This is a genomic window from Candidatus Omnitrophota bacterium, assembly GCA_028716165.1.
In the GTDB taxonomy this organism is placed as follows: Bacteria; Omnitrophota; Gorgyraeia; order JABMRG01; family JABMRG01; genus JAQUQI01.
This window is the reverse complement of the sequence record JAQUQI010000008.1, coordinates 1-57,671: the sequence shown is the minus strand read 5'-3', so window position 1 is coordinate 57,671 and position 57,671 is coordinate 1. Positions and strand designations below refer to the sequence as shown.

Here is a 57,671-nt window from a genome sequence, read left to right as displayed (position 1 = left end):
CCCCGGATATGAAGCCCCTGTTTACATTGCGTGGAGCAGAAGGAACAGAAGCGCTTTGGTGAGAGTGCCTTTATATCATCCCGGGCAGGAAAAAGCAACCCGCTGTGAATTCAGGGCATGCGATCCGGCATGCAATCCGTATCTTACATTTGCAGTTATGCTGCATGCCGGGCTTGAGGGGATAGATAAAAAATATAAGGCCCCGAAACCTATGGAGCGTAACTTATACCATTTAACTTCTGCGGAACGCAAGGAAAAGGGTATAGAAACATTGCCTGACAGCCTGGGTCAGGCAATTTCTGTTACTGAAAACAGCAAGATTGTTGAGAAAGCGTTTGGAAAACATATATTTTCTAGGTTTATTGAAGTCAAAAAAAGAGAATGGGATGATTATAGGATACGGGTGCCGAAACATGAATTAGACAAGTATCTCCCGGTTTTTTAGCCTTGTAAGAAAGAGTATTTTTCGCGCATTGTTTTATTAAATGTTTCTTCCGGGAAGGTAAGGTAGGCATGAAAACGGTCTGTTCAAGGGGGGTGTTTTTATGATGGATGATTTTTCAAGCATTATAGATAAACATTTTTATATGTCGGACGGAGGCCGGATATATTCCGATATTATCAATAGTATTGAAAAAAGCGTGATCATAAAGGCTCTTGAGCAGACAGACGGTAATCAATTGCGTACCTCACGTCTTTTGGGTGTGAACCGTAATACTTTACATAAGAAAATATTGCGTTATAGCATAGATGTCCGGAGATTTAAAAGATGAAATATGAATATTTGCCCGGCCGGCAAGGTTTGTATGATCCGCGCTTTGAACACGATAGTTGCGGCGTAGGCTTTGTATGTAATATAAAAGGCAAAAGGTCGTATTCCATAATAAAGGATGGAATCAGTATACTGGAGAGGCTTAGTCACAGAGGAGCTGTAGGTGCTGAACCTGATACAGGAGATGGCGCCGGCATACTTATACAGCTGCCCCATGTCTTCTTTAGGTCTGTGTGTGGAAACATAGATATACCCGATGAAGGTGAATACGGCGCCGGGCTGGTATTTTTGCCGCAGGACGTCCAGGACAGGAAAAGGTGCTTGGAAATAATGGAAACTGTTACAAGAGAAGAGGGCCAGCGTATTATAGGTTTCAGGAGCGTCCCTGTTAACGTGGAGTCTTTGGGGCGGGGCGCGCGGCAGACAGCGCCATTTATGGCCCATGTGTTCGTAAAAAGGTCGGATTCAATCAATTCCCAGGATGAATTTGAGAGAAAATTGTATGTAATAAGGAAGATGTCCGAAGATGCTGTAAACTTTTCAAACATAAAAGGCAAAAGATCTTTTTATATAACGAATATATCGTCACGTACCTTATGTTACAAGGGCCTATTGATGCCCCGCCAACTACCGGTCTTTTTTTTAGATTTGTCAAATGAATTAATGCAAAGCGCCATATGTATGGTGCACTCAAGATACAGCACAAATACCTTTCCCGCATGGGATCTCGCGCAGCCTTTTCGTTTTTTGGCGCATAATGGCGAAATAAATACAATAAGGGGTAATATAAACTGGATGCGGGCAAGGGAAAGATTGCTTGCCAACGGGTTGTTTAATGCTGATATTGATAAACTCAAACCAGTTATTAATGAAAACGGCAGCGATTCTGCCTGCATAGACAATGTTTTTGAGCTTTTGACTCTTGCAGGCAGGCCGCTTGCCCATGTTATGATGATGCTTGTCCCCGCGGCATGGGAAAAAGATAATTTGATGGATAAATCTCTCAAGGCGTTTTATGAGTTTCATGCGTGTTTTATGGAGCCCTGGGATGGCCCTGCCGCTATAACTTTTACGGATGGGGCCTGCATAGGGGCGACCCTTGACCGCAACGGTTTAAGACCGGCGCGATACATAGTGACCAAAGACGATCTGATTGTTATGGCTTCGGAAGCAGGCGTTCTTGATATAAAAAGCTCTGATATAAAGTTATCGGGCAGACTGGAACCCGGCAAGATTTTGTTTATAGATACCGTTAAAGGCGTGATAATTAATGATGAAGATATAAAAAAGGAAGTATCAGGACAGTATCCTTACGGTCAGTGGATGTATCAAAATATGCTTTCATTAGAGCAGTTAAGTCCGTTACCTTATGGTGACGAAAAAACAGGCGACATTCAAGCCCTGATGAAGGCATTTGGTTATACGCGCGAAGACTTGAATTTTATATTAAGGCCAATGTTTGAAGAAGCCAAAGAACCAGTAGGGTCAATGGGTAATGATACCCCGCATGCCTGTTTTTCCAGTCAACCCAGGCTTTTATACGATTATTTTAGGCAGCTTTTTGCCCAGGTCACCAATCCCGCCATAGACTCTATAAGGGAAAATGTAGTTATGGGGCTTGAAAGTTTTGTAGGGCCTGAAAAAAATATATTGGAATGCGGTCCTTCGCATTGCCGCAAAATCAGTATAGACCACCCAGTGCTTTCAAAAGAAGATATCGGCAGGATAAAAGAAGTGAACGCGAATAACTTTCGGGCAAAGACGCTCTATACCTTTTTTGACGTCTCATCAGGTGTAAAAGGTTTTACGGATGCCTTGGACAGGATATGTTTTGAATCGGAATATGCCGTAGAGCAAGGGTATTCTTTTATTATATTAAGCGATAGGGGCGCCGGACGTCAAAATATAGCGCTGCCGGCACTTTTGTCCCTTAGCGCAATTCATCAGTATTTGGTGAGCAGAGGTGTGCGTTCGCAGGTCTCTATTATAGTGGAGAGCGCGGAACCGCGGGAAGTGCATCATATAGGGCTTTTATTCGGTTATGGCGCGGACTGCATATGTCCGTATTTTGTGTATGATATCGCGGAGTATATGGCGGAGGAAAAGCTTATATCCACTGGCCCGGCCCAGGCAAAGAAAAATTACGTGAAATCGGTGGAAGACGGTTTATTAAAGATATTATCAAAAATGGGGATATCCACTTTGAGAAGTTATAGAGGTGCGCAGATATTTGAAGTGTTAGGGCTTTGTGATGAATTCATTGAAAGATACTTTAAGGGGACAGTGTCAAGGATAGGCGGTTTAGGTATAGTGCAGATAGCGCAGGAAACAATAGCAAGACATGCCGCAGCATACAACGGCAGAGATCCGTTCCCGGGAATACTGCCAAGCGGAGGAATATATCAGTGGAAAAAAGACGGTGAATTTCATCTGTGGAACCCGAAAACCATACCAGTCTTGCAATACGCGGCACGTTATAACGATTTCGCGAAGTATAAAGAATTCGCTGCGATGATAAATAACCAAAAAGAAAATCCGACTACTATAAGAGGTCTTTTTAAGTTGAAGAGGTGTAGCCCGATACCCGTAGAACGTGTTGAACTGGAAGAAGCTATAATGAAAAGATTCACTACAGGGGCTATGAGTTTTGGCTCTATCGGCAGTATGGCGCATGAAACGATAGCGATGGCAATGAACAGGATAGGCGGAAAATCCAATACTGGAGAGGGCGGGGAGGACCCCAATAGATTTGTTGTTTTACCAAACGGCGACAGTAAAAGAAGCGCTATAAAACAGATCGCATCGGGTCGTTTCGGGGTCACGACAAATTATCTTGTAAACGCTGATGAGATACAGATAAAGATCGCCCAGGGTGCAAAACCCGGTGAAGGGGGCCAGCTTCCGGGCCATAAGGTCAGTGATATAATCGCGAGGACGAGATACACAACGCCTGGGGTGACGCTTATATCTCCGCCGCCTCATCATGACATATATTCTATTGAAGATCTGGCACAGCTTATATTTGATCTTAAAAACGTTAACCCTAAAGCGCGCATAAGCGTTAAGCTTGTTTCCGAGATAGGGGTCGGCACTATTGCGGCAGGGGTTGCCAAGGCCCATGCGGATGTTGTACTTATATCGGGCGGAGATGGAGGTACCGGCGCCTCTCCTATAAGTTCCATAAGGCATGCGGGTCTACCGTGGGAGCTTGGTCTTTCAGAGGCCCATCAGACACTTCTGCTCAACGGATTAAGGCAGCGCGTTGTTCTCCAGACGGACGGACAGATACGTACCGGCAGGGACATAGCGATAGCCTGTATGCTTGGCGCCCAGGAATACGGCATTTGCACGGCGGTTTTGGTTGTTATGGGTTGCGTCATGTTAAGGCATTGCCATCTTAACAATTGTTCCGCGGGGATCGCAACACAGGATCCTATACTTCAGAAACGGTTTAGCGCAAGACCGGAATACGTGGTAAATTATATGAGGTTCATAGCAAAAGAGATGAGAGAGATTATGGCGTCATTGGGGTTTAGGACGGTTAATGAAATGGTTGGTAGAAGTGATCTTCTGGAGAAAGAGGACAATATTGGGCACTTTAAAGCAAAATATGTAAATTTAGAGAAAATACTCTATAGACCTGTTGAGGAAAATGTCCGTTTAAAAGTCAAAGGCCCTATTGAGAGAGATAAGAGTTTAGACGAATGTCTTATAGAAAAGTGTGATAAGTTCCTTTCCGTGCCGGATTCAAAAGCTATTTCAGAGGATATTTGGATAAAAAATACGGACAGAGGCGTAGGCGCCATGCTAAGTGGTCATATATGCAGACAATACGGCGACGGCACGCTTTTGGAAGATTCAATAAGATTCAGATTTGCAGGCGTTGCCGGCCAGAGTTTTGCGGCTTTTTTAGTTAAAGGTGTCACTTTTGAATTAGAAGGTATGGCCAATGATTATGTGGGAAAAGGTATTTCAGGAGGCAAGGTAATAATATATCCAGGCAATGACAGCGGTTATAGCGCGCAGACTAATATTATAGCAGGGAATACGTGTTTTTACGGGGCCATATCCGGCGAGGCATATATAAGGGGCGTGGCGGGAGAGAGGTTTTGTATCAGAAATTCAGGCCTATATGCTGTTGTAGAAGGCTTGGGAGACCACGGTTGTGAATATATGACAGGGGGCCGCGTTCTTGTGTTGGGCAGTATCGGCAGAAATTTCGCCGCGGGCATGTCCGGCGGCATTGCGTATGTAATTAATAGCCTCAATAGGCTTGAAGACAAATGTAATATGGATATGGTGTTAATAGAACGCCTGACAGAAGATGACAAAGATATTTTCTGTTATCTTTTAAGAAATCATTATAAATATACAAACAGCAGAATAGCCATGTCGTTAGTTAATGATATAGAATCGGCTATGGATAAATTTTCCCGTATTATACCTATGGAATATAAGAGGATTCTGGAAAATAAGAAATAAGATAAACCGCCAAACAGGACGTAGTTCTTAAATGGATAAGAATAAAGGGTTTATGCGCATATATAGAAAGGAACCAGTATACAGGCCTGTATGCGAACGTGTTAAAGATTATAAGCAGATTTTCGTTATGCGAAACGAGCATGATTCCAGGGCCCAGGCACGCCGCTGTATGGATTGCGGTACCCCGTTTTGTCATAATGGGTGTCCGATAGGTAATTTTATACCCGAATGGAATAAGCTGATTTTTAATGGTAACTGGGATCATGCGGTTAGGTTGCTTCAGGCTACGAACCCGATGCCTGAAGTCACGGGCAGGATATGCCCTTCCTTGTGCGAATATTCCTGCGTCCTTGGTCTTAACGATGATGCGGTGACTGTGAGAGAAAACGAATTGAGTATCGCAGAGTTCGGATTTGAAAAAGATATTATAAAACCAAGGCTCGTTGGTTTCAGGAGTGGTAAAAAGATAGCTGTTGTCGGGTCTGGCCCGGCAGGATTATCTTGCGCACAAAAGTTGAATATGCTGGGACACAGCGTCACTGTTTTTGAAAGAGACGAAAAGCCCGGAGGCCTGCTTAGATACGGTATTCCTAACTTCAAACTTGAAAAGAGCGTGCTGGATAGACGTATAAAGCTATGGGAAAAAGAAGGCGTATTTTTTAAAACGCAGGTAAATATGGGCATTGACCGTGCCGCGGATAGTCTGCTTAAGGATTTTGATGCCGTATGTCTTGCCTGCGGTTGCCGCGTGCCACGCGACATAAGCGTGCCTGGGAGGGGTCTAAAAGGGGTATATTTTGCCATGGATTATCTTTCCCAGGCAAACAAGACGGCATTAGGAGAGAGGCACCAGTCGGATCCCATAGATGTTAAAGGCAAAAGGGTTGTAGTAATTGGCGGCGGGGATACCGGTTCCGATTGTGTAGGCACCGCTAACCGGCAAGGTGCTTTATGCGTTACACAGTTGGAGATAATGCCTATGCCTCCTGCCTGCAGGACTAAAGACTGCCTATGGCCTAAGTACCCTTTAATTTTAAGAAATTCATCAAGCCATCAGGAGGGGTGTTTGCGCCGATGGTCTATTGCCACAAAGGCGTTTGAGGCCGCGGCAGGCAGAGTCAATGGTCTTTTGTGCGCGAAAGTTGAATGGACAAAAGAGAGTGAGAATTCATGCCCCGTTATGAGGGAAATATCCGGCGCGGATTTTAAGGTAGATGCTGACATAGTGTTGATAGCGGCCGGTTTTGTATCGGTTGAAAAGAATGCGCTTATTGATTCTTTAGGGCTTGAGATGGATAAACGCGGGAATATCAAGACAGGCCCGGATTATATGACATCAAAGAAACCCGTATTCTGCGCCGGCGATATGAGAAGAGGTCAGTCTCTTGTCGTGTGGGCAATAGAAGAAGGCTTGAAATGTGCGCAGGCAATTAATAATTTTATTACTAAGAACAATGGAAAAGAGCGCCGGCCGGGAGGCAGACCATGTTAAGCACCGGTATCAAGGGTTTAGATAAAATAATAACGGGACTGCGGGAAGGCGATAATGTTGTCTGGCAGATTGATGATATAAAAGATTATATTTTCCTTGCATCAGTTTTTGCCAGAAAAGCCGTAGCAGATAAAAAGACGGTCGTGTATATGCGTTTTGCCGCTCACGAGCAGATCCTCAAGCCTTTGAACGGTATCATACGTTATGAACTTGATGCCGGAGAAGGATTTGAGTCTTTTTCCGCAAAAGTACACGGTATAATAGCCAGGCATGGCGTAGGTGCGTATTATGTTTTTGACTGTCTTTCAGGTTTGCTGTCTGCGTGGGCGACGGATCTTATGATAGGCAATTTTTTTATGATATCATGCCCTTATTTGTATGAATTAAAAACCATAGCGTATTTTTCAATTATAAGGAACAGCCATTCTTTTGGCAGCATAGCCAGGATACGGGAGACAACACAGCTTTTGATAGATGTTTACAACTGTGACAATAAATTATATCTTCACCCTCTCAAGGCATGGAACAGATATTCTCCGACAATGTTTTTGCCCCATCAACACCGTGGAGAGGAATTTGTGCCGCTGACAGACAGTGTAAACACAGCCAGAATATTATCGCACATCAGGGAAACGGGAGAACCTCGCGCCAAGAGAATCCTGGATTATTGGGACAGACTGTTTATTAAGGCGGGTGAAATGGCGAAGACTAAAAAGAACACCAAAGAAACCGCGGATACGGTAAATATGCTTTGCAGGATACTTATTACGAAAAACAAGCGCATGCATGATCTTATTGTCAAGCATCTCTCTCTTGGAGAGATAATGGATATCAAATCAAGAGTTATCGGTACTGGGTTCATAGGAGGCAAGGCGGCGGGTATGTTATTGGCCAGAAAGATATTGTCGGAAGACAAGATCCTTAACTGGTCGGGTATGGAAGAACCCCACGACTCTTTTTATATAGGATCTGATATTTTTTATTCTTTTATTGTCCAGAATCAATTGTGGAAACTGCGCATGACGCAGAAGACCCCCGAGGGCTATATTGGAATGGCGAAAATCCTGCGGGATAAAATGGTCCACGGAACTTTTTCACAGGATATAATGGAAAGTTTTCAACAGGTTGTGGAGTATTTTGGCGCTTCCCCGATAATTGTGCGTTCAAGCTCGCTCCTTGAAGATGGTTTTGGCAATGCCTTCGCGGGTAAATATGAAAGCGTGTTTTTGGCAAATCAAGGCACGCCGGAAAAAAGGTATATTCAATTCGCTGATGCGGTTAAAAAGGTCTACGCAAGCACAATGGGTGAAGACGTCCTTATTTATAGGAAGAGCCGCGGGCTTGACCAGCTTGATGAACAGATGGCCCTTCTTGTCCAGCGGGTATCCGGTTCACAGCGTAAAGATGTTTTTTTCCCGGACGTCTCTGGTGTAGGGCTTTCGTACAATACTTATGTGTGGAATGACAAGATAGACCCTTCCTCGGGCATGTTGAGACTGGTTTGCGGCCTGGGCACAAGGGCGGTTAACCGGGTTGCCGGCGACTACCCTGCTATGGCCGCTTTATCGCAACCCCTGGTCAGGCCTTATTCTGAAAAAGGGGACGAGATCAAATTTTCACAGCATAACATTGATTTGATAGACACGAAGGCGAATGACCTAAAAACCATCGCGTTTTCGGACATAATAGAATCGGGATTATATAACAATTTGAACAGGGTGGCGGAAAGAAATATTGATCTGGAAGAAAGTTACACGCGCATATCGGGCCGGATAAAACAGCATTGGATCATAAATTTTAAAAAGCTTTTAAGTGACAGCAAATTTACGGAAACGTTTAGAGGCATGATGCAGGCGCTGGAGAAGGGTTACGACTACCCTGTGGAAATAGAATTTACGCTGAATTTTGCGGAGAAAGACGATTTTAAGATAAATCTTTTGCAATGCCGGCCCCTTCAAAGATACGGTAACACTAAAAAGGTCAACGTTCCCGAAGATGTTAATCCGAAAAACATGTTGTTTTCATCGCAGGGATATTTTATCGGAGGCAACATATCGCAGAAAATAAACAAGATAATATACGTGGAACCGAAAAGTTATATCGGTCTTCGTCAGAGCGATAAATACGGCATAGCAAGAAGTATAGGCAAAATAAATTCCACCATAAAAGACAGATACCGCAACGCGGCCTTGCTTATAGGGCCGGGTAGGTGGGGAACGAGCACCCCGTCTCTGGGTGTGCCCGTGAGTTTTTCGGAGATCAGCAATATAAGGGTCATGGTTGAGGTCGCGTTCCCGGAAGGCAACCTTATGCCCGAACTTTCTTTCGGAACGCATTTTTTTCAGGATCTTGTTGAGACCGATATATTTTATGCGGCGCTTTTTACGCATAAAAAGAGCGTTATTTTTAACCCGGAATGGTTTGACGGTTTCCAGGATGTATTTGCCGATAGCATTTCGGGAACGGAAAAATACGGGGACTGTATAAAAGTGTATGATACTACCGACACGGATGTGAAAATAATATCAGATATAGTTTCGCAAAAGATGCTATGCTTCAAGGTGTCCGTATAAAGCGCACCGGGAAGATATTTTCTAAAAAATTATAAAAAGGTGTCGCATGACAGAAGTGAAGGTTGCTTTGGAAAATGGAAAGGTTTTTTACGGCAAAAGTTTTGGGGCCACGGGACAATGCTGCGCGGAACTGGTCTTTAACACAAGTATGACGGGTTATCAGGAAATCATGACAGATCCTTCTTACGCGGGTCAGGCGGTATTGATGACATATCCCTTGATAGGGAATTGCGGGATTAACAGCCAGGACTGCGAATCAGACAATTTTTTTTTGCGGGCATTGTTGGTAAAGGAATTTAGCCCGGTTGCCAGTTGCTGGAGGTCGGAAAGCCCATTAGAAGATTATATGAGAGCCCATGATATATTGGGGGTGCAGGGGATTGATACCCGCGCCCTGACAAAGCTCATAAGAATAGAAGGGGCTATAAAAATAGCCGTTTCAACGGATGATACGGGTGAAAAAGCCCTGGTTGAAAAAGCCAGATTAGCGCCAGGACTGTCAGATAAAGACCTTGTGAAAAAGGTAACCTGTAAAAAACCCTATATATATAACCGGGATGGAAGATACAAGATTGCTGTGCTGGATTACGGCGTAAAAAAAAGCATATTAGAGCGCTTTAAACATAAAGGCTGTGCCATAAAGGTGTTTTCCGCAGATTCCAGTAAGGATGAGATATTGTCTTATAAGCCTGATGGTTTGGTTTTTTCAAACGGTCCAGGCGATCCGGCGGTAGTTGTGTACGCGATAAAAACGGCAAGGCAGCTCATCGGTCGCCTGCCAGTATTAGGTATATGCCTGGGGCATCAGATAATAGCCCTGGCATTGGGGGCTAAAACTTACAAGCTTAAATTCGGGCATCACGGAGGAAACCACCCTGTCAAAGAGCTAAGAACAGGAAGATGTTATATAACATCCCAGAACCACGGTTTCTGCGTTGATCCGGCCTCGCTTCATAGAACAGACGTTGAGATCACGCACATAAATCTTAATGACAATACGCCGGAGGGATTATACAGCAAGAAGCTGTGTTTTTTGACGATGCAGTTTCATCCGGAGGCAGGACCGGGCCCGAATGACGCTATAGGGTTGTTTGATAATTTTATTGATATGATGAAAGGAACATTTAATGCCTAAGAGGACCGATATATCAAAGATACTCATCATTGGTTCGGGCCCAATTGTAATAAGCCAGGCATGTGAATTTGATTATTCCGGGACGCAGGCATGCAAGGCATTAAAACAGGAAGGTTATGAGATTGTTCTGGTTAATTCAAACCCAGCGACTATTATGACGGATCCCGGAATAGCCGATGCTACATATATAGAGCCGATCACCCCGGACGTGATAACCAGGATAATAAAGAAAGAGGTCCCGGACGCGCTTTTGCCCACATTGGGCGGTCAGACAGCCCTTAATGCGGCAATGAAGCTGAAGGAATCAGGCGTATTGGATGAATATAATATAAAAATCCTCGGTGCGGATTATGAGGTAATAAAAAAATCGGAGGACAGGAAATTTTTCAAACTTGCCATGCAGGAAATCGGACTTGATCTTCCGGAAAGCTGTTTGGCATATAATATGGCTGAGGCGGAAAAGGCAATGGCTGAAATAGGCTTGCCCCTTGTCGTAAGGCCAAGTTTTACTCTTGGCGGTACCGGAGGAGGGATTGCTACAACGAAAGAAGAATTTTTTAGAATAGCGGGTATGGGACTTGCCAGTAGCATGATAAGCGAGATCCTTGTGGAAGAATCCGTAATGGGCTGGAAAGAATATGAGCTTGAAGTGATGAGAGACATCAAGGACAATGTAGTTATAATCTGCTCTATTGAAAACCTGGATCCAATGGGCGTGCACACAGGGGATTCCATAACAGTTGCCCCCGCTCAGACATTAACAGACAAAGAATATCAGAAAATGAGGGACGCGGCTATTGCTATTATAAGAAAGATCGGCGTTGAGACGGGCGGATCAAACATACAGTTTGCGGTTAACCCCGAGACCGGCAGGATGGTGGTAGTTGAAATGAACCCCAGGGTTTCCAGGAGTTCGGCGCTGGCAAGCAAGGCCACCGGCTTTCCCATAGCGAAATTCGCCGCAAAGCTTGCTGTAGGCTATACGCTGGATGAAATAAAAAATGATATAACAAAAGTGACCCCGGCGTATTTTGAACCCGTAATAGATTATTGCGTTGTTAAGATCCCGAGGTTTACTTTTGAAAAATTCCCGGAAACGGAGGATTCTCTCGGCATATCAATGAAGTCTGTTGGGGAGACTATGGCGATAGGCAAGACGTTTAAAGAGGCGCTGCAGAAAGGTATCAGGGGCCTTGAGACGGGTCATAATGGGCTTGATAATAAGATAGACATGCCGGGAGGTGAAATAATCAAAAGGCTTAAAAACCCCAGTTCATCCAGGATCTTTTATATAAAATGCGCCATTCAAAAAGGGATATCCGTAGAAGATATCAACAGGCTTACGGGTATTGATCCGTGGTTTATAGAAAATATAAAACAGATAGCGGATTTTGAAAAAGACCTGCCGAAAGATATTAAATCTGTGAGCAGGGATCTCATGGTAAAGGCAAAAGAATACGGGTTTAGCGACAGACAGATCGCCGATATTATTTCCTGCGGCGAATCCGAGGTACGAAAATTAAGGAAAGATTTAGGTATTGAACCGGTATATAATCTTGTAGATACATGCGCCGCTGAATTTACAGCGCAAACGCCGTATTATTATTCTACATACGGCCTGGAATCGGAAACCCTGCCCGGGTCCAGAAAGAAGATAATGATCCTGGGCTCCGGTCCCAACCGCATAGGCCAGGGTATAGAATTTGATTATTGCTGCTGCCACGCATCATTTGCCTTAAGGGAATTAGGGTATGAAACTATAATGGTAAATTCCAATCCTGAAACAGTTTCAACGGATTACGATACTTCCGATAAACTTTACTTTGAGCCTCTTGCTTTTGAGGATGTATTAAATATCGCCGAGAGAGAAAAGCCGGATGGCGTTATAATTCAATTTGGGGGCCAAACACCCCTTAACCTGGCAAGACGACTTGAATCCTGCGGAGTAAACATTATTGGAACGCCGGTTGCATCAATTGACACTGCGGAAAACAGGGATAAATTTTCACGCCTTATTAAAAAACTTGGTTTAAAACAGCCTGAAAACGGCTCCGCATCGTCTTGCACCCAGGCCATATCTATAGCCAGAAAGATAGGGTATCCGGTACTTGTAAGACCGTCATATGTTTTAGGCGGGCGTTCCATGAAAATTGTGTTTGATGAAAGCGAACTCAAGGAATTTATGTATAATATAGAAGATATATCATGCGATAACCCTGTTTTAATAGATAGTTTTCTGGAAGACGCGCTTGAGGTTGATGTTGATTCTGTGTCTGATAAAGATACGACAATTATTGCCGGTATAATGGAACATATAGAAGAGGCGGGCATACACTCGGGAGATTCTGCCTGCGTCTTGCCTCCGCACACGTTAAACGATCATGTGATAGATAAAATAAAACAAGCCACTTATGAACTTGCCAGGGCCCTTAATGTGGTAGGGCTTATGAATACGCAATTTGCCGTGAAAAAAAACACCGTATTTATTCTTGAAGTGAACCCGAGGGCCTCAAGGACGGTGCCGTTTGTCAGCAAAGCGACAGGCGTGCCGCTTGCCCAAATAGCCGCGAAAGTAATGGTAGGCGAAAGGCTTGCCTGTCTCGGCATAAAAGAGCAAAAACAGAAAGGTTATTTTGCGGTAAAAGAATCTGTTCTTCCGTTTTCCCGTTTTTCAGGGGTTGATATCACGCTAGGTCCCGAAATGAAATCAACGGGTGAGGTTATGGGTATAGACCGAACATTTGGCATGGCTTTTTATAAGTCTCAAATAGCCGCCGGTTCCATGCTTCCAACAAAAGGAAATATTTTTATAAGCGTAAAAGACGACGACAAAAGAAGCATTGTTTTTATAGCTAAAAAACTATCGGATATGGGTTTTGGTATTTTTGCCACATCGGGTACTGCTAATGTCCTGGACTCCGGCGGTATTGAATCCCGGGTATTGCTAAAGGTTTCCCAGGGGAGGTCTGACATATTAGAGCTCATAAAAAAAGGTGATATATCCCTCATAATCAATACCCCTTCAGGCTTAAAGGGCCGTTCTGATATGAAACAGATACGACAGCTCGCCGTTGTAAATGACGTCCCCTGCATTACCACTATACAAGGCGCCAGGGCGGCTGTTAACGGTATAGAGTCTATAATAAACGAAAGCTTTGTCGTAAAGCCTATACAGGAATATACGAAGTAAAATTCCAATTCAGGCGCATTGCGGTAATCAAGGTATATTTAAAAGGAGACGCGAGATGGTAAAAGTACGGATTTATGTAACGTTAAAGAAACAAATAACAGACCCCCAGGGGGTGGCTATACAGCATGTGCTTGAATCACTGCATTTCAAGGGGGTAAAAAAAGTCATGACGGGTAAGATAATAACGTTAGAATTAGATGTAAAAGATAAAACGCGGGCAAAAGAGATAAGCGATAAGATGTGCAGGAAGATTTTAGCTAACTCTGTTACCGAAGATTATAAATTTGAAATAGAGGTTAAAAAAGAAAGGTCAAAATGAAATTTGGCATAGTGGTGTTTCCCGGCTCTAATTGCGATTACGATTGTTTTTACGCGGTGAAGAATATTCTTGGAGAAAAAGCAGAACATATCTGGCACAAGGAAGATGCAGTCGGTAATTATGATTGCCTGATATTGCCCGGGGGGTTTAGTTACGGGGACTATTTGAGGACAGGAGCCATAGCGAGATTTTCTCCCGTTATGAAGGGGATTTTAAGACATGCGAAGCGGGGGGGTCTTATTATAGGTATATGCAATGGTTTCCAGATATTGCTTGAAGCAGGCCTGCTGCCGGGGGCTATGATACGGAACAAGGATATACATTTTATATGTAAAAATGTATATATAAAAACGGAAAATAATAACAGTCCGTTTACTAACATGTGTGTGAAATCTCAAGTGCTTAATATACCAATAGCCCATAATGACGGTTGTTATTATATAGAAAAGGACGGCCTTAGCGAACTGGAAGAGAAGGGCCTGATCGCGTTCCGCTATTGTTCAAAATCCGGAGAAACAGACGAAGAGCATAATCCAAACGGTTCGGTGTATAATATCGCAGGCATTTTAAACAAGAGGGGCAATATATTGGGCATGATGCCGCATCCGGAACGCAGCGTGGAAAAGATGCTTGGTTGCGAAGACGGGCTTTATATATTCAAGTCAATATTGAATGATACGGGGATGCTGTCATGAAGATTAAGGAAGCATATAAAACTTTGGGTTTGAGTGACGGGGAATACGGCGAAATCTTAAAGCTGCTTGGAAGAGAGCCTTCTTTAACGGAGCTTGCCATGTTTTCGGTCCAATGGTCAGAACATTGCGGTTATACGCGCTCAAAAAATCTTCTTAAAAGATTGCCCAAAAAAGGAAAATACCAGATTTTAGTGGGCGAAGACGCCGGCGGCATTGTTGTTGATGATATTGCCATAATATTCAAGATGGAAAGTCATAATCATCCCTCTTATATAGAACCGAAACAGGGAGCGGCGACGGGAATCGGCGGGATAATACGAGATATATTTACCTCGGGGGCAAGACCCATAGCGAGTCTGAATTCCCTGCGCTTTGGACCTCTTGCAAGACCGTATAACAGGTATCTTCTGAAGGGTGTCGTAGACGGCATTCAGTTTTACGGCAACTGCCTGGGGGTGCCTACAATAGGCGGTGAAATATATTTTGATGAAAGTTATAACGGTAACTGCCTGGTTAATGCAATGAGTATAGGTATAGCAAAAAGAAAAAACCTTATAAGAGCGAAAGCCTATGGCACCGGCAACGCAATAATATATGCGGGTGCTGGTACCGGAAGAGACGGGATCGGAGGGTGCAGCGTATTGGCGTCAAAAGAGTTTTGTCATGACGAGGAACACAGACCCGCAGTTCAGATAGGCGATCCTTTTACTGAAAAATGTCTTATAGAAGCGACCCTTGAAGCGTTAAGAACAGGGTTTATCGTGGGCCTTAAAGACATGGGCGCTGCTGGTCTTACCTGCTGCACAAGCGAAATGGCGTCTTCGGGCGGTTCGGGCATGGAAATTGATTTGTCAAAAGTTCCGAGAAAAGAACCCGGTATGCAGCCGTGGGAAACCATGATGTCGGAATCACAGGAAAGAATACTTCTATGCGTTAAGAAAGGGAAGGAAAAAAGCATAAAAGATATATTTCATAAATGGGGGCTGTCAGCCGAAGTTATCGGCAGGGTTACCGGTAATAAGAACGTTCTGATAAAAGAAAATGGGAAAACGGCGGCCGACTTAAATGCTTGTTATTTAACAAATGGTCCGGCATATGATATGTCCTATAAAGCGCCATCCGGTATCAAGGCCATGAGGATATTGCGTATAAAGGACATAACGCTACCGGCAGATTACAATAAAACACTAACTGATATTTTGAGTTCGCACTCCATATGCAGTAAAAAATGGGTATACAGGCAATATGACTATATGGTCCAGACGAATACAATGGTGGTCCCCGGTTCCGACGCGGCGGTCATACGGTTAAAGGGGACGAACAAGGCCATAGCGGCAACTACGGACTGCAACAGCCGCTACTGTTATGTGAATCCATATAAAGGCGCGCAGATAGCCGTAGCGGAGGCAGCCAGAAACCTCGCGTGTTCAGGCGCCCGGCCTGCGGCGGTGACAGATTGCCTTAATTTCGGTAACCCTGAAAAGCCGGAGGCCTTCTGGTATTTTAAAAATTGCATGGAAGGTATCATAAAAGCCTGTGAATTTTTTAAACTACCTGTAGTAAGCGGAAATGTTTCTTTTTACAATGAAAGCCCGCAGGGGGCGATATATCCTACCCCCGCCATAGGCATGATCGGTATCGTGGAAGACATAAGATCTGTTTGCACACAGGCTTTTAAAGATGAAGGCGATATTGTGATACAATTAGGGCTGACCAAAGAGGAGCTGGGCGCGAGCGAATATCTGAAAGTAACAAAAGGTATTGTTGCCGGAGATGCGCCCTGTATTGACCTGGCCGCGGAACAGGCCGTCAGAGATTGCGCATATAGCGTAATAGAGAAAGGTTTTATAAAATCAGCGCATGATTGTTCTGAAGGCGGTCTTGGAGTATGCTTAGCGGAAAGTTGTATATCAGATGGTGAAAATATGATAGGGGCGGTTATAAACGGCATTGATTTTGCCATAAGAGAAGATTGCGCCTTGTTTGGCGAATCGCAGTCAAGGATAATTTTGTCTTGCCGTGAAGATAAAGTAAGCAGTGTAAAGGAATCAGCGCATCGGCGAGGCGTCTTCTCCCGTGTAATAGGGCGGGTCGGGGGAGACAGGTTAAAGATATCCAATTCGGGGAAGGATCTGGTGGATGTTGACATAAAAAGTATTTATAAAACATGGGCCTTTTCTCTTGAGAAGGCATTACGGTAAAAAAGCGGATCTACCATGACAAAATTTATATTTGTGACAGGAGGAGTTGTTTCAAGTCTGGGCAAAGGCATAGCGGCCGCCTCTATCGGCAAGCTTCTTGAGTCCGCGGGTTTAAAAGTCACTCTTGTAAAATGCGATCCTTATATTAACGTTGATCCCGGCACAATGAATCCTTTTCAGCATGGCGAGGTTTATGTGACTGATGATGGCGCGGAGACGGATCTAGATCTCGGGCACTATGAACGTTTTACGAACGCGAATATAACAAAAGCCAATAATATAACAACAGGCAAGGTATATTATTCCGTGATTCAAAAAGAAAGAAAGGGTGACTATCTGGGGCAGACTGTCCAGATAATACCGCATATAACCGATGAGATAATAAACAGGATCAAGCGTGTTGCGCGCTTTAAAAACCCGGATGTTGTAATAGTGGAGATAGGAGGCACCGTAGGCGATATAGAAAGCCAGCCGTTTTTGGAAGCGATTAGACAGCTTAAGCTTGAGGTGGGAAGAGAACGGGCAATAAATGTGCACGTTACCCTCGTGCCTTTTATCAAAGCCGCGGGAGAAGTCAAGACCAAGCCTACGCAGCATAGTGTGGGCACATTGAGGGAAATAGGCATACTCCCCGATATAATACTGTGCCGCACTGAAAGTCATTTGAGCCGGCAGACTAAAGACAAGATAGCACTTTTTTGCAATGTAGATAAAGATGCCGTTATTTCCGCGGTGGATCTGGATACCATATATGAAGTCCCGTTAAGCCTGCAAGACCAGGGCCTTGACAAACTTATAATTCAATTTCTAAAATTAAAGGTGCGCAGAAAGAAACTAATTGAATGGCGGCGGCTTGTGGTAGAAAAGATAAAATCGCCCGGCAGAAGTGTTAACATAGCTGTAGTGGGTAAATATATTTCGCTTCAGGATGCGTATAAATCTATATACGAAGCATTATTGCACGCAGCCATTGCCAATGATGCAAGGCTTTGCGTTACGCGCGTTGATTCGGAAGAGATTGAGTCAAGAGGCGCTGTTTCTTTGCTTGGAAATTCGGACGGAATTCTTGTGCCGGGTGGGTTTGGTCAAAGGGGTATTGAGGGTAAGATATCAGCTATAAGGTACGCCAGAGAAAACAATGTTCCTTTCTTGGGAATATGTCTTGGGATGCAGATGGCTGTGGTTGAATATGCCAGAAATGTTTGCGGACTAAAAGGCGCAAATTCAACCGAGTTTGACAAAAAAACAAAATATCCCGTAGTATGCATATTAAAAGAACAAAAATCCTTGAAGAATAAAGGCGCTACGATGAGGCTGGGACGGTATCTATGCAGGTTGACCGGAGCAGGCATTAGCAAAAGATTATATAAAAAGTTAATCATATCCGAGCGCCACAGACATAGATATGAGTTAAACAACCGGTATAAAAAAATTCTTAAGAAACATGGCCTATTGATAGCAGGTATATGTGTTAAACACACCCTAACGGAGATAATAGAGATCAAAAATCATCCATGGTATATCGCCTGCCAATTCCATCCCGAATTTAAGTCCAAGCCGGATAGGCCGCATCCGTTATTCCGGGGTTTTATTGAGGCGTCTCTTTTTCGCAGAACAAATAGCGGTATGCATAGACGCTCCTGCCAAAAATAAATATCCCGTTTCAACTGCCGGTCCAGGATGTTTCCAGGGTAAAACGATAGCCGCGATTTGTTTCCAATATGTTCACATATTCTTCACATTCGCCGTATAAAATAAAATTGATTTAGATGCTTGTAAGCGGTATTATATAAATAATCATGACACGGGAGGTGAGATGGCCCCAAATATAATGATTGTTGAAGATGACAAAAATATACTCAAGCTTTTAAGGTATAACCTGGAAAAAGCGGGTTTTACGTGTTTTACCACTATTACGGGAGAAGGGGCTTTTGATATTTTAGACGCCCAGTCTATAGACCTGATAGTTCTTGATATAATGCTCCCCACCATAGATGGATTTGAGGTTTGTAAGAGGATAAAAAAAGATGACAGTTATTCTCATATACCCGTTATTATGCTTACCGCCAAGGGCGAAGAGGTTGACAAAATAGTCGGCTTTGAGCTTGGGGCCGATGATTATGTAGTCAAGCCTTTCAGCCCCAGAGAGTTGATTTTGCGGATAAAGGCCATAATGAGGCGTAATATGCCCAAAGAAAGTTATCGCGATATACTTTCAGCCGGCGGGTTAAAAATTGATATTCCGCGTCATCAGGTAACTTATGATGATAAACAGATAGAGCTTGCGCTTATGGAATTTAAATTATTATCCGTTCTTATAGAAAGAAAGGGGCGTGTGCAGTCAAGAGATGTTTTGTTAGAGGATGTGTGGGGTATTGCGGCCGATGTCACCACGCGCACGGTTGACACCCATATCAAAAGGTTGAGGCAGCGTTTAGGCAAAGCAGGCAGGCAGATAGATACAATAAGAGGGGTCGGTTACAGATTCCGGGAAGATTAAGGCCTTGAGAATAGGGATAACGCATAAGATAGCTTTTGTTTTTATTTCCGCCGCGGCAGTGGTATTTTTGGCCGTGTTTTTTTATTTTAATTACATCCTAACGGATTACGTATATCAGCGCATACGGGAAAACCTTTCGCGGCAATTACGCTTGTCCGCTTTGCTGCTTGAGAAAACCGAAAGAGCGTTCTGCAATTCGTATTCCATGGATATCGCCGCTGATGTTATAGGAAAGGAGCTGGGTGTCAGGGTGACTGTTATTGCTCTGGATGGAAAGGTTTTTGGAGACAGCGGTCTTGATATCCGGCAATTGCAGAGTATTGATAATCATCTTGACAGGCCGGAGATAATAGAGGCATTGTCCAAGGGTATTGGACGGGCCGAAAGATTTAGCTCCACGCTGGAATCCGATATATTATATATGGCGAAAATATTTGGCGCCAACAAGCCTTGCGGCATTATCAGGCTTGCCGTTCCTTTATCCGATATAAGAGTAATATCCAATCGTCTTAAAAATGCTCTTGCCCTGGCTCTTATCATAGCTTTCGTGATTTCTATGATTTTGTTTTTTATCGTGTCTACATGTATTGCCAGGCCCTTGAGAGAAATATCGCTGACAGCCAAAAACATTGCCCTTGGTGATTTTTCAAAACGGCCGTCCGTCACTTCGGATGATGAGGTTGGGGCCTTGGCCGAAGCCATACGTTTTATGTCGGATGAGATCAAATCAAAAATAGAGGAGGTAAATGCCAACAAAGCGCGCCTTGAGGCGGTTCTTCTTAGTATGTTTGAAGGTGTTATGGTAATAGACAACTCGGCCAATATTGTTCTTATTAATAGAGCGTTAAAAGAATTACTGCAGGTTGATCGCGATTTATCGGGAAAGGCCACAATTGAAATCATAAGAAATGCCGATATTCAGGATATCGTTGACGCGGTATTAAAACATGCTTCAGGTGTTCTGACAAAGGAGATATTGGTTTTAGCGCCCGTTGAAAAAAATCTTATAGTGCATGCCGCGCCAGTTATAAGGGAGGGTAGAAATGAAGCGGTGGTGCTTGTTTTTCACGATATAACCGATCTAAAGCGGCTTGAATCAATAAGAAAGGATTTTGTCGCTAACGTATCTCATGAACTGCGGACGCCCGTTTCAAATATACAAGGTTACGCGGAAACGCTTCTACGCGGAGCCATAGATGATAAAGAGCATGCCAAAGATTTTCTGGGCATAATACATTCCGATGCCCAACGCCTATCATCGCTTATCAATGACCTTTTGGATTTGGCAAAGATGGAATCAGGTAAGCTGACATTGGAACTGAAATATAATGATTTAACTGAAATCATAGAAACGGTGGTGCCTAAACTGGCAAAGTCTGTTAACGGGAAAAATATCAATCTTGATATTCATATCGCAGATTCCGCGAAAACGATCTTTTGCGATAGGAATAAAATCGCGCAGGTATTATTTAATTTAATTGAAAACGCGGTTAAATATACCCGGCCCGGCGGTACGATAACAATAAGGGTTTTGGAGGAAAAAGGCTTTATCAGGGTTGATGTTTCTGATACTGGTATTGGTATTCCGGCAGAACATTTATCAAGAATATTTGAGCGGTTTTACCGTGTTGATAAAGCTCGTTCAAGGGAATTGGGAGGCACTGGTTTGGGGCTTGCGATAGTTAAACATATAGTGCAGTCCCATTCCGGAGAGGTTTGGGTTAAAAGCGCGCCCGGCAAAGGTTCTGTTTTTAGTTTCACGCTTCCGATAAAATAATACCGGATTAGCACCACGGCTTTTTAAAAATAGCACGTCCCGCAAGACTAAAGCGGGGCGTATTTTTTTGTGTTCACAAAAATTTTACACACCCGCAATACCGCAGTCACAACTCAATCATAAAATACAAGCGAAAGAAGGATGGGGCGATGGATGCATTATCAATTGCGGGAATAGTATTTTTATCGGTCGGTATGGGGTACGCATATTCCGCGATATGTAAAAAAATATCTGATGGAATGATAAAGATTATTACCGGAAAGGGGGTTGAGAAATGGCCTTGCCTTCGGTTTGGTTTTAGACCTGTTGGCGTAAAATAAAAATGGGCGGAATTTATGGTAAAACTAAAAGAGGCATTAAAGAGAAAGGAGTGATCAGAAGATGAAGAAAAATAGGTTAGCGTACGTATTAATTGTGATAATATCGGTGTGCCTGGCGCATTTTTCAGCAGGTATTTTGGCCTACGCGTCAGAGATAGATATACTTGTGAGCAGGCTTGTTGAAAAAGGGGTATTGACTGCCGGCGAAGCGCAGCAAGTATTGAACGAAACAAAGCAGGAAGCAAAACTACAACTTGCCAAAGGCGAATCGGAGTCTGTGCCGAAGTGGGTACAGAATATAAAAGTTAAAGGGGATTTGAGGACCAGGTATCAGTGGCAAAAACAGGAAACAGGAACATCTGCAAAAGCCAATGACAGGAACCGGTTCAGGATACGTGCCAGGATAGGCATGGACGCGAAAGTAAATGACAAAGTCAATGTGGCTTCCGGTCTTGCAACCGGCGGGACCGATCCGCGCTCTACAAATCAGACCCTTGATAATTTTTTTGAAACACCGGATATCAGACTTGAATATGCTTATGTCTTATATGTTCCGTTCAACCAAACGGTGTTTTCCGCAGGCAAAATTCAGAACCCGTTATGGAGACCGTCGGGTTTGCTGTGGGACAGCGATATATTTCCTAATGGGATAAGTATGGATTTGGCGTGGGACATAAGGCCTGAATTCAGCACATTTCTTAATACCGGGTTTTTTGTGCTTGACGAATCATCAGGGTATAATGCGGACCCTGTTATGTGGGCTGTGCAGCCTGGTTTTAGGTGGGGCCTTACCGAGAAGTTGGACATCAAAGGGGCGTTTAATTATTATGGTTTTAACGGTCTAAAAGGAAAAGCAGGAGAGAACCGCTCAAATCCTGCTACAAACACCACGGATACCGGTGGTAGATATGTATATAAGTATGATTCAATCGGCGCGAGCGCTGAATTAGGCTTTAAAAAACCATTTGACTACAATGGTTTTTTTGAGAATCTTGCTTATATGGGTATTTTTGGAGATTTTATATATAATTCCGATCCGTCAAATGACCGCCACGGTTGGTTGATAGGAGCGAAGATCGGGCATGCGGGGGTAAAGGAACCGGGGCAATGGCAAGGGGTCTATAATTTTAGAAAATTGCAGAAAGATGCCTGGCTTGATATTTTCCCCGATTCGGATTTTTATGGAGGCGCTACCGATGTAAAAGGGCATGAAATAAAATTCCATTACGGGTTGATGAAGAACGTAAATTTTACAGCGGGATATTTTCACTCTGAAAGGTTATCAGGCGGTAAACGTAAAGAAAACTTATTTCAGGCCGATTTGGTGTTTAAATTTTAGGCAGTTAAAGAGTTTTCATTTTTGTCACACAATTGTTACATCAGGATGGTAAAAAATATTACAGGAGGGAATATATGAATAAGATAATTGTGGCAATCGCATTGACAGCCTGCGCATTCCTGAAGGCTGATGTTTATGCTTCCGGCAGCAATATCACAATGAAAGGGTCTACAACTGTTTTTCCGATATCGCAAAAAACATCCGAGACATTCATGCAAAAAAACCCGGATATTAATATATCTGTCCAGGGCGGCGGCTCAAGCGTCGGCATAGCCAGTATTATAGACGGCACTGCCGATATCGGGCAGTCTTCAAGGCCGATAAAGACAGGCGAGATAGAAAAGGCGGTTGCCAGAAGCATAGAACCGGTTGTGCATGTGATAGCGATGGACGGGATTGCCGTTATAACCAATGCTTCCAACGCTATAAACGATATTACCACGGATCAAATAAAAGATATATATACGGGGAAATTGTCTAACTGGCAGTCCGTGGGCGTTGCCGGAGGAAAGATTATTGTCGTATCTCGCGACAGTTCAAGCGGGACATACGAGGCGTTTTCTTCTAAGGTGCTGGCAGGCGCCAGGACAAGGCCGGATTCCTTGTTACAAGCATCTAATCAGGCAGTGATGCAGACTGTTTCAACGACCCCGGGCGCTATAGGTTATGTCGGGCTTGGTTATATATCAGATAAAGTAAAGGCATTGAAGGTGAACGGCGTAGAATGTAGCAAAAAAAATGTGTTAACCGAGAAATATCCGATATCAAGACCGCTTTTTATGTATACAAACGGCAAGCCGAAAGGACCCGTAAAAGAGTATATTGATTTCGTTTTGAGCGACGAAGGCCAATCTATAATTGAAGGACTCGGCTTTGTGCGGCTGGATAAATGAAAACCTGTTTTTTCCATATATATAATTTGCGGAATGCCGGAAATGTTATTTCGGATATCCGCTTGCGTGTCTTAACCATCAGACGGCGATAAACGATGAAATTCAGACAATTAAAGGAAGGCATATATAAAACGGTATTCGCGGCGCTTGCGTACGCATCATTATTATTTTTAGTTGGTATTACCGTGGTCCTTTTTAAGGAAGGCCTGCCCGTATTCCGGCACGTTTCTGCCGTTGATTTTGTTTTTGGAAAATACTGGTATCCTACGTATGAGCCCCCTGATTTTGGAATATTGCCGCTTATTCTTGCCTCTGTATGGGTCACTGTCGGCGCGCTTTTTATATGCGTACCTTTAGGCATAGGCAGCGCTCTTTACATATATGAACTTGCTACGCCCGCGCAAAAATCGGCGCTCAAACCGGCAATAGAGCTGTTAGCAGGCATACCTTCAATCGTGTATGGTTTTTTTGGTATGACGATTGTGGCGCCTTTTCTGCAAAATGTCTTTAATCTGCCGGTAGGTTTATGCGCCTTTACCGGGAGCCTGGTTTTGGGGATTATGGCTACGCCCACGGTTTGCAGTATAGCCGAAGATGCTTTAAATTATGTACCGAGAAGTTTTAGAGAAGCGTCCTTTGCCCTGGGGGCTAATAGGTGGCAGACGCTTATAAGGGTTATTATTCCGGCGGCGGGGTCAGGCATATCAACAGCCGTTATATTGGGAATAAGCAGGGCCGCGGGCGAAACCATGACAGTTCTTATGGTAACAGGCGGCGCCGCTGTTATTCCAATGACGTTTTTTCAGCCTGTAAGGCCCATGACGTCAACTATTGCCGCTGAAATGGGTGAGGCAGTAATAGGCAGCGGACATTATCACGCGTTGTTTGCTATTGGTATCATATTGTTTTTGATGACACTTGTTTTTAATACGGCTGCCGAGATAATCAGCAGAAGGTTCAGGATTAGATTGGGGCTTGGCAGATGAACAAGAAGATAAGCCAAAAACTGGGATTCGCCTTTCTGATGGCTTCAATACTTGTTACGATTTTTTTCCTTGGAAGCGTTGTTTACTTTATTTCAATAAGAGGCTGCGGCGCTATATCTTGGGAGTTCCTTACTCAACTTCCGAGAGACGGTATGACAAAAGGCGGCATTGCCCCCGCGATTATAGGTACTGTCTATCTTACTTCCGGGGCAGTCTTATTTGCTTTCCCGCTTGGTATTGCCTGCGCCGTGTATCTTTGCGAATATAGCCCGAAAAATGTTACGGTCAATATTATAAGGGCAAGCATCAATAATCTTGCCGGGGTGCCGTCCGTGGTGTTTGGGCTCTTTGGCCTGGCCGTATTTGTCAAGTTTTTTGGTTTCGGCGTTTCAATACTTTCCGGCAGCCTGACATTGGCCATGATGATACTTCCGGGAATTATCTCAACGGCCCAGGAATCGTTATTCGCGGTACCCCAGTCTTTAAGGGAAGCGTCCCTTGCCCTTGGGGCGTCGCATTGGCAGACCGTTAAGAAGATTATTATTCCCACGGCCTTACCTGGTATGCTGACAGGAGTGATACTAAGCGTAGGCAGGGCTGCCGGTGAGACGGCACCTATCCTTTTTACTGCCGCAACTTTTTATACACGTTTGTATCCCAGGAGTATTTTTTCAGAGGTTATGGCCCTGCCCTACCACATATACGCGCTCATGACAGAAGGGACAAACCCCGTTGAGCAGGCAAGGATAGCTTATGGGTGCGCCTTCATACTTTTGATCTTTGTTCTGGCGATATCGGCAGTAGCTATAATTATCAGACAAAGGCAGAGAGGTGTTTATGTTTCATGATAATGGTATTAGATTTGAGGGCGTGAATTTTTTTTATGGCAAATCACACGCCTTGAAGGATATAAGCATGCGGGCGCCGCATAACCGCGTAACATCTATTATCGGACCTTCGGGCTGCGGTAAATCAACATTTATCCGTCTGATAAATAGGATGAATGATTTGATGCCTAACGGCACTTTTAAAGGTAGCATAACGATAGACGGAAAAGATATCTACGGCCCGGGGATAGATGTGGTGGATATAAGGCGTATGGTCGGCATGGTATTCCAAAAGCCCAACCCTTTTCCAAAAAGTATTTTTGATAATATAAGTTACGGACTGAAAATAAACGGTATCCGGGACAGGGATTATATTGAATCAAAGGTTGAGCTCGCGTTAAAAAAGGCGGCGCTTTGGGAAGAGGTCAAAGACAGACTCAAAGACAGCGCTTTAAGCCTGTCCGGCGGCCAGCAGCAGAGGCTGTGTATTGCCAGATGCATGGTTGTTGAGCCGCGTGTTATATTGTTTGACGAACCTTGTGCCAGCCTTGACCCCATTTCAACGTCAAAGATAGAAGAACTTATCCTTGAATTAAAGGAAAACTATACTATTATAATAGTGACGCATAATATGCAGCAGGCCGCGCGCGTTTCCGATTTTACAGCGTTTTTTTATCTGGGCAGGTTAATAGAATGTGACATGACAAAAATATTGTTTACAAAACCGTCCAACAAACTTACGGAAGATTATATAACAGGCAGGTTTGGGTAGGCAAAGAGAGGGTAATAAAAATGTCAAAACATTTTGACGACGAACTTAAAATACTTAATAATGAATTGCTGAAAATGGCCGCTTTGACCGAAGAGGCTATTTTCAAATCAATACAGGCGCTCAAGGCCCAGAGCGAAGATACGGCGAAGGCGGTGATTAGCAGCGATAAGCAGATAGACAAATTGGAGCTTATTATTGAAGAAAGGTCCATAGCTTTGCTTGCCCTGCGTCAGCCCATGGCCTCTGACTTGCGTTTTATCACGACAGGTATGAAGATAAACGCCGAACTTGAACGTATCGCGGATCTCGCGGTCAATATATGCCAAAGGGTATTGGAGATATACGACAAGCCGCCGCTTAAGCCTCTTGTTGATATTCCGAGGCTTTCTGATATAGCACGGAAAATGGTAAGAGAGGCAATAGACGCTTTTGTACAGAGGAATGAACAGCTTGCCAAAAGCGTGATCCTGCTTGACCCCGAAGCCGATACCATAAGAAACGTTATATACCGCGAAATAATTGATGATTACATAACAAAGGACGCTTTGTGCGCCCCTCGCGCGATACCTCTTATTCTTATATCCCGTCACCTTGAAAGGATATGTGATCACGCGACGTATATAGCCGAAGATGTAATATATATGGTAAAGGCGAAAACGGTAAAGCACAATCCCATGGCTTTAAAAAACGGTCAGCAATAGCCGGTAAGCCATGACAAAAACATAGCGGTTGCCGGTCAAGACATTTTTATATAAAAACGATTTTTGCCGTCAAAATCGTAACAATAGAAATTGTACCGGTAATGGGGGGGATTTGCCGCTGTTTTGCTACCCCCGGAGCCGGTATCCGGATTTTATAAAGATCCCGATGTTTGGGTATCGCGCTTAGATTTATTACGAGTTTACATCTTGCCTTGGCAGCCGCTTAATACCCGCTGGATATCTCCGCCGATATTTCTTGCTATTTAGCCCGCGTGTTATATAATAAATATTAGCTGGTATGCCGTGTTTACGCAGAGCCTTGAGATACCCAAAACCAGAACGCCTGTTGTTTTTGATCTTCGTAAGTAGCAACTATTTTTAATTTTTTCGTAAAAGCCGTTTTTTGGCAAAAATATCTAAAAAGATTAATACCGGTTAATGTTTCATGAAATATCATGTTGTACCAAAATTTTTCGTATTGATAATTATTGCTGTTGCGGCAATATTTTTGGCGCAATGGATATACACCCAAAACGAAGCTCGTTTTTTCAAGGTGTTTACCCAACGCCTGACGGCGGATTCGCGGGTCGCTGAAGTAACAGTTTGCGACGTCAAAACCGTTACCGGCTTGTCAAAACCTCGCGTTACCATACGGTTTGTAGAATACGACACAAACCTAAAACCCCTTGACCCAAAATACTTTACATTTTCAAATGACCTGATACAATTTCAATCGCTTGTAGTAAGATTTAGCGATTCTTATGTTAAAAAAGCAGACCCGCTTAGAGGAAAGAGCATCTATCTTTTTATGAAAGTGTTTACTCTTACAGATACCGGTGCCGAGGTATTTAACATTACCGGAGTTAATGATATCCCTTCCGGTTATAGGATTGAAGGCCTGTCCCGGGGTTTTCAGGAAAAGGTGTGGAAGAGATTTTGGGAATACGCTCTTGATCCGGCCAAATCTCAAGCCATGGGCATTAAAAACGCTCAAATTGAGGCCCCTGGGACAAGATTTGTCCCGGGCATGGTCTACACAATCAAAATAGAACATGACGGTGGGCTGCGTATTGACGCGGACAAACCGTCATCAGCACGTAGGACTAGTTGATTAACATGCCGCATAATAAGCGGCAAGGAGAGGAAAATGCGCGGCAAGGTGTCTGTGTATGTTTTGGCAGGTTTTGTTGTGTTTTTGTTATGCGTATTTGTTTTTTACCGTATAAACGGTTTGTCTGCTCAAAGGAAGGCTTTGATAGAAGAAGAACAGGTTATAGGTGCTGTTGACAAATATAATATTTTTGTGGAGAATATCCAATTTCTTTTAAGAGGGGCAAATCTTGACCCTGGTTCTGAAAACGGTATTTTAGACGCGCAAACACGCAAAGCGGTAAAAAGGTTCCAGTCCAAGCACGGGCTTTGCCCTAACGGCATCGTGGATCTGGGCACTTGGCGCGCTTTGGAGATAGAACAAGAAAAACTGCGCTCCCAGATTATCACGGATACCGCTGCCGCGGCGTCAGGGACCTTGCCGGAAAACGAAAAAAAAGAGGAATTGGCCGTTACGACGGAGGCAGAGACCAAAACTGATAAACCGGTGGTTTACGGAAACAGAAACAAGCAGATACAGATCGCCTTGAGAAAAGCGGGTTTCTATGAAGGCAATATTGACGGCAAGATAGGTCCGCAGAGCAAGGCGGCGATCAGACTGTTTCAGAATTCCAAAGGCTTAAAGGTTGACGGTATAGCAGGCGATAAAACTATGGCGGAGCTGGAAAAATACCTAAATTGACCGGTTAGCGCTATTATTTTTTTACCGCATTATGGACTGTAAAGGCGGAACACTATGTTGAGTTTTTTTGTTATTATCGGGCTTGCTATCGGCATATCATTTGTGTGCTCGGTGGTTGAAGCCTGCCTGTTGAGTTTGTCCCTTGCCGATATTGCCAGAATATCCGATAAGAAGCCAATGGCGGCGAAAATATGGAAAGGGTTTAAAGAAAAGGTCCAGGGGCCCATAGCTGTTATACTTATTATTAATACCCTGTCCCACACAATAGGAGCGTCTTTATTTGGCGCCAAATTCAGCCAGCTTTTCGGGCCCAAATGGATCATGCTGTATTCGCTTGTATTTTCATTCGCCATGATACAGTGGTCGGAAATACTGCCCAAGACCCTGGGGGTCAGATACAATACAAAGATAGCCGTGATGACTGCCCTGCCTTTAAGATATTTGATATATGCGTTTACTCCGCTTGTCCGGATGGTCCAATGGTTAAACCGACCTTTTGAATCACCGGCTGTCAAAGGTGCCCGGATGAACGCAACGGAAGATATTTCCGTGCTTGCCAGGTTTGCCGCTTTTAATAACATGATAAGCAAGGACCAGGAAAGAATATTGTCGCAGACTTTAAGGTTATCGGGCATGAAGGTAAAAGACGTTGTGATTTCTAAAGAAGAGATCAAGTATTTGTCAACCGATATGACATTGACGCAGGCGCTTATTGAGGCCCATGTGCACCACCATACGCGCTTACCTCTTATCAACGGCAATGATATCAACAATGTGATAGGCTATATAAATTTTAAGGATATTGTCAGCGCTTTGCAATTTAATCCGAAAGACCCTTCAATAAAAAGCATCGTCAGGCCTGTTATGGAAATAGGCGATGACGAACCGATATCCGTTTTGCTTAACAGGCTGATAAAGGGTTACCAGCACATAGCAATAGTCAGAAATCGTAAGAATGAAGTAGCCGGCCTCGTCACTCTGGAAGATGTTATGGAACTGATAATGGGTGATATGCAGGATGAATACGATGTCCTGCCCGCGTATTTTTACCAGATAGCGGGTAACAGGTTTTTGGCCGGAGGAGGCTTGAAATTACGAATGCTTAAAGAGTCAACTGGTTTGGATGTCCCGGATATGGATATTACGGTAAACGAGTGGCTCTTGGAGCTTTTTGGCAGTATGCCTAAGGTTGAGGACAGATTAAAGTATAAAGACAGCACGTTTATCACCAGGAAAATTTGCAGGTCAAGAGTACATGAGGTTATTGTTGAGACAGGCGCAAAGCAAGCCGAATAGGCTGTCTGTCCGGTAAGGATAATTTTTAAAATGATGTCCATTAATACTGTTTTATTATGGGTTGCCGCGTTGATATTTGTGAGCGTTGTCTCAAGCAAGCTCTCCGACAAATTTTCCATACCCGTATTGTTGCTATTTTTAGGCGTAGGCATGCTTGCGGGTTCGGAAGGAGTGGGCGGGGTTGGTTTTGGCAATGCCCGCATAGCCGAGTCCGCCGGTCTTGTCGCGCTTGTTTTCATAATTTTTGCGGGAGGATTTGACACCAAATGGTCGGATATCAAGCCTATAATCAAGCCCGGTATGGTGTTGTCAACGGCCGGGGTTTTAATCACCGCCTTGCTTACGGGTTTGTTTGCCATGCGCATACTGAAGTTTTCTTTCCTTGAGGCCATGCTTATTGGTTCTATCGTATCATCAACCGATGCCGCGGCCGTGTTTGGCGTCCTTAGGTCAAAACGCATAAGGCTTAAAGAACCCTTAAAGCCTTTACTTGAATTTGAATCGGGCAGCAATGACCCTATGGCCATATTTTTGACGGTATGTTTTATCAGCCTATTAACCGCCAAAGATATGAGCCCTTATATTTTTATCCCAAGATTTGTATTAAATATGGGTGTCGGGGCATTGAGCGGTATCTTTGTGTCAAAATTTATTATCTATCTCATCAAACGTTTAAAGCTGGGATATGAAGGTCTTTACCCGGTTATCCTGGTGTCATTGGTTCTTTTAACGTATTCGGTTACGATATTTTTAAAAGGCAGCGGTTTTCTCGCGGTATATATACTCGGCCTGATGCTGTCTAAGTCGGAGTTCCCAAATAAAAAGATGATGATGAAATTCCACGATGGGTTGGCATGGCTTATGCAAATCGTAATGTTTGTCATGCTGGGCCTGCTCGTTTATCCCTCGCATATTGTGCCGCTGATAGGTTCCGGTCTATTGCTTACACTGCTCTTGATGGTCATCGCGCGGCCTGTAAGCGTGTTTTTATGTTTATGGCCTTTTAAAATGAGTTTGAGAGAAAAGATTATGGTATCATGGGTCGGATTAAGAGGTTCTGTGCCGATTATATTGGCTACGATGCCTTTTGTTTCCGGTATCGGCAGGGCTGACACCATTTTTAATGTTGTATTTTTTGTGGTCTTTGCTTCAGTGCTTATACAGGGCACATCCGTGCCTTTCGTATCAAGGGCATTGCAATTGTGTGAACCTGCGTATAAAAAAATAAATTACCCTATAGAATTTGAAAAAACAGATTCAATTGATGCCGATCTTGCCGACGTAATAGTTCCTTATGGTTCAGGCGCTGTGGGAAAAAAGATAGGCGATTTGAGCATTCCAAATGACCTGCTGGTCATGCTTGTCTCCCGTGACGGTAAATTTATCATACCAAAGGGGTCTACGGTACTTGAGGGGGGAGACGTTATTTTAGCGCTTGCCAATAAGCGCGATTTGGCATTGTTAAACGATATGTTGTCTTAACACCGTAAGGTTTCCCGAGGTCAAAAAGCCGGTTCTTTGTCTAATTGGCTGGCCGGTGTGTTTTATGAGTTTATTTCCGCGTAGAGCTTGGTTATTGGCAATTATCGCAAGCCTTGCCTAAAACACCTTATCTTTTATATTGTCAAAAATGCCGGGATTAAAACCCCGCTCGCAATAATATCGGACAAAAATTTTTGGGAATAAATGCGCAATTATAACGTCTAATACCCGAGAGACGACATGAAAGAAGACAGCCTCTATATAGATCGTTTTTTATCAGGCGATATTACTGGGTTTGAGATGCTTGTGCGAAAATACCAGGATAGAGCATTAAATATTATTTATTCGCTTATTGGCCGCGATGGAGAAAGCGAAGACATTATGCAGGAGGCTTTTTTAAGGGTGTATCACAATCTAAAAGGGTTTAATAGGAACAGTAGTTTTTCAACGTGGTTTTACCGTATAATTGTTAATCTTACCTATGATTTCTTAAGGAAAAGACGAAACGCTATTCAGGATGAGAATTCAATTAAGGAAAGCGTATCAGGGCAGGCCGATCCGAGGAAGGCCTTGTCTTTAAAGGAGGAAGGATTAATAGTCAGCAAGGCTTTGGAGGATGTCCCGGTCAAATTCAGGGCCGCATTGGTGCTCAAGGATATTGAGGGCCTAAGCTATAAAGACATATCAAGGATATTGTGCTGCAGTATAGGCACAGTGGAATCCAGGATATACAGGGCAAGGCAGTGCCTTAAAAAGGTATTAGGCAGATTAGGAGGTGAGGCTGTATGAAAGATTGCGCGCGCGTGAAAAGACTTTTGTCCCGATTCATTGATGAAGAAGCCGATTCTTCAGACGTTGCTTTTGTAAACAGCCACATAGAGACCTGTCTTGATTGCCGCCATGAATTAAAAAGGCTTTTATCCGCGAAAGATTTTATATCAAAGGCGCAGAAGAAAAGTCTCCCGCCGGGTTATATATTTGAATTATTACGTGATAAATTGCGGGATAGGCAATCTGCCGGAGCTGGATTCTCAATATCAAACATAGGGTATATTGCCCGCCGGCTTATGCCTGTACCCGCGGCCGCTTTTCTTTTTTCGGCCGTTTTACTGCTATTGTCTTCATTTTATTTCCGGTCAGACGATTATTTACTATATGAAAATATTTTAAAGGGCGTTCCCGCGACAACAGAGTCGGTTTTAGAACTTATTTTGGACGCTGGTGATTAAACAAGGAGGTGTATATGAATAAGGACATTGTGTATGTATCGGTATTCGGAGTATTATGCGCGCTAGCAGGCGTATTAGTAGGCGCCGGCATAACCTCAAGGCTGGATTTGGGCGGTCATTTCCCTCAAAAAGCCGGCTTTTCAGAAAAGGCCCGGCGTTTTATGTGGCAATATCAGGATAAGATGCCACAGGCGCCGGACAAGCGCGAAGACCGGCTTTTTGCTATGTTGACAACAAGGCTTGGGCTTGACCGCGATCAGCAGATCAGGGTAAAGGTTATACTGGATAAGACGCGCCGGCAGATAGATGCGATAAGCCGAGATGTGCGCAGTTCCATACTGGTGGTAAAAGATGGATCCGATAAAGAAATAATGGATATTCTTACCAGTCAACAACAGGCCGAGTTCAGGAAATTATTAAAGGAATTTGACCGCAGGCGCTGTTTTGTCCCCTGCCGGGACAAAGATCAAGAACCGGCCAAGGATGTGTCCGAAACAGGTATCGGGGGATAAGGGTAATGGTAATAAATTAGATTTTTTACCTGATATAAGGAGGAAAAATGGAAGATAAGCGAGCAATAAAAATTGTCGTAATCGCTGTTCTTATTCTCATAATCGCGTTCACCGGTTCGTCACAGGCTTTGGCGGCAAAAGGCCCTATTCATTACCGGCCGCTACGCCATGACCGGCATCCTTATTGGGGCAGGCCCGCGGCATTATCTGGCATGATTGCCGAAGCCATAATTTATGCCGGCAGGAGATTATATTGTGACCGGGGATATTTTTATGAAGAAATGCCTTACGGATACATAATTGTCCAGGCCCCGGTCGGCATGGTGATTGAAAAGTTGCCCGCCGGATGCAAAACCGTTTTTGTTAATAATACCAGATATTACTATTACAACAACACGTATTATACTGCCGCAAAGAAGGGCTATATTGTAGTGGAAAAGCCTGTATATGAAGTTACTATACCTTATGTCGTCTCGTATGAAACCGAGCATGGTTTGGGGGCTGAAGCCTGCCTGCGGCAGGACGCGTATACGATAAATATCATAAATTCAGATGCCACCTATACTGCCATTGTGTTAAAAAAATATAAGGATGGTTTTACAGGGCCTCAAGGGGAATGGTATCCGGTTTTTCCGTCCGTTGAACAACTTAAACTCATGTATGGTAAATAGTTCTTTTCGCAGAGGGTTTTTGTTTTTAAACCATATTCTACCGACAGGCGATAAAATCAAAGTTTCGCCGGAATTTTCATGTTATATTGATTTACAAATATTAATACCCGGTAAGCATTTTACAGCGCTCAAAAGGAGATAGGAGTTATTTTTATATGGAAAAACTGCAAGAGATTGATATTGACGGAGTTTCTTATGGCGGTGCCGGTGTCGGCAGGATAGACGGCAAGGTCTGCTTCATAGAGGGCGCGCTCCCGGGCGAACATGTTTTATTTAAAAGGCTTGCTGACAAAGGGCGTTTTATCACAGGACAGGTCGCCGACATAATCAAACCTTCACCCGAACGCGTAATGCCTGTTTGCCCGTATTATGAAAAATGCGGAGGCTGTCAATACCAGCACCTGGCCTATGAAAGAGAAGTTTTTTATAAGGGTGAGCAGGTAAAACAGATATTAGACAGGATAGGGTGCTGTCAAGGTTATGTTTTGGAGGATATTGTTTCCTATCCGCCGGGATATAATTACCGAAGCTCTGTAACAGTCCACAGCTCGGATGACGGGTACGGGTTTTTTTCCAAAGATAACAGCAGTATAGTGGCTATCACCCTGTGTCCTATCGCATGCGATGAGATTAACGACGCCATTTTGAAACTATCCCCCGCGGACCGTAAAAAAGACATCACGATAAAGCGTGATAATATCGGCAATACTTGGATAAGCCAAAGAGCGGGCCATAGATTTTTTAAAGATGATTTTCTCGGCACGCGGCTTACATTTTCTCCAATGGCATTTTCACAGGTAAACCGCGCGGCGGCAATAGATATAATGAACTGGCTTGGCGGACAGATGCGCAAAAATGACCCGTTGGTTTTATTTGATGTTTATTGCGGAACCGGCTTTTTCGGCCTGATGTTAAGGAGTTTGTTTAAAGCCGTTATTGGTATTGATAATGATCCTCTCGCGATAGACTGTGCTGTTATATCCAAAAAAGATTTATCGGCTGATAATGTCAAGTTCTACTGCGGCAATGCCCAAGATAAGCTAAAGGCAGTTTACGATAAATTCCACGGTAAGAGGAATGCCGTTCTTGTTGACCCTCCGCGTTCGGGCATTAGCCCGGAAATGGTTTCTTTATTAAACGGGTTAAAAGACACGGATTCATTGTATTATATATCTTGCCACCCGGCAACATTGGCCCGCGATTTAAAATCCTTAACAGCCTCAAAAGCCTGGAGATTGGAGCGTGTTGCCTGTTTTGATATGTTTTCCCGGACAAAACACATAGAATCAGCGGCCTTTCTTGTAAGAGAAGATTATTTGTAAAATACCTTAAAACACAGCCTACCCCTTGATAAACTTCCAAACATATATTATACTTATAGTAAGAAAGACTTATGGTTTACTTAATAAAAGCTCTCAAAATGATGTGTGTAAACAAGTTAGGGAGATATTATGAGGAAAAGTTTTTACGGGCATAATAAATTTATTGTGTTGTGCGCGGTTTATATTATGGCCTCCATTATCAGTGTTGTCATAATACCGTCAAGTATTCTTTCTCATTATACCCAAACATATTGCAATTTATTTTTAAGAGAAACCTCTCTTAGCAATAGCGGCATAGATCCGTATTCGTTATTTGAAGAAGAAAAGCCTGCCACCGGGCTAAAGGAATCGGGTCAGGCTGGAGTAACCACAGTTATTGTGCATGAAGGGCGTGTTAAGACCACAGATCTTTCCACAGGTCGTATTGATGATATTCCGGCAGGGACAAAAGTGCAAGTAGGCAAATCCCCTACTTTTTTGGAGGATAGAGACCGTGACAATATTCCGTTTGAATTTCGTGGCGGGCCGCTGGATGAGGTGTCCGCGCAATCTAAGCGTTCAGGAGAGATAGCCTCAAGCGCAACGGATAAGTTTAAAGGATTCTCGCACAATAAGGCAATAGAGATAAATGTGGACATGTTTCCCGATCCAGGCGCAGGTAAGGACGCGGAATTTATCACAAGAGGCGTATTGGATATCATAGCGCTTAAAATGTTATCTTTTAAAAGAGACAGCAGATTCTCGGGGAAATTATATGTCAGTTTTGTATCAAGGTCTAATGATGCTGTCAGGCTGGAGAATGTGCTTGCGCAATTCAAGGGATTAGACACGGTAAAATATCATGAATTGGATAATATGCTTACCGCTAAAATAGACGGCCTTAGGCCTGAAGATAAGATAACCATTTCGTATCGCGAAGATGACGGGTTATTTTTAAACCCTGCCTTAATGCTTGTGAGCGCTATCGCCAACGAAAAAAAGGTTATGGCGTATCCGTGGCATGTTTTAATTGACCTTGCCGTAGGCGTTCTTTCTGTTGACCGTTCTATACCGCTGGACCGTCAGCAGGAAGTTGTTGATTCAATTAAGGCCATATTTCAGGACCTGTTCAAGGGTACTGTTGATGCCGGATCGCTTGATGATTTGTTGAATAATTTTTTAAGCAATAATATAGAAGCGGCTGTTACTGCCGCTCGCCAGCTGGCATTACCCGCGATTACCGCCATTGATTATGAACAGATAGAAGACTTAAACAGAATGTTGCGGGAGGTTGCTTCCAATGCTTAAGCCTGTTTATATATTGTGCCTGTGCTTTTTATTAATTATCATTACCTCTGCCGGAAGCGCATGGGATGAGCCCGCTTTTGTTTTGTATAACGGAGTGATAACCGGTATATCAGGCGAGGCGGATATTAAAAAATCAGGCCAGCGATCGTGGGTGAAGGCTGAAAACGGGTATATACTGTCGCAGGCAGACGTCATAAAAATAGGGGATGGTTCATTTGTGGATATGCAGTTTAGCAGAAAAGGCAAGGCGTCTTTTAAGATTAGATTGCGGGATAATTCCAATCTTACGTTTACCAGCCTGATGGCGGGTAACGCAGATACATGCGAAAATATAATGCTTGACCTGGCAATTGGTGATATACTAATCAGAGTTGATAAATTACCGGAACAGTCAAAATTCAGGGTAAGGACCCCGACATCAATGGTCGGCGTAAAGGGGACGCGTTTTGAGGTCAAGCATGGTAAGCCGGGAGAATAGGAAAAAGCTCGCCAGAAAAAGATTATTTAAAAAAATCAGATTGCGCGGGATCAGGTTTTTTAGAGATTATTCCGTAAGAAGGTACGCCATAACCCTTGCCTGCTGTCTTATCGTATTATTTTTATTCCAGATGCGCTCCCTTGACAAGGTTGAACTGATACTGCTTGATTACAGGTTCCGCTTAATCCCCCCCCAACCCTTAAGCCAAGAGATAGTTTCTATTGATATAGCCCAGGACAGTATTGATCATCTGGGCCGCTGGCCCTGGGACAGGAATTGGCATGCCGGCATGATAACGGCTTTAAAAGAGTTTAATGCTCGCGCGGTATTCTATGATGTAATATTCAGCGAACCGACGAATGATGCCTATGACGCGGTCATGTCAGAGTCTTTAGCCCATGCGGGCAATGTCTATCTGCCGTACGCGTTTAAGGTTGAGGCTATGGACTCCCGCAAGGCGATAACCGATAACGATATATACGGCATAGATGCCAGTATGCCTCAATTCGCCCTTCTTGCAAAGGGCACGGGATTTATTAATATACTGCCTGACCCCGATGGTATTTTGCGAAGGGTGCCTCTTATCATTGAATATAATGGCAAACGTTATTTTCAGTCAGCTTTTTGCCTTGCCTGCGACCTGCTGGGTGTTTCCGAGAAAGAAATTATCGTAAAGAAGGGAAAATATATAAGGCTTCCCGTTAACGGCAAAGAAGGCGTTAGGGCGCGCAATATAGATATACCTATAGATACGAATTATCAGATGGTGATAAACTGGCCCGGCCGGTGGAAAGAGAGTTTCAGGCATTTTTCGTTTTTTGATGTAATAAAATCGTTTTCCATGGTGTGCAAGAACCAGCACCCTATTGTTCCCGCCGATTCCTTAAGCGGCAAGATATGCGTTGTAGGCATGTCTGTATCAGGGCTTATAGATATAAAACCCACGCCGCTTGAACCGCTGTATCCGGCAATGGGCGTAAATGCATGTATACTGGATAATATTTTTAGGTCTGATTTTTGCCGGTTTGTTCCCAATGCCCTGACCGTATTGCTTATTGTTTTTATGGCTTTTTTTACCACACTGCTTTTATCATTATATCATCTGGTAAGAGGGCTTTTGTCGGCCGCCGCTTTATTATGTTGTTTTTGCGCCGCCTCAATCATGGTTTTTTTATATTCAGGGGTATTAGTCAATATAACCTACCCGGCTTTTGCCATGATATTTACATATACCGGAATAATGATTTACAATGAATTCAGGATTATGGTTGAAAAAAGGCGGTTTTTTGACATGGCGATAACGGACGCCCTGACGGGCTTGTATCAGAAATCGCATTTTAACACATTGATGAAATCGGTATTTTCCGACAGGCGCTCGCGTAAAAATAAAACAGGCGCGATGTCTTTGATAGTAGCCGACATAGACCATTTCAAGCAGATAAACGACACATACGGCCACCTGTTCGGAGATATGGTTTTAAGGGGTGTCGCAAGGACGATAAAATCCGTCTGCAGGCCGCTTGACATATGCGCTCGCTATGGAGGGGAAGAATTTATAATTATGCTTCCGCAGACAACGGCCAAAGAAGCGATGGGGTTTGCCGAACGCATCAGGAAGGCCGTTGAAAACAAAATATTCAGATACATGAAACGCTCCTGCAAGGTAACTATAAGCCTCGGAGTCGCTGAATTGGACCGCGAAAAAAATCAACAATTACTCGTGCAAAAGGCTGATACCGCCCTATACCAGGCCAAGGCCCGGGGCAGGAATACTGTTTGCAAGGGGTGATTGGCGCGCGGTATCCCGGATTCATGCGAATTCTTTTTTGGCTATCTTGGAATTTTCTTTAATAAAACCAATCTTGAAAATTTATTGCCAAATATTGGCATGGCTGTTATAATCTGATAAATAGGTTTATGTTTTTTGTTTAAAACTAATATCAGGCAATAACTTAAAAAAACAAACGGCGGACAATATGCACAGCCCTTTGGGCAGGTTCAGGATAAAATTAATAATATCCTTTGCGGGTGTTGTGGCTATTGTATGTTTTGTATCAGGTTTATTTGCCTGCCGTTATGCTTCGGATTTTACCCTTAACAATATCAGGGATAATCTAATAGAGATAGCCCAAATAGCCTCATCCGGAGTTGATGCCGACGAACTGCTGTCAATACCTCTTGACGCTTCGGGCGCGCATACCCCCGCGTATAAGCATATAGAAGAGGCCCTGTCCCTTGTCCAATCAAAGGCCCCATCCATAAAATATATTTATATATTTAGAAAAGATAGAGTTAAACAAGGCGTGTTGAGGTTTGTCCTTGATGTTGATATTGGCACAGAAGATGCCGGAAACACTGCCCAGCCTGGTGACGAATATGACGCGTCAAATTTTCCCCAGCTCTTGAAAGGTTTTACCCGTCCGTCGGCAGACACGTCGGTTACAAGCGATAACTGGGGGCAGTTCCTTTCAGGTTATGCCCCGATTCGGGACAAAGACGGAAACTGCGTGGCCGTTCTCGGAGTTGACATGAAGGCCGAGGATATACATCGCGCAGAATCGGGGGTTAAAAGGCATCTTTTATTAAGCCTTGTGTTTGGAATTATACTTTCTTTGATATTTGCGTATTTTTTATCAGGCGGGATGTCCTGCAAAGTAACGGCGCTCAAGAAAGGATTCCAAAGGGTTGCCGCCGGCGACCTTGAATATTCAGTAAAGGTAAGAGGCAATGACGAATTATCGGATTTGGCGGTTTATTTCAACAAAATGTCGGTTGATTTGAAACAGCATATCGCAAAATTGCAAAAAACCACATCCGATAAAGAAAGATTGTTGAGCGAATTGAATATAGCCAAAAAAATACAACAGAGTTTTTTGCCGGATTCAATGCCGGAAATCCCAGGCGCCGATATATCCGCTATGACCATTCCGGCGATGACGGTTGGGGGGGATTTTTATGATTTTATACCGATAGATGACAACAGAGTCGGAATAGTGATAGCCGATGTCTCCGGCAAGGGCGTCCCAGCCGCCCTTTTTGTGGCCTTATCAAGGGCCATAATAAGGTCAAATGCCTCATTGTTTGACTCTCCGCATATGATGATTGAACATGCCAATTTGCGCATGATAGAGTTGTCAAGAAGCACTATGTTTGAGACATTGTTTTACGCCGTTCTTGACACAAGGCGCATGACTTTTAGCTATGCCAACGCCGGGCATAACCCGCCCATTGTGCTGACGGCGCCGCTCCTGGAAGCCAGTCTGTTGAAAGCGCAGGCAATGCCTATAGGTATCAGGCCAGGCATAGTAATAGGGACCGAAACGCGGTCTGTCTGCAGGCAGGATATGATTGTATTATATACCGACGGTGTTACCGAAACGAGAAATCTAAAAGATGAGGAATACGGCACTATCAGACTGATGAAGATCCTGCGGGATAATGCCTCAATGGCATCATCGGAGATCATAGATAAAATAAAAGAGGATCTTAAAACGTTTTCTCAGGGTAAGCAGCAGCATGATGATATGACATTGATCGTGATTAAGATCCTGTGATTTGTTGTTGAGCGCGGTTATTTCGGTATTTTTTTCATTGATACGGCGAAACACGCCGATGTTGTCAGCTTAAGCCCCGCTATTACTACACAGCTGTAAAATATTCCAAGCACAGGCACCAACAGCACGCCGCCCGCTAACCCGCCAGCCCAGCCGCCAAGCATATCCGCGCTATAAAGTATGCCGGCAGTTTTTCCTGTTTGGGTGTTTTGCCTTAGGGCTATCTTGTTGGCAAGCGGGAATTGAGCGCCGGTAAACATCCCCGATAGCGCGCATATTGTTACGAACACTATCTTGTAATAAGAGGCGGTGTTTTCTCCGGAGCAGACATATTGGCAACAGCGCAGTATAAACGGCAAGGCCATGGCGAAGAGAGCAGAAAGTAAATCAATTTTCAGAAATAGGGATAGATCATTTTTTATCGCGCCCGAATTGCGCGTTATCCATATACTGCCTAAAAACGTGCCGGCATAAAATGCGCAGGTAAGAAGGCCTATCCACTGGAAGATATAGCCGTATGTAATCTGAAAAGAAAATATGGCTATAAGCCCAAACAGCATACTGGAAAACCCTGTCCCCGCGATGCACAGAGGAACTGAAATACGAAGCGGCCTGCTGCTTGCAAGTAATAGCCCCGTTAGAAGTATGCCTGAAACCGCGAATGTGTTTAGAAAAAAGACGGGGGTTATCTTTGAAAACAAATGTGATATTTTTTTTACGCGAGGCGAGACCATGGAGTTCCAGTACGAAAGATCAAAATACACCCCGACCGGGGCGAAGTCAAGGTTTTGTCTTTTTGTCGCCGCGCGGAGACTGTTTTCAAACCATTTCGCGCGGGCCGGGTCTAATTTGTATTCAATATAAGAAGGGCTTATCAATTGCGTGTTAATCAGGCTATTTTTAAGCCGTTTGGCCGTATTATTTTTGTTTATCCGGGTGAATTCCGTGCCCGAAGACGCCATATGAATAATCGTATCATCACCCGGTATAGCTCTTGTGTGAGGGAAGACGGATTTAAGGGAGTTTAGAACACAGGCGTTAAGATCGGTTAACTCGGCCGGAATATATATCATTGAACCCGGTAAGCGGAAGGCCGTAATGCCGTTATTTTTCAGTTTATTCTTTATCATGAGGAAAAATTCCCTGGTAAATAGTCTATTGATGCTTAGGTTTGAAGGGCTTTCAAACCCGATAAATATAATATCGTATTTTGAATCTGTTTTTCTTAAAAAAGCCCTTCCGTCAGTATTAATAATGTTAACCCTGGGGTCAGATAGCTCATCCCGCGTGAGCGGACAATGAAATTTTTTTAAAACGGTAATAACAAGCGGGTCTATCTCAACATAATCCAACTTTTTTATTTTGTGTTTAAGTATTTCCTGTAAAAGCCCTCCGGAGCCCTTGCCGATTACAAGTATATGCGATGGGCCAGCATGGGATAGCATTGTAAGATGGGCAAATTCCTCGGCGGCATTCATGTCCGGATTTGGAGCGGTGATAAATGACATTCCGTCATAGTAAAATGAATATTGACCTTTATGTTTCGTTACAGAGACATTGCCGTAAAATGAATTTTTTGAATAAACAACCTCTTGGCCGGGCCAGAACCAGCGCAGGCTTAGTGAATTTATAGCGCCGGCTGATCCCGATGATAATATAAATATATATAAAGCCAATAATCCGGCGCAGGATAACAGCGGAATGTTGGAGACAATAAAACGCCGGTTTTTTTTAAATTGCAGGCAAAACGCCAGGGCCGCGGTAAGGAAAAAAGCCCCTGTTCCGAAAGCTATATGAAAACTGCCAAAATTGGGTGCCAGTATAAAACTGCAGAGACAGCCCCCAATTATGGTTCCGGCGGTTTCATATATATAAACTTTACCTATGGTTAAAACATTGGCGCGTGAGATATTTTTCGGTTCCCGGAAAATCAGCGCGTGTATTTTACAGCCAATGGAAAAAAGCGCCCCATGGCAGAAACCTGATGGGAATATAGCCAGGGCAGAGCTATAAAAAACCCTTACGATATCAGCCGCTTCAAAAGGATTATTACCAGGAATACCCTTGGATATGCGCGCTATATAAATAGAGGCGGGCAGGGCAAGCGACGAGGCGATAATAAAAAATATGAAGGCCGAAACTTTTTTATTTGATTTTTCCACCCACCTGCCAGCTGTAAATGCTCCAAGCGATTCTATTGCAAGCCAGTTTGAAAGTATTATGCCTAAGGTAAGTTCGTTCCCGTAGAAAACGACAAGAAGCTCTCTTAACAATAGTATTTGAGCTATGATACTTGCCGCACCCATTGATGCAAGGGTTATAATGAGAATTTTTTTGCGGTGCATACGGCCCTCTCTTTGATAATATCATATGAATATGCGTGTTACAATATTATTTTGTCGCTATACCCGCAGACCGATACAGCCTTTTCCGCCTAAAATATCTTGCGCTCGGATTAAGATAATGTATAATAATTCATAGGATATGTACAACATAATATTTGGTCTTACAGTAACCCAATAAAAGATGTGTTATCTGGCATGAAGATATTATCATGGAATGTAAACGGCATAAGAGCGGCCTATAAAAAAGGTTTCGCGCAATGGCTTGTATCAGCCGGCGCGGATATTGTGTGCGTGCAGGAGACAAAAGCGCAGGCAGAACAGTTCCCCGAAGGATTAAAAAACATGCCTGGTTACCTTTTATATACTGCCTGCGCCAAGAAAAAAGGATACAGCGGGACCGCCGTATGGTCCAGGCCTGCCGCCAAAATTATAGATAAAGACCGCGGCATGAAAAGCCTGGATAATGAAGGCAGATTAGTATGCTTGAGGTTTCAGGAATTTGACCTGCTGAACGTGTATTTTCCCAACGGTTCGGCATCAAGGCAGAGGCTGTTTTATAAATTGGATTTTTATAAAAGGTTTTTGGAATTTGCGGTTAAACTTAAGAAAAAAAGGCACGTGATAATCTGCGGGGATGTTAATACCGCTCATAAAGAAATTGATCTGGCCCGGCCGGAAGAAAACGAAGATACGTCGGGCTTTTTACCGGTTGAAAGAAAATGGATAGATGATCTGCTGTCATCTGGGTTTATTGATACCTTTAGGATGTCTAATAACCAGCCCGGCCATTATAGCTGGTGGGACTATAAAACAGCGGCGAGACAAAGGGATGTGGGCTGGAGAATTGATTATTTTTTTGTAAGCAGCGGTTTAAGAGACAAAATACAGGACGCTTTTATTCAAAAACACGTATTAGGTTCTGACCATTGCCCCGTAGGTATTGATATCGGGCTTTAGGAACAGTGTGGAACAGGTTATGGTATCAGCCAGCGCAAAACACGGAAGGAGAAACATCAAGCGGGTTTTCTTTCTGGCCGTATTGTCCTTGGCCCTTGCCTGCGCGGCCCAAGCGCTTGATGTTGATATAAACCTTGAGCAGGCAAACTGGATAGCCGATAGAATATTTGCCAACGAATGTTCTTCAAGGGAAAGCCTGCTTTTGCAATGGAATGAAGGGGAAGATTTTTTATCTCTTGGCATAGGCCATTTCATATGGTATCCAAAAGATGCCAATGGGCCTTTTGTGGAAGTGTTCCCGTTGTTTTTAGAATACGCCTTCTCTTCCGGCGCGGACATTCCCCAATGGCTTAAAAAATTAAATGGTATACAGCCTCATTGCCCGTGGCGGACAAGGGAAGAATTCATGCGCTCTGGAAATACGGCCCGCTTCAAGGAATTAAGGATTTTTATAGAAGAGACAAGGGCCCTGCAGGCGGAATTTATCGTCCGCCGCTTTAAGGATTCCCTTCGGGAAATGGTCTTATCAATTGAGGGCCGTGAAAACAGAGCGCGTATTATCCGACGCCTTGAAAGGCTGATATCCACAACACGGGGTTTGTATGCGGCAGTTGATTATAGTATTTTTAAGGGTATGGGAATATCGGAATCAGAAAGATATGACGGTAACGGCTGGGGGCTTTTCCAGGTATTATTGGAAATGAATAATGATGAAACTGTCAGTGACCCTGTCTTAGAATTTGCCGAATCTGCCGAGAAGATACTGATAAGGCGTGTCAATAATTCCCCGAAAGACCGCGATGAGATCAGATGGCTGAAAGGCTGGCTCAACAGGGTCAGGTCGTATACCTGGTAAAGGCAAGGAGACGGTATGATAAAATGCGTAATTGTTTATTTTTCGTTGAGCGGCAATACGGCGGCAGTTGCCCGGGCGCTTGCCGATAGCATCAAGACGATCGCGCAAGTTGACACGATAAGGCTTGTGCCGCAGAGAAAAGATTTTGGTTTTTGCAAGCAGGCGTTCAGGGCCTTGATAGGGTCCAGAGAAAAGATCGGCAATGTTAATTTTGACCTAAGCGGTTATAATTTAGTGTGTCTGGGCAGTCCTGTCTGGGCATTTGGCCCGGCGCCTTCAATGAACACGTATTTAGATAAATGCCGCGGCCTAAAAGGGAAAGAAGCGGTTGTTTTTACTACTTACGGCAGCGGTATAGGCAATAAGCGCTGTTTAGAATATATGAAAAACATATTATATAAAAAAGGCGTAAAAAAATGCCTGTCGTTTACATTACAAGGCTGTTTGGCAAAGGATGGTTGTTTTGCCGGGTCTGTTGTAAAGCACTGTGTTCAGGGACTTTGCGCGGATTTAAAATATCCCTCACGTTAATATTTTTTTGGCCGGCCGCATTATTATCACAGGCTGGAATTATAATATGAAAATTCAAGGTTTAAATATATAAATATAATCTTGACAAATATTTTTTTTTAGTATAATATTACATTGATGTTGAAAGGGTATATGATTGTCTTAATTGATAGTATACATCCTGCCCTTTAGTAGTAATCCGGTTACGTTTGGGTATAGTTGGGCGGGGTGAAAAGAAAATATACCTTGTTAAAAACCCCTCAAGATTTTTCAGTCATTCTTTTGTATTTTATTCGTTAAATTGAGTTTAACATGAAAATTAAGAGAATAAGACTGTCTTTTTTACGCACGCAATAAAAACTTTTCGCGGTATTTTATGAAAAAATATACTGAAAAAAGGCCATGGGGGATGTTTGAACAATTTACCAAACAAGAACCCGTTACCGTAAAAATCATCACGATTAATCCCCATGAATCTTTGAGCCTGCAGTTTCATCATAAGAGGGAAGAATTCTGGAAGATGCTTTTGGGCACGGGCGAAATAACATTGGGTGATAACATTATTTCTGCGTCCGAAGGAGATGAGTTTTTTATAGAAAAGAAACAGAAGCACCGTATCAAGGCCCAAGGCTCCGTGATAAAAATGCTTGAGATATCGTTTGGCGAATTTGATGAAAACGATATTATCAGGCTTGAAGATAAGTATAAAAGATAAGAGGCGGAGAAAATGAGTAAGAAAATTGTGGCAGGGGGCAAGGGTTTGGTAAAAAGAGTAATAGGCAAGATTAAAAGGCGTAAAAAGCTGCCGGCCCCTGACCAGCCAAAGCATCCTATAGGTGTTATAGTTGATAAGGGCCAGTTGTCGTTGTTTTTTAAATCGTCTGATCTGGATAAGACCGCGCTTTATCTTTCAAAGAGCAGGACAGGGATGAGCTTTAAGGCATCCAGGGCCAAGATATCGGTTATATCTGATTCGGGCAAAGCGGATGATATATCGCAGCGTGAACGTATCAGCATATCGGCCTGCGATAAAGGTTATTTTATGACATACCTGCAAAAGGGCAGGGTTGAAAACTGCCTGATGTCAGCGGTGTCAAAGGATTTAAAGAATTTTAAGGTTATCGGCAAGGTTTCTGCCGCCAGAGAACAGGGCATACTTGCCCCGAATTATAAATGCAGGGAACAATATGTTATGTATCTGGGCAGTTGTTCTATAAAGACCGCTTTTTCAACAGACCTTGCCAAATGGAGGATATCAAACACAACCTGCCTTGAACCCAGAAATAATTTTTTTGATAATTCGCCGCTTACCGTTTTGTCGGTTTCTCTGACCACGCACGGGCTTTTGGTTGTTTACGATGCTTCATACAAAGAAGGCGACAGCCAGGTACTGCAAGTAGGCGGGGCGTTGTTTTCAATATATGATCCCAACAGCCTTATATGGCGCTCGGAAACTCCGCTATGGCAGGAAAAGCTTTCCGCCGGAAGCGAGCCCATGTATTCAATAGGCGCCGCGTTTTACAAAGAAAAAATATTTCTCTATTTTACTTCAAGGTTAAAAAAGCTTTTCACGGTGGCTATAGACAAGCCTTTTCCCGGTGTGGCTGAAAAAAAGGCCTTTGCGAAACTGAAAAGATTTTATAAAAACCCTATAATCGTGCCTAACGAGATGAACGAATGGGAATCGGAAGCTACCTTTAATCCGGCCGCCTTGTACGATAACGGCAAAGTCCACCTGCTTTACAGGGCTGTAGGAAAGGGGGGCTATTCCTGCCTTGGCTATGCTTCAACAAGAGACGGCTATACTATTGACGAAACATTAAACGAACCCGCCTATTGTCCTACAAAGGAATTTGAAGGAGCCATTACAAAGCCCAGACAAAGGACTGACCTTTATAAATCAGGCTGCGGCTGGGCCGGATGCGAAGACCCTAAGCTTACGGCTATTGACGAAAGGATATATCTGACATATGTTGCCTATTCGGGTTATTCACATCCGCGCATTGCTTTAAGCTCCATACGCAGAGATGATTTTAGAAAAAAAGAATGGAAATGGACTGAACCGGTTTTAATATCGGCGCCTGGCGTGGTAAACAAAAGCGGTTGTATACTGCCGGAAAAAGTAAAAGGAAAATACGTGATATTTCACCGGGTATTCCCCCATATATTGATTGACTATAGGGACAATTTGAAATTTGATGACGGAAAATGGCTTGAGGCAAAGGCCAGGATTACTACGCGCCCGGGTATGTGGGACAGCAGAAAGTTGAGCGTGGGCGCCACGCCTATTAAAACAGAAGACGGGTGGCTTGTTATTTATCATGCCGTTGACGACAGGGACGATACGCGTTATAAAATTGGCGCCATGATACTTGATCTCAATGACCCGTCCAAGGTATTATACAGGACCAGCAATCCTATCCTAAAGCCCGATAAACATTATGAGAACGACGGAAAGTCGGGTGTTGTTTACCCGTGCGGGGCTGTTGTGCTCAACAAGGAGCTTTTTGTTTATTATGGCGGAGGCGATAAGGTTGTTTGCTGCGCGACCGCACAGCTTGATCAGTTTATAGACAATGTTAAAAAAGACAGGACTGTCGGCTATACTTTAAAAGAAGTAACTTATTCATAAGGTTTAGTGTGCCGGGGGCCGGTTGCTGAAAACATTACGCGGAAATTCAGCGCCTGCCCCCGAACTATAAAATATAAACCCGTGTTAATGATGAATGAAAGGTAAATTGTATGTATTCGGTGAAACGTTGTCCGCATAATCCCATTATCAAACCCTACAGCAGGCACCAATGGGAAGCGGTGGCCACATTTAATTGGTCCGTGGTGCAGGACAGCAAGGATAAAAAAACAATTCACGCGATATACCGCGCCATGTCGGAGCCTGATCTGGTGCCTCAAAACGGCCCGTATATTTCCACTATAGGATACGCGAAAAGCATAGACGGCGTTTCTTTCAACAAGCAGGCCCAGCTTATAAAGCCTGAATTTTCATGGGAAAGATACGGTTGCGAAGACCCGCGCGTAACGGAACTGAACGGGAAATATTATATATTTTATACCGCTTTATCCGTTTTTCCGTTCAGGTATTTTGGTATAAAAGTCGCTTGCGCGATTACTAAGGACTTTAAGACCATTGAGTCAAAACACCTGGTGACACCTTTTAATGCCAAGGCCATGGCCCTTTTCCCGGGCAAGGTCAACGGAAAGTTTACGGCCATATTGACGGCAAATACCGACCATGCCAAACGTACCGCCCGGATTGCCATCGCTCAATTTGACCATGAGGAAGAGATATGGGATATAGCCTATTGGAGGAACTGGTATAAAAAACTCGGCAAAAACATGCTCCATATAAAAAGAATGCCTACTGACCATGTTGAGGTGGGAGCCGCGCCTGTCAAAACAAAGGACGGTTGGCTGCTTATCTACGCGCATATACAAAATTATCCTACTGACAATAAGATCTTTGGAATTGAAGCGCTTCTTTTGGACATGAAGGACCCCTCCAGGATTATTGGGCGCACCAAGCATCCAATAATGGCCCCCGAAGCAAGCTATGAGAGGTATGGACAGATACCGAATGTGATATTTCCGTCGGGCGCTATTATCAAGGAAAAGACCTTGAGGATATTTTACGGCGCCGCGGATACCACTTCATGCGTCGCGGACCTTAATCTGCCGTGCCTTCTGGAGAGCATGACGCCTGCCGGCAGGGAGAACTACTCCACACGCGGCAAGAAAAACCCCATACTCGCGCCTATTAAAGAACACGCGTGGGAGGACAGGGCTGTATTTAATCCAGCCGCGATTGAATTGGACGGCAAGATACATATTATATACAGGGCCATGTCCGAAAACAACACTTCTACTATGGGGTATGCGGTAAGCAGGGACGGGCTTAAGATTGATGAGCGTCTGCCTGAACCTATTTATGTTCCCAGAGCGGATTTTGAAATGAAAAAAATCATTAACGGGAATTCTGGCTGTGAAGATCCCCGCATTGTAAAGATAGGCAATCTGCTGTATATGTTTTATACGGCATATAACGGGATAGCGGTGCCAAGAGTCGCTATGACATGGATTTCGGTTAATGACTTTTTAAGGAGGAGATGGAATTGGTCGCGGCCTGTATTGATAACCCCGCCCGGTATAGATGATAAGGACGCCTGCCTGTTCCCCGAAAAGTTCAAAGATAGGTACTGCCTTATACACCGTATCAGGCACCAGATATGTTTTGATTTTTTAACCTCGTTAAAAAACGCTGTTAGGGAGGTTAACCGCGGCATCAGGGTCATGGGGCCCAGATACGGCATGTGGGACAGTAAGAAGATCGGCCTGGCCGGCCCGCCCCTGAAGGTAAAGCAGGGCTGGCTTATGTTTTACCATGGGATAGGAGAAGATAAACATTACCGTTTGGGCGCGGCTTTGCTTGATCTGAAAAATCCGATGGTTGTTTTATCGCGCACAAACGATTCAATCCTGGAGCCTATTAAAAAGTATGAAGAACAAGGCCAGGTGCCAAATGTGGTATTTCCTTGTTCCCATATCCTGCGGGCAGACACTATATATCATTATTATGGCGGCGCTGACGAAGTGATAGGGGTTGCCACCCACAAACTTTCCAAAATAATGGCGTCGCTTACTTAAATCCTGCCGCGCGATTTTTAACTCTCCCGTTTTTCCGTATAATAACGGAAGAATGCCCGTGTATTTTGAGCATGGAGTAAACCGATGCATAAACGAATATCCATAATCTCGCCGGAGATCAAAGAAATACTGCGTTATCCCGAGGCCAATAAACACCTTAAAGAGCTGTTTGAAGATTTTCATCCAAGGGACATATTTGAGCTTTGTGAAGATTTGGAACCCGAGGAAAATGCCCGGATTATAATAGCCCTTAGCAGGCCTCTGGGTATAGAGTTTTTTCAGCATTTTAAAATCAAGCAGAAACGCGAGATATTCAGATATTTTTCAAAGGACTGGATGGCAGGCGTCCTTGAGGAGATGGCGCCGGACGAAAGGGCTGATTTTATAAAGGCGCTGCCCAAAAAACGCGTTGAAGAAATACTGCCTCTTGTCGCGCAGGCTGAACGAAATGATATAAAGAGGCTTTTACAGTTTAAAGAAGGGACCGCCGGTTCGGTACTTACAACGGAATATGCCGTCCTGCCCCGCGAGATAACAGCTAAAGAGGCCATTGCCAAACTTAAATTGCAGGCCTTTAACCGCGAAACTATTTATTATGTTTACATCATAGATGAGGAAAGAAAGCTGATAGGCTTTGTCTCGCTTAAAGACATTATCGTGGCGGAATCAACAAGCGTTATCAAGGACATTATGCACACAAATGTGATCACTGCTAATGTCAGCGATGATAAAGAGGCAGTCGCCAAAAAGCTGGCAGACTACGATATACTGGCACTTCCGGTTGTAGACGAAGACAACAAGCTCGTAGGCATAGTTACGCATGACGATATTGTTGATGTTATTATCCAGGAAGACACAGAGGACATATATAAATACGGCGCTGCCGGAGATTATATAGATTACATGGGGTCAAAGTCTTTGACAATAGCCCGGCACAGGATATTATGGTTGATGGTCCTTGTTGTAATGGGTTTTATTTCGGGCTGGATAATGGAGCGATATGCTTTTCAGCTTGAGGCAGTGGTGGCGCTTGTTTTTTTTATACCGCTTTTGTGCAACTCGGGCGGCAATGCCGGTACGCAGTCATCAACTGTCGTTATAAGGGGTATTGCCACGGGCGAAATAAAAATGTCCGATATATTTAAAGTCTTTTGGAAGGAGCTTAAGGCCGGAGTGATAGTGGGATTTGCTATGAGCCTTTTGGCGGGCGCAAGGGCCATAATCATGAATAAAAGTCCGTTACTTGCTCTTACAGTCGGCATTGCCATGGTGGCTACCGTTGTCGCCGCGACAACCCTGGGGGCCGTATTACCGCTTATTTTTAAAAAAATGAAGCTTGACCCGGCGCTTATGTCAGGGCCATTCATTACAAGCATTGTAGATATTGTATCATTATTTATCTATCTTCATATCGCGATATTTATTTTTCGCATATAGCACAGTCTTTACAGGCAGAATGTTTTGATTTTCGTTTGAATACAGGTAAGCTCGTGAAAAACTTTATAACTGATATTATAGATAAAGACCTGAACACGTCAAAATACGGCCAAAAGGTCCATACCCGGTTTCCACCCGAACCAAACGGTTATTTGCATATAGGCCACGCAAAATCAATATGCCTAAATTTCGGCCTTGCCGGATATTATAACGGATTATGCAACCTGCGTTTTGACGATACCAATCCGGAGAAAGAAGAAATTGAATACATAGAGTCTATAAAGGAAGATGTTCGTTGGCTTGGTTTTGACTGGCAGGATAGGTTGTTTTACGCTTCGGATTATTTTGACCGTTTATATGAATATGCTGTCAGGCTTATACAGATGGGGAAGGCCTATGTTTGCGATTTGAGCCCGGACGAGATAAGGTTATACAGAGGCAGCCTTAATTCGCCGGGAAAGGACTCGCCTTTCAGGGGGCGAAGCATAGAAGAGAACGTTGATCTTTTCAAGCGGATGAAGGAAGGCGAGTTTGATGACGGCGCGCGCGTGTTAAGGGCCAAGATAGACATGGCCCATCCCAATATTGTTATGCGCGACCCCGCGCTTTACCGGATAAAGAAAGGCCTGCATCACAGAACAGGCGGTCTCTGGTCCATATACCCTATGTATGATTTCGCGCACTGCATATCTGATTCCATAGAGGGTATCACGCATTCTATCTGCACCCTTGAATTTGAAAATAACAGGCCTTTATATGATTGGATACTGGAGGCATTAGGCATTTTTCATCCCAGCCAGATAGAATTTGCCAGGTTGAATTTGACTTACACGATACTTAGCAAAAGGAAACTGATAGAGCTGGTTAGAAATAAGGATGTAAGCGGATGGGACGATCCGCGCATGCCTACCATATCAGGCCTTAGGCGCCGCGGATACACGCCCCTCTCTATAAGGACTTTTTGCAAAGATATCGGGGTGTCCAAAACTAATAGTATTGTTGATATAGCGGTGCTTGAAAACAGTATACGACAGGAGCTTAACAAGACAGCGCCAAGGGCGATGGCGGTACTTTTTCCTCTCAAGGTTACCATCGTCAATTATCCGGAAGAAAAAGAAGAATTGCTGGATGCTGTAAACAATCCCGAAGATGAAAGTTATGGCACGAGAAAAATACCCTTTGGCAGGCATCTATATATTGAAAAAGACGATTTCAGAATAAACCCGCCAAAAAAATTCTTTCGCTTATCTCCCGGACAAGAAGTAAGGTTAAGATACGCTTATTTTATAAAATGCGAGGAAGTAATAAAAGATGAAGAAGGCAATGTGAAGGAATTGAGGTGCACATACGATCCAGCTACACGCGGAGGAGATTCGCCTGACGGCAGAAAGCCTAAGACGACCCTGCACTGGGTATCACAAAGGCATGCCGGCATTGCCGAAGCTCGTCTTTATAGCCATCTTTTTATTAAACCTGATCCGGAAGATACCGGGCAGGGCCAAAATTATAGGGATAATTTGAATCCTGAATCATTACAAAAAATATACCCGGTATATATTGAGCCTTGCCTGTCAAAAGCTGTTAACGGAGCTTCATATCAATTTGAGAGGCAGGGATATTTTTGCCTGGATAAAGATTCCAACCAGGACAGGCTTGTATTTAACCGTATAGTCGGACTCAAGGACACCTGGTCTAATATAGAAAAGAAGCAATAGAGTAGCGCTTTTTTATAATTACAGTTGTTCTGCTTTGCGAAATATCCGGTAGCCGCTGATATTATAGCTATGTTGTAATTATATTGTGTAGGGGAGGCCTGATACAGGCCTGAGAGTCCCGCGTTTAGCGGGAGACCCGATGAACCTGATCCGAGGCTAATTTCATTTTTTTGCCAAAAAGGCCAAGCGGACCTGCTTTAGAAAATTAAACCGGGCAGGCTGGATAATGCCAGCGTAGGGAATTTTAAAAAAGGCCCTTTTCACCTATGCTGACAGCATAGGTTTTTATGTATATGGTAAAAGATAGTAACTTGTATCTTGTGTTGAGTTCGGAATATACCAAAGGAAGGCCTGCCGCGGACATTGCTTATCAGGCGATTCAGGCGGGCATAGATATCCTGCAGGTAAGAGAAAAAACGTTTTCACGCGGAAATTTTTTATCATACGCCAAAGATATCAGGTCATTGTGCAGAAAGAGATCTGTAACTTTTATTGTTAACGATGACCCCGTTGCCGCCAAAAGGCTTGATGCCGACGGAGTCCATCTGGGCCAGGAAGATATTATAAAATATCCACTGCCTTTAACACGCGGCATACTTGGCAGAGACAGGATAATAGGCATATCCACTCATTCTGTCCGGCAATTTCTTAAGGCGCAGGAGCAGGATTTTGATTATATAGCGTTTGGCCCCGTGTTTGAAACAAAGACAAAGAATTATAAGATAGGCACAGACGGCATAGGAGAGGTATTGTCAAAGAGCCGAAAGCCTGTTTTTTTTATAGGCGGTATCAATATGTCCAATATCGGCACGCTGGCCTCTATGGGAGTAAAAAACATAGCAGTCATACGGGCAATAACAGAAGCCGATGATGTCGCGCTTGAGGTAAAAAGGCTTAAAACAGCTATTATCAGCCTGAAAACCGGGCCAAACTATGCGGATAAAAATTAACGGCAGGTTCCATGAAATAGAGGGCGCCGGCAATCTGCCGGAGCTAATAAAGATAAAGGGGCTGTCCGAAAGGGCAATAGTTATAGAATATAATCATAATATTATCCCAAAGGACAAGTGGAACGAGATAATACTTAGAGAAGGCGATATTATTGAAATAGTCAGTTTTGTAGGGGGAGGATAGTATGGAGGATATTTTAAAGATAGCCGACAGATCGTTTAATAACAGGCTTTTTGTCGGTACCGGGAAATTTCCGGATAAGCGTATTATAGGTGATATCATAAGGGCTTGCGGATGCCAGGTTGTGACGGTAGCATTAAGGCGTGTGGATGAAAAATCAGCGGATGAGAATATATTGGATTATATACCCTCGGACTGCACTATTATGATAAACACATCAGGAGCCAGGAACGCGGATGAAGCCATAAGGATAGCCCGGCTCGGAAAAGCTATGGGTTGCGGGAATTGGATAAAAATAGAGGTCATACCGGACAACAAATACCTTTTGCCGGATAATATAGAGACCCTGAAAGCGACTAAGGCGCTGGCATCAGAAGGATTTGTGCCGTTGGCATATATGAACCCTGATCTTATAACAGCCAGGGCCCTGGTAGAGGCCGGAGCAGCGGCAGTAATGCCTTTAGGTTCAACTATCGGAAGCGGCAGGGGATTTAAGACCAGGGAGATGGTAAGGATAATGATAAATGAGATTGACGTTCCTGTTATAGTTGACGCGGGATTAGGAAGCCCTGCCGATGCTGCCTTGTGCATGGAATCAGGCTGTGATGCCGTGCTTGTTAATACAGCCATTGCCATAGCCAATGACCCTGTTATGGAAGCAGAGGCATTTGCCCTGGCGGTTAAAGCCGGCAGGAGGCATTATGTTTTAAATTCCACCATGGCTTCGCCTGGGCCCGCCGCGCAGGCTTCCTCCCCTTTAACGGGTTTTTTACGGGATTGAAAAGACATGAGTTTTATAGAGGCAATAAAAAAGTATGAATCCGAAAATATAATGGGTTTGTTGACATCTGTTGACGACAGGGATATTGACTTTGTATTAAACAAGAATATCCTTACTGCTTGTGATTTTTTAAAATTACTTTCGCCAAGTGCCTTCTGCCGCATTGAAGATATGGCAGTTAAGGCGCGCGATATTACCCTGCATAATTTTGGCAGGGCCATACAGCTTTATACTCCATTGTATGTCTCGGATTTTTGTGATAATGATTGTATTTACTGCGGATATAATGCCGGCATCAAAAGCCGCAGGAGGAAACTTACCATCAAAGAGGTTAAACACGCGGCCTGCCATATCTCAAATACCGGGCTAAGGCATATACTGCTTTTGACGGGTGATTCAAAAAAAATGAGCCCGGTATCCTATATAAGCGATTGTGTAGAGGTATTGAAAGAATATTTCAGCTCCGTGGCCGTGGAGGTCTATCCTTTATCTGAAGATGAATACGCCGGGATAATTAAATCCGGCGCCGATTCTCTTACCGTTTATCAGGAGACATATGACAGGAAGATATATTCCCTCGTCCACAGGCGCGGCGATAAAACAGATTATGCCTTCAGGCTTGAAGCGCCTGAAAGGGCGTTGCGGCAGAATATCAGGGCGGTTAATATAGGCGCGCTATTAGGGCTCAATGATTTTCGCGTTGACGGATTTTTCGCCGGCCTTCACGCTCATTATCTACAAGCTAATTTCCCTGCCGCGGAAATAAGCGTGTCCGTGCCGCGTATAAGACAGACAGGCGCGCGATTTGTTCCGGAATTTAATGTGACAGACGCTGACATCGCGCAACTGGTCGTGGCATTAAGGATATTCCTCCCGCGGGTCGGGATAACATTATCAACAAGAGAGAGCGCGGAGTTTAGGGATAATATGCTCGCCCTCGGCATTACGCGGATATCCGCTCAATCAGCCACATCCGTTTCAGCTTGGCTTTGCGAGGGCCCGCCATCCGAGGCCCTTGAACAATTTAGCACCTCTGATAAAAGGACTGTAAGCGACATCAAAGATTTTCTTAAAAGAAAGGGTTATCAACCCGTGTTTAAGGACTGGATGGATATCTGATGGTTGAATTGACAAATTTATTAAAATCGGGATTGGGTAAAGATTATATCATCAAGGCGGATTCTGTTAAGGTCGCTATAGCCGGCTGCGGCGGCCTGGGCAGCAATTGCGCTTTTAACCTGGTAAGGTCGGGCATAACGAGGCTTAAGCTGATTGATTTTGATTTTGTTGAACAATCCAATCTAAACAGGCAGTTCTTTTTTTACTCGCAGATAGGAATGCCAAAGCCCGATGCCCTGGCACAGAACCTTATGGCCATAAATCCCGAGCTCAAACTTGATATCGTGAAAGAAAAAATAAGGGATGGGAACATCAAGGATATGTTCAGTGATTGCCAGGTAGTCGTTGAGGCTTTAGATGGCGCGCGTGAAAAAGCCATGATAGCAGAGGCCTTATTGGGCGAGGGCAAGTTTATAGTTTCGGCGTCGGGTGTGGCGGGTTTTGGAAATACGGACAGGATCAAAGTCCATCGTATAAAAAAGAATTTTATCCTGGTAGGAGACCTTGAGACAGGTTCTGACAAAATGCCGGTTTTATCACCCGCGGTTAATATAGCCGCGGCCAAGCAGGCCGATATTGTTATAGAATATATTATGAAACAATGAAAGCCTTTATTTCTTCGCTTTCCCCTGGCTTGCTACGGCATCCATAGCCTTTTTGATCTTTTCAGTATCTCCAAGATAGTAGTTTCTAATAGGCTTTAGATTGCCGTCAAGCTCGTAGACGAGCGGTATGCCTGTAGGTATATTTAGTTTTACTATTTCAGAATCAGGAATATGATCAAGGTATTTTACAAGGGCTCGCAGGCTGTTTCCGTGAGCCGATATCAATACTCTTTTCCCGCTTTTTATAACAGGGGCTATTTCATTGTGCCAATACGGTAAAAAGCGCTCAACGGTATCTCTCAGACATTCGGTGGATGGCATATTATCTTTTCCTATGTCCTTATAACGCGGATCATTGGCCGGATGCCGCGGATCATTTTTTTCAAGGGCAGGCGGCTGTATATCATAAGCGCGCCGCCATAGGAGGACCTGGTCTTCACCGTATTTTTGAGCTGTCTCCGACTTATTCAAACCCTGCAAAGTACCGTAATGTTTTTCGTTTAGACGCCATGAACGCGTTACAGGTATCCACATAAGGTCCATTGTATCAAGCGTAATCCACAGTGTTCTTATAGCGCGTTTTAATACGGAAGTAAACGCCGCGTCAAAAATGAAGCCCTCTTTTTTAAGCGTTTTTCCGGCTTCGCCGGCTTCAGCAATACCATTTTCGGAAAGGTCAACGTCAGTCCATCCCGTGAAGCGGTTTTCCCTGTTCCAGAGGCTTTCGCCGTGCCTTAATAATACCAAATTAATTTTATTCATTTTTTATGCTGCCCCCGTTTTTGGATATTATACTACAATAAATCGCTTGTTCAAGGATATTTTTAAGCCGTGTCAAGCCAAAATTAAAATGTCCGGTTTTTACCAAAATTAAAATGTCCGGTTTTAATTAAAAGTAGCAGTAGCAGCTTTTCTTTCTTTTTGGTTCTTTTTCTTTCTTTGTTAATAAGTGCAAATTG

48 protein-coding genes (1 of these 48 running past the window's edge) are annotated in these 57,671 nt (G+C 43.8%); 46 read left to right on the top strand and 2 right to left on the bottom strand.

Annotation, left to right across the window (positions count from 1 at the left end; translation table 11 throughout):
- From PHV77_05060 to PHV77_04900, 33 genes are all read left to right on the top strand, one after another.
- On the top strand, positions 1-445 hold the end of the coding sequence (locus PHV77_05060) for a glutamine synthetase family protein (protein MDD5504665.1). It extends 887 nt beyond the left edge of the window; only the last 445 of its 1,332 coding nucleotides appear in the window; the start codon falls outside the window, past its left edge; its stop codon occupies positions 443-445.
- A 100-nt stretch (positions 446-545) separates the two neighbouring features.
- Entirely contained in the window at positions 546-773 is a 228-nt protein-coding gene (locus tag PHV77_05055) for a helix-turn-helix domain-containing protein (protein ID MDD5504664.1), read from the top strand.
- The gene (gltB, locus tag PHV77_05050) at positions 770-5,254 is read left to right on the top strand and encodes a glutamate synthase large subunit (protein ID MDD5504663.1); all 4,485 of its coding nucleotides are present in this window, start codon (positions 770-772) and stop codon (positions 5,252-5,254) included. Before PHV77_05055 ends, gltB begins: the two co-directional genes overlap by 4 nt.
- A 31-nt stretch (positions 5,255-5,285) precedes the next feature.
- Positions 5,286-6,746 (top strand): glutamate synthase subunit beta, encoded by a 1,461-nt coding sequence (locus PHV77_05045; protein MDD5504662.1) that lies wholly within the window; start codon positions 5,286-5,288, stop codon positions 6,744-6,746.
- Positions 6,740-9,319: a PEP/pyruvate-binding domain-containing protein gene (locus PHV77_05040; GenBank protein MDD5504661.1), complete on the top strand. Its 2,580-nt coding sequence runs from the start codon at positions 6,740-6,742 to the stop codon at positions 9,317-9,319. The genes PHV77_05045 and PHV77_05040 overlap by 7 nt, the downstream gene beginning before the upstream one ends.
- A gap of 46 nt (positions 9,320-9,365) precedes the next feature.
- The gene (gene carA, locus PHV77_05035) at positions 9,366-10,454 is read left to right on the top strand and encodes a glutamine-hydrolyzing carbamoyl-phosphate synthase small subunit (protein ID MDD5504660.1); all 1,089 of its coding nucleotides are present in this window, start codon (positions 9,366-9,368) and stop codon (positions 10,452-10,454) included.
- Entirely contained in the window at positions 10,447-13,644 is a 3,198-nt protein-coding gene (carB, locus tag PHV77_05030; protein MDD5504659.1) for a carbamoyl-phosphate synthase large subunit, read from the top strand. Before carA ends, carB begins: the two co-directional genes overlap by 8 nt.
- A gap of 55 nt (positions 13,645-13,699) precedes the next feature.
- Positions 13,700-13,963 (top strand): phosphoribosylformylglycinamidine synthase subunit PurS, encoded by a 264-nt coding sequence (purS, locus tag PHV77_05025; protein ID MDD5504658.1) that lies wholly within the window; start codon positions 13,700-13,702, stop codon positions 13,961-13,963.
- The gene (purQ, locus tag PHV77_05020; GenBank protein MDD5504657.1) at positions 13,960-14,658 is read left to right on the top strand and encodes a phosphoribosylformylglycinamidine synthase subunit PurQ; all 699 of its coding nucleotides are present in this window, start codon (positions 13,960-13,962) and stop codon (positions 14,656-14,658) included. Before purS ends, purQ begins: the two co-directional genes overlap by 4 nt.
- 2 nt (positions 14,659-14,660) lie before the next feature.
- Complete coding sequence (gene purL, locus PHV77_05015) at positions 14,661-16,859, top strand: phosphoribosylformylglycinamidine synthase subunit PurL (protein ID MDD5504656.1); 2,199 nt, start codon at positions 14,661-14,663, stop codon at positions 16,857-16,859.
- A gap of 15 nt (positions 16,860-16,874) precedes the next feature.
- Positions 16,875-18,512, top strand: coding sequence for a CTP synthase (locus tag PHV77_05010; protein MDD5504655.1), 1,638 nt, complete (start codon positions 16,875-16,877; stop codon positions 18,510-18,512).
- A 163-nt stretch (positions 18,513-18,675) separates the two neighbouring features.
- A complete protein-coding gene (locus tag PHV77_05005) occupies positions 18,676-19,359 on the top strand; it encodes a response regulator transcription factor (protein MDD5504654.1) in 684 nt (227 codons plus the stop codon).
- A 4-nt stretch (positions 19,360-19,363) separates the two neighbouring features.
- Positions 19,364-21,136 (top strand): ATP-binding protein, encoded by a 1,773-nt coding sequence (locus PHV77_05000; GenBank protein ID MDD5504653.1) that lies wholly within the window; start codon positions 19,364-19,366, stop codon positions 21,134-21,136.
- A 149-nt stretch (positions 21,137-21,285) separates the two neighbouring features.
- Entirely contained in the window at positions 21,286-21,456 is a 171-nt protein-coding gene (locus PHV77_04995) for a hypothetical protein (GenBank protein ID MDD5504652.1), read from the top strand.
- A 61-nt stretch (positions 21,457-21,517) separates the two neighbouring features.
- The gene (locus PHV77_04990) at positions 21,518-22,795 is read left to right on the top strand and encodes a putative porin (protein MDD5504651.1); all 1,278 of its coding nucleotides are present in this window, start codon (positions 21,518-21,520) and stop codon (positions 22,793-22,795) included.
- A 74-nt stretch (positions 22,796-22,869) separates the two neighbouring features.
- Complete coding sequence (locus PHV77_04985) at positions 22,870-23,688, top strand: phosphate ABC transporter substrate-binding protein (GenBank protein ID MDD5504650.1); 819 nt, start codon at positions 22,870-22,872, stop codon at positions 23,686-23,688.
- A 95-nt stretch (positions 23,689-23,783) separates the two neighbouring features.
- Positions 23,784-24,674 (top strand): phosphate ABC transporter permease subunit PstC, encoded by an 891-nt coding sequence (pstC, locus tag PHV77_04980; protein ID MDD5504649.1) that lies wholly within the window; start codon positions 23,784-23,786, stop codon positions 24,672-24,674.
- Entirely contained in the window at positions 24,671-25,522 is an 852-nt protein-coding gene (pstA, locus tag PHV77_04975) for a phosphate ABC transporter permease PstA (GenBank protein MDD5504648.1), read from the top strand. Before pstC ends, pstA begins: the two co-directional genes overlap by 4 nt.
- Positions 25,512-26,273 (top strand): phosphate ABC transporter ATP-binding protein PstB, encoded by a 762-nt coding sequence (pstB, locus tag PHV77_04970; protein MDD5504647.1) that lies wholly within the window; start codon positions 25,512-25,514, stop codon positions 26,271-26,273. The genes pstA and pstB overlap by 11 nt, the downstream gene beginning before the upstream one ends.
- Positions 26,274-26,293: 20 nt before the next feature.
- On the top strand, positions 26,294-26,974 hold the full coding sequence (gene phoU, locus PHV77_04965; GenBank protein ID MDD5504646.1) for a phosphate signaling complex protein PhoU: 681 nt from the start codon (positions 26,294-26,296) through the stop codon (positions 26,972-26,974).
- Between the two features lie 445 nt (positions 26,975-27,419).
- Positions 27,420-28,085, top strand: a complete 666-nt coding sequence (locus PHV77_04960; GenBank protein MDD5504645.1) for a hypothetical protein — start codon at positions 27,420-27,422, stop codon at positions 28,083-28,085.
- A gap of 36 nt (positions 28,086-28,121) precedes the next feature.
- On the top strand, positions 28,122-28,766 hold the full coding sequence (locus tag PHV77_04955; GenBank protein MDD5504644.1) for a peptidoglycan-binding protein: 645 nt from the start codon (positions 28,122-28,124) through the stop codon (positions 28,764-28,766).
- A 54-nt stretch (positions 28,767-28,820) separates the two neighbouring features.
- Complete coding sequence (locus PHV77_04950; GenBank protein ID MDD5504643.1) at positions 28,821-30,062, top strand: CNNM domain-containing protein; 1,242 nt, start codon at positions 28,821-28,823, stop codon at positions 30,060-30,062.
- Between the two features lie 30 nt (positions 30,063-30,092).
- Positions 30,093-31,544 carry a potassium/proton antiporter gene (locus PHV77_04945; protein MDD5504642.1) on the top strand — a complete coding sequence of 484 codons (1,452 nt, stop codon included), beginning with the start codon at positions 30,093-30,095 and terminating at the stop codon, positions 31,542-31,544.
- A gap of 240 nt (positions 31,545-31,784) precedes the next feature.
- Entirely contained in the window at positions 31,785-32,333 is a 549-nt protein-coding gene (locus PHV77_04940) for a sigma-70 family RNA polymerase sigma factor (protein MDD5504641.1), read from the top strand.
- On the top strand, positions 32,330-32,773 hold the full coding sequence (locus PHV77_04935; protein MDD5504640.1) for a zf-HC2 domain-containing protein: 444 nt from the start codon (positions 32,330-32,332) through the stop codon (positions 32,771-32,773). The genes PHV77_04940 and PHV77_04935 overlap by 4 nt, the downstream gene beginning before the upstream one ends.
- 14 nt (positions 32,774-32,787) lie before the next feature.
- Entirely contained in the window at positions 32,788-33,285 is a 498-nt protein-coding gene (locus PHV77_04930; protein ID MDD5504639.1) for a hypothetical protein, read from the top strand.
- A gap of 47 nt (positions 33,286-33,332) precedes the next feature.
- Positions 33,333-33,956 (top strand): DUF6515 family protein, encoded by a 624-nt coding sequence (locus PHV77_04925; protein MDD5504638.1) that lies wholly within the window; start codon positions 33,333-33,335, stop codon positions 33,954-33,956.
- 155 nt (positions 33,957-34,111) lie between these two features.
- Positions 34,112-35,278: a methyltransferase domain-containing protein gene (locus PHV77_04920; GenBank protein MDD5504637.1), complete on the top strand. Its 1,167-nt coding sequence runs from the start codon at positions 34,112-34,114 to the stop codon at positions 35,276-35,278.
- 129 nt (positions 35,279-35,407) lie between these two features.
- Positions 35,408-36,565, top strand: coding sequence for a hypothetical protein (locus PHV77_04915; GenBank protein ID MDD5504636.1), 1,158 nt, complete (start codon positions 35,408-35,410; stop codon positions 36,563-36,565).
- Positions 36,558-37,043, top strand: a complete 486-nt coding sequence (locus PHV77_04910) for a FecR domain-containing protein (GenBank protein MDD5504635.1) — start codon at positions 36,558-36,560, stop codon at positions 37,041-37,043. The genes PHV77_04915 and PHV77_04910 overlap by 8 nt, the downstream gene beginning before the upstream one ends.
- Positions 37,012-38,832, top strand: a complete 1,821-nt coding sequence (locus PHV77_04905; protein MDD5504634.1) for a diguanylate cyclase — start codon at positions 37,012-37,014, stop codon at positions 38,830-38,832. The genes PHV77_04910 and PHV77_04905 overlap by 32 nt, the downstream gene beginning before the upstream one ends.
- A 187-nt stretch (positions 38,833-39,019) precedes the next feature.
- Entirely contained in the window at positions 39,020-40,597 is a 1,578-nt protein-coding gene (locus PHV77_04900) for a SpoIIE family protein phosphatase (GenBank protein ID MDD5504633.1), read from the top strand.
- Between the two features lie 17 nt (positions 40,598-40,614).
- Here PHV77_04900 and PHV77_04895 read toward each other — a convergent pair whose 3' ends face one another.
- The gene (locus tag PHV77_04895; GenBank protein ID MDD5504632.1) at positions 40,615-42,942 is read right to left on the bottom strand and encodes a hypothetical protein; all 2,328 of its coding nucleotides are present in this window, start codon (positions 42,940-42,942) and stop codon (positions 40,615-40,617) included.
- A 195-nt stretch (positions 42,943-43,137) separates the two neighbouring features.
- Between PHV77_04895 and PHV77_04890 the strand changes: the two genes are divergently transcribed.
- From PHV77_04890 to thiF, 13 genes are all read left to right on the top strand, one after another.
- Positions 43,138-43,899: an exodeoxyribonuclease III gene (locus tag PHV77_04890; protein ID MDD5504631.1), complete on the top strand. Its 762-nt coding sequence runs from the start codon at positions 43,138-43,140 to the stop codon at positions 43,897-43,899.
- A gap of 19 nt (positions 43,900-43,918) precedes the next feature.
- Positions 43,919-44,755, top strand: coding sequence for a hypothetical protein (locus tag PHV77_04885; protein MDD5504630.1), 837 nt, complete (start codon positions 43,919-43,921; stop codon positions 44,753-44,755).
- Positions 44,756-44,770: 15 nt separating this feature from the next.
- Positions 44,771-45,286 carry a flavodoxin gene (locus PHV77_04880; protein MDD5504629.1) on the top strand — a complete coding sequence of 172 codons (516 nt, stop codon included), beginning with the start codon at positions 44,771-44,773 and terminating at the stop codon, positions 45,284-45,286.
- Between the two features lie 355 nt (positions 45,287-45,641).
- Positions 45,642-45,980, top strand: coding sequence for a phosphomannose isomerase type II C-terminal cupin domain (locus tag PHV77_04875; protein ID MDD5504628.1), 339 nt, complete (start codon positions 45,642-45,644; stop codon positions 45,978-45,980).
- Positions 45,981-45,992: 12 nt separating this feature from the next.
- Positions 45,993-47,897: a hypothetical protein gene (locus tag PHV77_04870; protein MDD5504627.1), complete on the top strand. Its 1,905-nt coding sequence runs from the start codon at positions 45,993-45,995 to the stop codon at positions 47,895-47,897.
- A 110-nt stretch (positions 47,898-48,007) separates the two neighbouring features.
- The gene (locus PHV77_04865) at positions 48,008-49,924 is read left to right on the top strand and encodes a hypothetical protein (GenBank protein MDD5504626.1); all 1,917 of its coding nucleotides are present in this window, start codon (positions 48,008-48,010) and stop codon (positions 49,922-49,924) included.
- Between the two features lie 84 nt (positions 49,925-50,008).
- Positions 50,009-51,361: a magnesium transporter gene (mgtE, locus tag PHV77_04860; protein ID MDD5504625.1), complete on the top strand. Its 1,353-nt coding sequence runs from the start codon at positions 50,009-50,011 to the stop codon at positions 51,359-51,361.
- A gap of 35 nt (positions 51,362-51,396) precedes the next feature.
- Complete coding sequence (locus PHV77_04855; protein ID MDD5504624.1) at positions 51,397-53,076, top strand: glutamine--tRNA ligase/YqeY domain fusion protein; 1,680 nt, start codon at positions 51,397-51,399, stop codon at positions 53,074-53,076.
- A 287-nt stretch (positions 53,077-53,363) separates the two neighbouring features.
- Positions 53,364-54,026: a thiamine phosphate synthase gene (gene thiE, locus PHV77_04850; protein ID MDD5504623.1), complete on the top strand. Its 663-nt coding sequence runs from the start codon at positions 53,364-53,366 to the stop codon at positions 54,024-54,026.
- A complete protein-coding gene (thiS, locus tag PHV77_04845; protein MDD5504622.1) occupies positions 54,010-54,210 on the top strand; it encodes a sulfur carrier protein ThiS in 201 nt (66 codons plus the stop codon). Before thiE ends, thiS begins: the two co-directional genes overlap by 17 nt.
- Before the next feature lies 1 nt (position 54,211).
- On the top strand, positions 54,212-54,988 hold the full coding sequence (locus tag PHV77_04840; protein ID MDD5504621.1) for a thiazole synthase: 777 nt from the start codon (positions 54,212-54,214) through the stop codon (positions 54,986-54,988).
- A 6-nt stretch (positions 54,989-54,994) separates the two neighbouring features.
- The gene (gene thiH / locus PHV77_04835) at positions 54,995-56,107 is read left to right on the top strand and encodes a 2-iminoacetate synthase ThiH (GenBank protein ID MDD5504620.1); all 1,113 of its coding nucleotides are present in this window, start codon (positions 54,995-54,997) and stop codon (positions 56,105-56,107) included.
- Positions 56,107-56,712, top strand: a complete 606-nt coding sequence (gene thiF, locus PHV77_04830; GenBank protein ID MDD5504619.1) for a sulfur carrier protein ThiS adenylyltransferase ThiF — start codon at positions 56,107-56,109, stop codon at positions 56,710-56,712. Before thiH ends, thiF begins: the two co-directional genes overlap by 1 nt.
- Before the next feature lie 6 nt (positions 56,713-56,718).
- Here the strand turns inward: thiF and gpmA are convergent, their stop codons facing one another.
- Entirely contained in the window at positions 56,719-57,474 is a 756-nt protein-coding gene (gpmA, locus tag PHV77_04825) for a 2,3-diphosphoglycerate-dependent phosphoglycerate mutase (protein ID MDD5504618.1), read from the bottom strand.
- Between the last annotated feature and the right edge of the window lie 197 nt (positions 57,475-57,671).

Excerpts from the sequence above, each read along its gene's own strand:
- PHV77_04940 (MDD5504641.1), top strand. The coding sequence starts at position 31,785 with ATGAAAGAAGACAGCCTCTATATAGATCGTTTTTTATCAGGCGATATT.
- PHV77_04870 (MDD5504627.1), top strand. The coding sequence starts at position 45,993 with ATGAGTAAGAAAATTGTGGCAGGGGGCAAGGGTTTGGTAAAAAGAGTA.
- purQ (MDD5504657.1), top strand. The coding sequence starts at position 13,960 with ATGAAATTTGGCATAGTGGTGTTTCCCGGCTCTAATTGCGATTACGAT.
- carB (MDD5504659.1), top strand. The coding sequence starts at position 10,447 with ATGCCTAAGAGGACCGATATATCAAAGATACTCATCATTGGTTCGGGC.
- PHV77_04960 (MDD5504645.1), top strand. The coding sequence starts at position 27,420 with ATGAAATATCATGTTGTACCAAAATTTTTCGTATTGATAATTATTGCT.
- PHV77_04900 (MDD5504633.1), top strand. The coding sequence starts at position 39,020 with ATGCACAGCCCTTTGGGCAGGTTCAGGATAAAATTAATAATATCCTTT.
- pstA (MDD5504648.1), top strand. The coding sequence starts at position 24,671 with ATGAACAAGAAGATAAGCCAAAAACTGGGATTCGCCTTTCTGATGGCT.
- pstB (MDD5504647.1), top strand. The coding sequence starts at position 25,512 with ATGTTTCATGATAATGGTATTAGATTTGAGGGCGTGAATTTTTTTTAT.
- PHV77_04885 (MDD5504630.1), top strand. The coding sequence starts at position 43,919 with ATGGTATCAGCCAGCGCAAAACACGGAAGGAGAAACATCAAGCGGGTT.
- PHV77_04910 (MDD5504635.1), top strand. The coding sequence starts at position 36,558 with ATGCTTAAGCCTGTTTATATATTGTGCCTGTGCTTTTTATTAATTATC.
- PHV77_05055 (MDD5504664.1), top strand. The coding sequence starts at position 546 with ATGATGGATGATTTTTCAAGCATTATAGATAAACATTTTTATATGTCG.
- PHV77_05040 (MDD5504661.1), top strand. The coding sequence starts at position 6,740 with ATGTTAAGCACCGGTATCAAGGGTTTAGATAAAATAATAACGGGACTG.
- PHV77_04920 (MDD5504637.1), top strand. The coding sequence starts at position 34,112 with ATGGAAAAACTGCAAGAGATTGATATTGACGGAGTTTCTTATGGCGGT.
- pstC (MDD5504649.1), top strand. The coding sequence starts at position 23,784 with ATGAAATTCAGACAATTAAAGGAAGGCATATATAAAACGGTATTCGCG.
- PHV77_04955 (MDD5504644.1), top strand. The coding sequence starts at position 28,122 with ATGCGCGGCAAGGTGTCTGTGTATGTTTTGGCAGGTTTTGTTGTGTTT.
- PHV77_04895 (MDD5504632.1), bottom strand. The coding sequence starts at position 42,942 with ATGCACCGCAAAAAAATTCTCATTATAACCCTTGCATCAATGGGTGCG.
- thiH (MDD5504620.1), top strand. The coding sequence starts at position 54,995 with ATGAGTTTTATAGAGGCAATAAAAAAGTATGAATCCGAAAATATAATG.
- purS (MDD5504658.1), top strand. The coding sequence starts at position 13,700 with ATGGTAAAAGTACGGATTTATGTAACGTTAAAGAAACAAATAACAGAC.
- PHV77_04950 (MDD5504643.1), top strand. The coding sequence starts at position 28,821 with ATGTTGAGTTTTTTTGTTATTATCGGGCTTGCTATCGGCATATCATTT.
- PHV77_04945 (MDD5504642.1), top strand. The coding sequence starts at position 30,093 with ATGATGTCCATTAATACTGTTTTATTATGGGTTGCCGCGTTGATATTT.
- PHV77_04865 (MDD5504626.1), top strand. The coding sequence starts at position 48,008 with ATGTATTCGGTGAAACGTTGTCCGCATAATCCCATTATCAAACCCTAC.
- PHV77_05010 (MDD5504655.1), top strand. The coding sequence starts at position 16,875 with ATGACAAAATTTATATTTGTGACAGGAGGAGTTGTTTCAAGTCTGGGC.
- phoU (MDD5504646.1), top strand. The coding sequence starts at position 26,294 with ATGTCAAAACATTTTGACGACGAACTTAAAATACTTAATAATGAATTG.
- thiE (MDD5504623.1), top strand. The coding sequence starts at position 53,364 with ATGTATATGGTAAAAGATAGTAACTTGTATCTTGTGTTGAGTTCGGAA.
- PHV77_04840 (MDD5504621.1), top strand. The coding sequence starts at position 54,212 with ATGGAGGATATTTTAAAGATAGCCGACAGATCGTTTAATAACAGGCTT.
- PHV77_05045 (MDD5504662.1), top strand. The coding sequence starts at position 5,286 with ATGGATAAGAATAAAGGGTTTATGCGCATATATAGAAAGGAACCAGTA.
- PHV77_04995 (MDD5504652.1), top strand. The coding sequence starts at position 21,286 with ATGGATGCATTATCAATTGCGGGAATAGTATTTTTATCGGTCGGTATG.
- gltB (MDD5504663.1), top strand. The coding sequence starts at position 770 with ATGAAATATGAATATTTGCCCGGCCGGCAAGGTTTGTATGATCCGCGC.
- PHV77_04985 (MDD5504650.1), top strand. The coding sequence starts at position 22,870 with ATGAATAAGATAATTGTGGCAATCGCATTGACAGCCTGCGCATTCCTG.
- gpmA (MDD5504618.1), bottom strand. The coding sequence starts at position 57,474 with ATGAATAAAATTAATTTGGTATTATTAAGGCACGGCGAAAGCCTCTGG.
- mgtE (MDD5504625.1), top strand. The coding sequence starts at position 50,009 with ATGCATAAACGAATATCCATAATCTCGCCGGAGATCAAAGAAATACTG.
- PHV77_04925 (MDD5504638.1), top strand. The coding sequence starts at position 33,333 with ATGGAAGATAAGCGAGCAATAAAAATTGTCGTAATCGCTGTTCTTATT.
- PHV77_04990 (MDD5504651.1), top strand. The coding sequence starts at position 21,518 with ATGAAGAAAAATAGGTTAGCGTACGTATTAATTGTGATAATATCGGTG.
- PHV77_04930 (MDD5504639.1), top strand. The coding sequence starts at position 32,788 with ATGAATAAGGACATTGTGTATGTATCGGTATTCGGAGTATTATGCGCG.
- PHV77_04915 (MDD5504636.1), top strand. The coding sequence starts at position 35,408 with ATGAGGAAAAGTTTTTACGGGCATAATAAATTTATTGTGTTGTGCGCG.
- thiF (MDD5504619.1), top strand. The coding sequence starts at position 56,107 with ATGGTTGAATTGACAAATTTATTAAAATCGGGATTGGGTAAAGATTAT.
- PHV77_04880 (MDD5504629.1), top strand. The coding sequence starts at position 44,771 with ATGATAAAATGCGTAATTGTTTATTTTTCGTTGAGCGGCAATACGGCG.
- PHV77_04890 (MDD5504631.1), top strand. The coding sequence starts at position 43,138 with ATGAAGATATTATCATGGAATGTAAACGGCATAAGAGCGGCCTATAAA.
- PHV77_04875 (MDD5504628.1), top strand. The coding sequence starts at position 45,642 with ATGAAAAAATATACTGAAAAAAGGCCATGGGGGATGTTTGAACAATTT.
- PHV77_05005 (MDD5504654.1), top strand. The coding sequence starts at position 18,676 with ATGGCCCCAAATATAATGATTGTTGAAGATGACAAAAATATACTCAAG.
- PHV77_04935 (MDD5504640.1), top strand. The coding sequence starts at position 32,330 with ATGAAAGATTGCGCGCGCGTGAAAAGACTTTTGTCCCGATTCATTGAT.
- carA (MDD5504660.1), top strand. The coding sequence starts at position 9,366 with ATGACAGAAGTGAAGGTTGCTTTGGAAAATGGAAAGGTTTTTTACGGC.
- thiS (MDD5504622.1), top strand. The coding sequence starts at position 54,010 with ATGCGGATAAAAATTAACGGCAGGTTCCATGAAATAGAGGGCGCCGGC.